Origin of the sequence: Microbacterium sp. (genome assembly GCF_031180975.1) — a bacterium.
In the GTDB taxonomy this organism is placed as follows: domain Bacteria; phylum Actinomycetota; class Actinomycetes; order Actinomycetales; family Microbacteriaceae; genus Microbacterium.
The window spans coordinates 109538-167208 of record NZ_JAPSLI010000004.1 but is presented as its reverse complement, the minus strand read 5'-3'; the positions used below and the strand labels follow the sequence as shown (position 1 = coordinate 167208).

General features: G+C 69.2%; 43 protein-coding genes and 1 other RNA gene (2 of these 44 running past the window's edge). 36 read left to right on the top strand and 8 right to left on the bottom strand.

Features of this window, described 5'->3' with window-relative positions; all coding sequences use genetic code 11:
• A protein-coding gene (locus tag RIF65_RS07325; protein WP_309065459.1) for a transketolase-like TK C-terminal-containing protein crosses the window boundary here: on the top strand, positions 1-2198 show its 3' portion. It extends 136 nt beyond the left edge of the window; 2198 of the gene's 2334 nt are visible here — the last part of the coding sequence; its start codon lies beyond the left edge, outside the window; the stop codon is at positions 2196-2198.
• A 22-nt stretch (positions 2199-2220) separates the two neighbouring features.
• Here the strand turns inward: RIF65_RS07325 and RIF65_RS07320 are convergent, their stop codons facing one another.
• Together RIF65_RS07320 and RIF65_RS07315 are read right to left on the bottom strand one after the other, a co-directional pair.
• A complete protein-coding gene (locus RIF65_RS07320) occupies positions 2221-2898 on the bottom strand; it encodes a phosphoribosylanthranilate isomerase (protein WP_309065458.1) in 678 nt (225 codons plus the stop codon).
• Positions 2899-2929: 31 nt separating this feature from the next.
• A complete protein-coding gene (locus RIF65_RS07315; protein ID WP_309065457.1) occupies positions 2930-3781 on the bottom strand; it encodes a MurR/RpiR family transcriptional regulator in 852 nt (283 codons plus the stop codon).
• A 108-nt stretch (positions 3782-3889) separates the two neighbouring features.
• Here RIF65_RS07315 and RIF65_RS07310 point away from each other — a divergent pair, with 108 nt between their 5' ends.
• Genes RIF65_RS07310 through trhO form a run of 6 tightly spaced genes read left to right on the top strand, consistent with a single transcriptional unit; the run spans position 3890 to position 10264 of the window.
• Positions 3890-5176, top strand: a complete 1287-nt coding sequence (locus RIF65_RS07310) for an ABC transporter substrate-binding protein (RefSeq protein ID WP_309065456.1) — start codon at positions 3890-3892, stop codon at positions 5174-5176.
• On the top strand, positions 5173-6165 hold the full coding sequence (locus RIF65_RS07305) for a carbohydrate ABC transporter permease (protein ID WP_309065455.1): 993 nt from the start codon (positions 5173-5175) through the stop codon (positions 6163-6165). The genes RIF65_RS07310 and RIF65_RS07305 overlap by 4 nt, the downstream gene beginning before the upstream one ends.
• On the top strand, positions 6162-7064 hold the full coding sequence (locus tag RIF65_RS07300; protein ID WP_309065454.1) for a carbohydrate ABC transporter permease: 903 nt from the start codon (positions 6162-6164) through the stop codon (positions 7062-7064). The genes RIF65_RS07305 and RIF65_RS07300 overlap by 4 nt, the downstream gene beginning before the upstream one ends.
• 40 nt (positions 7065-7104) lie before the next feature.
• Positions 7105-8295, top strand: coding sequence for a trans-sulfuration enzyme family protein (locus RIF65_RS07295; RefSeq protein WP_309065453.1), 1191 nt, complete (start codon positions 7105-7107; stop codon positions 8293-8295).
• 16 nt (positions 8296-8311) lie between these two features.
• Entirely contained in the window at positions 8312-9358 is a 1047-nt protein-coding gene (locus tag RIF65_RS07290; RefSeq protein WP_309065452.1) for a carbohydrate kinase family protein, read from the top strand.
• 9 nt (positions 9359-9367) lie between these two features.
• Positions 9368-10264, top strand: coding sequence for an oxygen-dependent tRNA uridine(34) hydroxylase TrhO (gene trhO / locus RIF65_RS07285; protein WP_309065451.1), 897 nt, complete (start codon positions 9368-9370; stop codon positions 10262-10264).
• Positions 10265-10271: 7 nt separating this feature from the next.
• On the opposite strand, the gene RIF65_RS07280 is transcribed toward trhO, so the two are convergent.
• The 3 genes from RIF65_RS07280 to RIF65_RS07270 are packed head-to-tail and all read right to left on the bottom strand — an operon-like array spanning position 10272 to position 14748.
• Positions 10272-12533 (bottom strand): transglutaminase family protein, encoded by a 2262-nt coding sequence (locus RIF65_RS07280; RefSeq protein ID WP_309065450.1) that lies wholly within the window; start codon positions 12531-12533, stop codon positions 10272-10274.
• Positions 12526-13716 carry a DUF58 domain-containing protein gene (locus RIF65_RS07275; protein ID WP_309065449.1) on the bottom strand — a complete coding sequence of 397 codons (1191 nt, stop codon included), beginning with the start codon at positions 13714-13716 and terminating at the stop codon, positions 12526-12528. The genes RIF65_RS07280 and RIF65_RS07275 overlap by 8 nt, the downstream gene beginning before the upstream one ends.
• Positions 13717-13734: 18 nt before the next feature.
• Positions 13735-14748 carry an AAA family ATPase gene (locus RIF65_RS07270; protein WP_309065448.1) on the bottom strand — a complete coding sequence of 338 codons (1014 nt, stop codon included), beginning with the start codon at positions 14746-14748 and terminating at the stop codon, positions 13735-13737.
• Between the two features lie 224 nt (positions 14749-14972).
• Between RIF65_RS07270 and RIF65_RS07265 the strand changes: the two genes are divergently transcribed.
• The 18 genes from RIF65_RS07265 to RIF65_RS07180 all read left to right on the top strand — a co-directional run bounded on the left by RIF65_RS07265 (position 14973) and on the right by RIF65_RS07180 (position 42474).
• Positions 14973-21776, top strand: coding sequence for a PA14 domain-containing protein (locus tag RIF65_RS07265; RefSeq protein WP_309065447.1), 6804 nt, complete (start codon positions 14973-14975; stop codon positions 21774-21776).
• The gene (locus tag RIF65_RS07260; protein ID WP_309065446.1) at positions 21773-22531 is read left to right on the top strand and encodes a hypothetical protein; all 759 of its coding nucleotides are present in this window, start codon (positions 21773-21775) and stop codon (positions 22529-22531) included. The genes RIF65_RS07265 and RIF65_RS07260 overlap by 4 nt, the downstream gene beginning before the upstream one ends.
• A gap of 62 nt (positions 22532-22593) precedes the next feature.
• Positions 22594-23124 (top strand): hypothetical protein, encoded by a 531-nt coding sequence (locus RIF65_RS07255; protein WP_309065445.1) that lies wholly within the window; start codon positions 22594-22596, stop codon positions 23122-23124.
• Between the two features lie 475 nt (positions 23125-23599).
• Positions 23600-24034, top strand: coding sequence for a hypothetical protein (locus tag RIF65_RS07250; protein ID WP_309065444.1), 435 nt, complete (start codon positions 23600-23602; stop codon positions 24032-24034).
• Between the two features lie 865 nt (positions 24035-24899).
• Complete coding sequence (locus RIF65_RS07245; protein WP_309065443.1) at positions 24900-25352, top strand: hypothetical protein; 453 nt, start codon at positions 24900-24902, stop codon at positions 25350-25352.
• A 221-nt stretch (positions 25353-25573) separates the two neighbouring features.
• An RNA gene (gene ffs, locus RIF65_RS07240) (signal recognition particle sRNA small type) lies at positions 25574-25670 on the top strand.
• Positions 25671-25749: 79 nt separating this feature from the next.
• Positions 25750-26340 (top strand): rhomboid family intramembrane serine protease, encoded by a 591-nt coding sequence (locus tag RIF65_RS07235; protein ID WP_309065442.1) that lies wholly within the window; start codon positions 25750-25752, stop codon positions 26338-26340.
• Complete coding sequence (locus RIF65_RS07230; protein WP_309065441.1) at positions 26337-26966, top strand: hypothetical protein; 630 nt, start codon at positions 26337-26339, stop codon at positions 26964-26966. Before RIF65_RS07235 ends, RIF65_RS07230 begins: the two co-directional genes overlap by 4 nt.
• 77 nt (positions 26967-27043) lie before the next feature.
• Positions 27044-29161, top strand: a complete 2118-nt coding sequence (pta, locus tag RIF65_RS07225; RefSeq protein WP_309065440.1) for a phosphate acetyltransferase — start codon at positions 27044-27046, stop codon at positions 29159-29161.
• Positions 29158-30381 (top strand): acetate/propionate family kinase, encoded by a 1224-nt coding sequence (locus RIF65_RS07220; RefSeq protein WP_309065439.1) that lies wholly within the window; start codon positions 29158-29160, stop codon positions 30379-30381. The genes pta and RIF65_RS07220 overlap by 4 nt, the downstream gene beginning before the upstream one ends.
• 96 nt (positions 30382-30477) lie before the next feature.
• Positions 30478-31212, top strand: coding sequence for an HAD family hydrolase (locus tag RIF65_RS07215; protein ID WP_309065438.1), 735 nt, complete (start codon positions 30478-30480; stop codon positions 31210-31212).
• A gap of 49 nt (positions 31213-31261) precedes the next feature.
• Positions 31262-33754, top strand: a complete 2493-nt coding sequence (locus RIF65_RS07210; protein WP_309065437.1) for a glycoside hydrolase family 65 protein — start codon at positions 31262-31264, stop codon at positions 33752-33754.
• Positions 33755-33842: 88 nt separating this feature from the next.
• Positions 33843-36413 carry a DNA polymerase III subunit gamma and tau gene (locus RIF65_RS07205; RefSeq protein ID WP_309065436.1) on the top strand — a complete coding sequence of 857 codons (2571 nt, stop codon included), beginning with the start codon at positions 33843-33845 and terminating at the stop codon, positions 36411-36413.
• Entirely contained in the window at positions 36413-37006 is a 594-nt protein-coding gene (gene recR, locus RIF65_RS07200; RefSeq protein WP_309065435.1) for a recombination mediator RecR, read from the top strand. Before RIF65_RS07205 ends, recR begins: the two co-directional genes overlap by 1 nt.
• Positions 37003-37986, top strand: a complete 984-nt coding sequence (locus tag RIF65_RS07195) for a DMT family transporter (protein ID WP_309065434.1) — start codon at positions 37003-37005, stop codon at positions 37984-37986. Before recR ends, RIF65_RS07195 begins: the two co-directional genes overlap by 4 nt.
• Positions 37987-38428: 442 nt before the next feature.
• Positions 38429-39715, top strand: coding sequence for an aspartate kinase (locus tag RIF65_RS07190; RefSeq protein WP_309065433.1), 1287 nt, complete (start codon positions 38429-38431; stop codon positions 39713-39715).
• A 146-nt stretch (positions 39716-39861) separates the two neighbouring features.
• Positions 39862-40935 (top strand): aspartate-semialdehyde dehydrogenase, encoded by a 1074-nt coding sequence (locus RIF65_RS07185; RefSeq protein WP_309065432.1) that lies wholly within the window; start codon positions 39862-39864, stop codon positions 40933-40935.
• Positions 40936-41001: 66 nt separating this feature from the next.
• Complete coding sequence (locus RIF65_RS07180) at positions 41002-42474, top strand: malate:quinone oxidoreductase (protein ID WP_309065431.1); 1473 nt, start codon at positions 41002-41004, stop codon at positions 42472-42474.
• A 74-nt stretch (positions 42475-42548) separates the two neighbouring features.
• Here the strand turns inward: RIF65_RS07180 and bcp are convergent, their stop codons facing one another.
• Both bcp and RIF65_RS07170 read right to left on the bottom strand, forming a co-directional pair.
• Positions 42549-43019 carry a thioredoxin-dependent thiol peroxidase gene (bcp, locus tag RIF65_RS07175; RefSeq protein ID WP_309065430.1) on the bottom strand — a complete coding sequence of 157 codons (471 nt, stop codon included), beginning with the start codon at positions 43017-43019 and terminating at the stop codon, positions 42549-42551.
• A gap of 100 nt (positions 43020-43119) precedes the next feature.
• Positions 43120-43893, bottom strand: a complete 774-nt coding sequence (locus tag RIF65_RS07170) for an SDR family oxidoreductase (protein ID WP_309065429.1) — start codon at positions 43891-43893, stop codon at positions 43120-43122.
• A 135-nt stretch (positions 43894-44028) separates the two neighbouring features.
• On the opposite strand from RIF65_RS07170, the gene uraD reads away from it, so the two are divergent.
• The 5 genes from uraD (at position 44029) to aceE (ending at position 50291) form a co-directional block, all read left to right on the top strand.
• Positions 44029-44526 (top strand): 2-oxo-4-hydroxy-4-carboxy-5-ureidoimidazoline decarboxylase, encoded by a 498-nt coding sequence (uraD, locus tag RIF65_RS07165; protein ID WP_309065428.1) that lies wholly within the window; start codon positions 44029-44031, stop codon positions 44524-44526.
• Positions 44523-44849, top strand: coding sequence for a hydroxyisourate hydrolase (uraH, locus tag RIF65_RS07160; RefSeq protein WP_309065427.1), 327 nt, complete (start codon positions 44523-44525; stop codon positions 44847-44849). The genes uraD and uraH overlap by 4 nt, the downstream gene beginning before the upstream one ends.
• 1 nt (position 44850) lies before the next feature.
• The gene (gene pucL / locus RIF65_RS07155; protein ID WP_309065426.1) at positions 44851-45795 is read left to right on the top strand and encodes a factor-independent urate hydroxylase; all 945 of its coding nucleotides are present in this window, start codon (positions 44851-44853) and stop codon (positions 45793-45795) included.
• Positions 45796-45981: 186 nt separating this feature from the next.
• Complete coding sequence (locus RIF65_RS07150) at positions 45982-47574, top strand: nucleobase:cation symporter-2 family protein (RefSeq protein WP_309065425.1); 1593 nt, start codon at positions 45982-45984, stop codon at positions 47572-47574.
• Positions 47571-50291 (top strand): pyruvate dehydrogenase (acetyl-transferring), homodimeric type, encoded by a 2721-nt coding sequence (gene aceE, locus RIF65_RS07145; RefSeq protein WP_309065424.1) that lies wholly within the window; start codon positions 47571-47573, stop codon positions 50289-50291. Before RIF65_RS07150 ends, aceE begins: the two co-directional genes overlap by 4 nt.
• Before the next feature lie 60 nt (positions 50292-50351).
• Here aceE and RIF65_RS07140 read toward each other — a convergent pair whose 3' ends face one another.
• Positions 50352-51110, bottom strand: coding sequence for an IclR family transcriptional regulator (locus RIF65_RS07140; RefSeq protein ID WP_309065423.1), 759 nt, complete (start codon positions 51108-51110; stop codon positions 50352-50354).
• A 146-nt stretch (positions 51111-51256) separates the two neighbouring features.
• Between RIF65_RS07140 and RIF65_RS07135 the strand changes: the two genes are divergently transcribed.
• From RIF65_RS07135 to RIF65_RS07110, 6 genes are all read left to right on the top strand, one after another.
• Positions 51257-52678: an NAD-dependent malic enzyme gene (locus RIF65_RS07135; RefSeq protein WP_309065422.1), complete on the top strand. Its 1422-nt coding sequence runs from the start codon at positions 51257-51259 to the stop codon at positions 52676-52678.
• Positions 52679-52693: 15 nt separating this feature from the next.
• Positions 52694-54295: a malate synthase A gene (gene aceB / locus RIF65_RS07130; RefSeq protein ID WP_309065421.1), complete on the top strand. Its 1602-nt coding sequence runs from the start codon at positions 52694-52696 to the stop codon at positions 54293-54295.
• Complete coding sequence (locus RIF65_RS07125) at positions 54292-55572, top strand: DUF6986 family protein (protein WP_309065420.1); 1281 nt, start codon at positions 54292-54294, stop codon at positions 55570-55572. Before aceB ends, RIF65_RS07125 begins: the two co-directional genes overlap by 4 nt.
• A 10-nt stretch (positions 55573-55582) precedes the next feature.
• Complete coding sequence (locus RIF65_RS07120) at positions 55583-56410, top strand: bifunctional allantoicase/(S)-ureidoglycine aminohydrolase (protein WP_309065419.1); 828 nt, start codon at positions 55583-55585, stop codon at positions 56408-56410.
• 154 nt (positions 56411-56564) lie between these two features.
• Positions 56565-57368: a hydroxypyruvate isomerase family protein gene (locus RIF65_RS07115; RefSeq protein ID WP_309065418.1), complete on the top strand. Its 804-nt coding sequence runs from the start codon at positions 56565-56567 to the stop codon at positions 57366-57368.
• Positions 57365-57671 carry the start of a 2-hydroxy-3-oxopropionate reductase gene (locus tag RIF65_RS07110; RefSeq protein ID WP_309065518.1) on the top strand. Its footprint extends 611 nt past the window's final position, so the window shows 307 of its 918 coding nt (coding positions 1-307); it begins with the start codon at positions 57365-57367; its stop codon lies beyond the right edge, outside the window. Before RIF65_RS07115 ends, RIF65_RS07110 begins: the two co-directional genes overlap by 4 nt.

Genomic DNA, 57671 nt, shown 5'->3' with positions numbered 1-57671 from the left:
CGTCCGGGATGAAGGTCGGCGGGCACCAGGCGTCCAGCGCGTCCATCGCCACGATCATGACCGCGCTGTGGTTCGAACAGCTCCGCGCCGAGGACCGGGTCTCGGTGAAACCGCACGCGTCACCAGTCCTGCACGCCATCAACTACCTCCTGGGCGAATTGGACGACACGCAGATGACGACGCTGCGGCAGTTCGGCGGCATCCAGAGCTACCCCAGCCGCGCCAAGGACCCGGACACCGTGGACTACTCCACCGGGTCGGTCGGCATCGGCGCCACCGCACCCATCTGGGGCGCCATCGCGCGACGCTATGCGGCGTCGATCTCCGGCGGCTCGGCGAAGGGGCGGCAGTACTCGCTGGTGGGCGACGCCGAACTCGACGAGGGAGCGGTCTGGGAAGCGCTGATGGATCCGCAGGTGCCCGACCTCGGTGAGCTGGTCTGGATCGTCGACCTCAATCGGCAGTCCCTCGACCGCGTCGTGCCGAACATCGCGGCGGGCAAGCTGGAGCGCATGTTCGACGCCGCCGGGTGGCAGGTCATCACGGTGCCGTTCGGTCACCGCCTGCAGGAGCTGTTCCGGCTGCCGGGAGGAGACGCGCTGCGCACCCGCATCCTCGCCATGCCCAACGCCGAGTACCAGCGACTGCTGCGCTGCTCGCCCGGTGAACTCCGCCGACGCCTCCCCGACGCGGATGCCGGAGCCGACGGCATCCGTTCGCTCATCGACGGCCTCGACGATGACGAGCTCGTCCGCAGCATCCGAAATCTCGGCGGGCACGATCTGGGCGCCCTGCGGGACGCGTTCGCGCGGATCGACGACACACGCCCGACCGTCATCATCGCCTACACGATCAAGGGCCATGGACTGCCGACCGCCGGGCATCCGCAGAATCACTCGTCGCTGCTGAGCAGCGAGCAGTACCGGCAATTCGCCGCCCAGGTCGGCATGGACCCCGACGCCCCGTGGCAGCGGTTCGATCCGCTCTCGGACGAGGGGCGCCTGTGCGCGCAGACCGCGGACCGGCTGCGCCGCGAGGTGATCCCGCCTGTCGCGCCGCCGACCGTGCCCGTCGACTTCGGCCGCACGCCGTCCGGCGTCGGGGCGACCCAGGCGGCGCTCGGCCGGGTTCTCCTGGACCTCACGCGCTCCGCTCCTGAGATCGCCCGTCGTGTCGTGACCGCGAGCCCGGACGTCTCCAGCAGCACCAACCTCGCCGGCTGGCTGAACAAGGCGGGCGTCTGGTCGACGCGCGACCGTCAGGACTGGTTCGACGACGACCCCGAGACGATCATGCACTGGCGGGAACGCCCGACCGGGCAGCACATCGAGCTGGGCATCGCCGAGGTGAACCTGGTGAGCCTGCTCGGCGAGCTCGGCGCGACGTGGAGCCGCTGGGGGCAGCCGCTGTTCCCGATCGGCGTGCTCTACGACCCGTTCGTCGAGCGAGCGCTCGAGCCCTGGTCGTACGGGATGTACGCCGGCGGGCAGTCGATTCTGGTCGGCACCCCGTCGGGAGTCTCGCTCGCCGCCGAGGGCGGTGCTCACCAGTCGATCAAGACGCCGTCCATCGGGCTGGAGCAGCCGGAGTGCCTGAGCTACGAACCGGCGTTCATGCAGGAGGTGGAGTGGACGCTGCTCGCCGCGATGTCGCAGATGGCCAGGCCCGGCGGGCGCTCGGCCTACCTGCGGCTGTCCACGAAGCCGGTCGATCAGACGCTCGCGGCGATTCCCGCCGACCCGGCGGCGCGTGAGCGTCGTCGTCGCCAGGTGGTCGCCGGCGGTTACCGGCTGCGCAGCGCGCAACGGCCCGCCGCCACGATCGTGGCGATGGGGGCGATGGTGCCGGATGCCGTGGACGCGGCGTCCCGTCTCGCCGCCCTCGGCCACGACGTCGACGTCGTGTGCGTCACGAGTCCGGGGCTGCTCTTCGAGGCGGTGCAGTCACGCGGCGGAGCCGGCGAGGGGAGCGACTGGATCCTCGATCAGGTGCTGCCGGCAGATCGGGCGGCACCGATGGTCACCGTGCTGGACGGGCATCCGCACGCGCTGGCGTTCCTCGCCGGCGTCCACCGTGTTCCGGCGCGCCATCTCGGCGTCAGCCGCTTCGGCCAGGCCGGTGACCTGGCATCCGTCTATCAGTACCACGGCATCGATGCCGACAGCATCGTCCGCGCCGTGCTCGACCTGACGGAGTGAACCCAACCCCGGGGCGACCGCCTCAGCTCACCGAGACGTTCGTCGCAGCCCGGACGAACGCGGCCACGGCGTCGAGGTCTTTCTCGAACCCGCCTCCCGCCAGCGGGCGGTTGGTGTGGGTGAGCGAGTCGACGCCCCACGGCCGGACGGCGGCGATTGCTGCTGCGACGTTGTCGGCGGAGAGCCCACCGGCGAGGATGACGGGCACGTCGACGTCGGAGACGATGGCGGCACTGCGCGACCAGTCGTGGACCACGCCGGCCGCCCCGACGCCCTGGACGTCGGTCGTGTAGGAGTCCAGGATCAGATAGTCCGCGACCCGGGCGTAGTCGCGCGCGAGTGCGCGGTCGCCGTCCGCCCCCACTGCGATGGCCTGCATGATCTGCATCCCTGCGGGGATCAGATCGCGCAGCTCCCGGACGGCTGCAGGTCCCACGGCGCCGACCTCTCCGCACAGATGCAGGATGTCCGGCCGCACCGAGGTCGCCATCCGTGCGATCTCGGTGATGTCGGTCTCGACGCTGAGCGCGACGGAGCGCGCGCGGCCGCGCAACGCCGCCGCGGCCTCGGCGGCCGTCTCCTCGCCGATCTGTCCGGGGAGGCCCACGCCGGTGGGCGTGAGGCCGATCTGATCCACGCCGAGCTCGGCGAGTGCCAGCGCCTCATCGGCGGACTGGGCGGTGTAGATCTGCACGATCATCGGACGCTCCTGGTTCTCATGAAGGACGGGCTCAGAACGAGCTCTCGACGATGGACTGACCCGCCCGCTGCTCCCTGCGCAGCACCTCGTCGAGGTGGCGGTGGCTGTAGGCGACGCACAGCGCGTCCAGCAGGGTGAGCTGGCACAGCCGGGCGGCGATGGGCTCATGCCTGGTCTCGTGCGAGACGCTGATCAGCACCGCGTCCGCCGCCTTGGCCAGGTGCGACTCGCGGTTGCCCGTGATGGCCAGCACCTTCGCCCCCGTCTCGCGCGCCCGCTCGGCCATGCCGACCACCGACCGGGTGGCGCCGGAGTACGAGATGGCGACGACCAGATCGTCGGATCCGAGCAGCGCGGCGTGGATGTTCTGCACCTGCGAGTCGGGCGGAGCGTCGCAGCTGATGCCGAGTCTCCGGCAGCGCTGGTAGAACGCCTGCCCGACAACGCCGGAGGTGCCCACGCCGCCCACCAGCACGCTGCGGGCGCTCTCCAGCAGGCCGAGGGCGGTGGCGAACCCGCCGGGGTCGATGACGTTCGCGGTGTCCTGCAGCGACAGCGCGGCGCGTGCGAAGACCTTCCGTGCGATGACAGCGGGGTCGTCGCCGTCGGCGATGTCGTCGTGGATGAGCTGCATCGGCGTGGCGAGGTCGCGCGCCAGTGCGAGCTTCAGATCGGTGAAGCCAGCGAACCCCGCATTGCGGCACATCCGCAGCACGGTGGTGTCGCTCACATCACAGGCCTTGGCGACGTCGAGCATCGACGCCTCCAGTACCGCCTCGGGGCCGTCGAGGATCCGGTCGGCCACGCGGCGCTCCGTCACCGAGAGGCTGGGCAATGCAGCGCGGAGCAGCGTCAGCGCACCGGCCCTCTCAGTCGCTCCCATGCGATCCCCCCGCCCGTTCCGCCGAATCGAAAGTGGTGCTACCACGTCGAATGCGTCGAGTATATAGTGATACCACTTTCCTCGACAGTGTCGTCCCGAAGGAGCCCCATGAAACGTCCTCTCCGCAGAGCCGCGCTCGCCGCGCTCGCCGCCGGTTCCCTCGTCGCCCTCTCCGGCTGCCTCGGAAGCGGGTCTGTATCTTCGGGCGGAGGCGACTCTGACACCCTCACTGTCTGGCATGCCTACGCGGGCCAGGACGACAAGGTCGAGTTCATGAAGTGGGCCATGGACGGCTTCAAGAAGGAGCACCCGGAGATCGAGATCAAGGAGGTGGCGGCCGAGCAGTCCTCGTACAAGACCAAGCTCCAGACCGCCATGTCCACCGGCGACGTGCCCGACGTCTTCTACACCCTCCCCGGCGGGTACTTGGACGCGTTCGTGCAGAGCGGTCAGGTGGCCAAGCTGGATGACGCGCTCGCGGAGGACGGATGGGGTGACGGATTCATCCCGAGCGCGCTCGAATCGGTCACCTTCGACGACTCCACCTACGCGGTTCCCATCGACATCGACGCCGCCGTGGTCTGGTACAACAAGAAGCTCTTCGCCGACAAGGGCTGGGACGTGCCGAAGACGTGGGACGAGTACCTGGCGCTGTGCGAGCAGATCAAAGCGGACGGCGTCGTGCCCGTCGCACTGGGCAACAAGGACAGCTGGCCCGCGACCTTCTGGTTCCAGTACGGCCAGATGCGCACGCACGGCAGCGGCATCGTCACCGAGTTCCTCAACGGCAACGAAGCGACCTTCACGGAAGAAGGCGCGGGCATGCTCGAGTCGCTCGCGCAGAAGGACTACCTGCCCACAGGGGCGAACGGCATGTCGGACCAGGAGGCCAATCTGCTCTTCCTGAACGGCCAGGCCGCGATGGTGCTGAACGGCACCTGGCAGATCGGCATGTCGGCCGATGCGCCCGACGGCTTCGAGCTCGGCTACTTCCCGTTCCCCACGGTCGCGGGAGGCGCAGGCGACCAGACCGACGTGCTCGCGGGTGTGGCAGCCGCGTTCGCGATGTCGGAGAAGGCCGAGAACAAGGAGGCGGCGGTCGAGTTCCTGCGCTACATGACCAGCCCCGACGTCATGAAGAAGTACGTCGAGCTTCGCAAGACCATGGTGACTCTGCAGGGGGCTACCACGCCCGACGTGGCAGGACCGGTCCTCTCCGGCATCGTGACCGACATCGTCGAGCCGGCCGGTCACCTCGACCCGTTCTACGACACAGCGTTGCCGCCGAAGGCCACCACCGTCTACTACTCCACCCTGCAGGGCCTGATCGAGGGATCGATCGACGCACCGCAGGCCGCGGACCAGATCGGCGAAGCGGTCAACGCCGGGAAATGACGCGAATGCACACCGAGGCACGATCGATCGAGGAGCCCCACGCGGGCGCTTCGGTCGACCGTGCGCGGCGTGGTGGCCTGCGCCGGGCGAAGCGGCGTGAGTCGCTGATCGCCGTCCTGTTCCTGGCGCCCGTCCTGGCCTTCCTCGGTGCATTCGTCGCGTATCCCCTGGCGAACGCCGGCATGCTGTCGTTCTTCTCCTGGGACGGATTCTCGCCGCGGGAATGGGTCGGCCTGGGCAACTTCAGCCGCCTTCTCGGCGACGGCGTGTTCTGGTCGTCGCTGAGGAACAACGTGCTGATCGCGCTCGCCGCCATCGTGTTCCAGGTCGGATTGGGGATGGTGATCGCGTACTGGCTGGTGCGCGTGATCCCGCGGTTCAAGCGGGCAGCCATGTTCCTGTACGTCATCCCCGTGGTGATCAGTGAGATCTGCATCGGTCTGCTGTGGCAGTTCGTCTACAACCCCTACTTCGGGCTGCTGAACGGCTTCCTCGAGCTGGTCGGACTGGGCGGCCTGAATCAGGGCTGGCTGGGCGACCGCAATCTCGCGATGCCGGCGGTGCTGGTCGTGATGAACCTCACCTACCTCGGCCTGTACATCCTGCTGTTCGTCGCGGCGTTCCAGGACGTGGACGAGTCGGTGTACGAGGCGGCCGCTCTCGACGGCGCCGGACACTTCCGGACGTTCTTCGGGGTCAGCGTGCCCATGATCTTCTCCAACGTCCAGGCCACCGTCCTGCTCGCGGTGGTGACCTCGTTCAAGACCTTCTCGCTGGTGTTCGTGATGACCAGGGGAGGCCCGAACAACGCCACCGACGTGATCTCGACCTACTTGTTCAAGACCGGCTTCGGCAACTTCGAAGCGGGATACGCGTCCGCCATCGGCATCGCCCAGCTGCTGATCACCGTGGTCGTCGGGGTAGCCGTGGTGGGCATGACCCGCTCCCGCGGGTCGTCGCCGGCGCGGGTGAAGGGGACGGCTCGATGACCACCGCGACCAGCGTCAGGACCGGCACCAGCACCAGGACCGCGACCAGCACCAGGCCCAGGCCCAGGACCAGGACCGCGCCGAGCGCGGGCACGATCAGCGTGCTGCTGATCCTGCTCGTGCATCTCGTCATCGTGCTGTTCCCGTTCGTGTGGATGATCTACAGCTCGTTCAAGACGAACAAGGAGTTCCAGGCGTCGGTGTGGTCGCTGCCCTCGGGGCTGCAGTGGGACAACTACGCGGCGGCACTGGGCGACGGCTCCCTCGTGCTGTACGCGTGGAACTCGCTGCTGGTCACCCTGGCGTCGGTGGTGATCACCGTGGTCATCTCCACCGCGGCCGGGTACGCGTTCGTCGTTTACCGCACCCCCTGGATGCCGGCCGTCGAGCTGGTCATGCTCGTCGCGATGGCCATCCCGGCGTACATCGCTCTTGTGCCGCTGGTCGCCATCATCCGCGAGATGGGGATGCTCGACACCCTGCCCGGCGTCATCCTGCCCACCGTTGCGTTCAACCTGCCGATCTCCGTGCTGATCATGCGCGCGTTCTTCGCCTCGGTGCCGCGCGATCTGGTCGAGGCCGCGCGCATCGACGGGGCGTCCGAGTTCTCGGCGTTCCTTCGGGTGATGGTGCCGATCGCGCGTCCGGCGATGTTCACCACCGCGATCGTGAACGTGATCTGGGTGTGGAACGACTTCCTCTTCCCGCTGGTCGTGCTCAGCAGCCCGGAGCGCAAGACGCTGCCTCTCGGTCTCACCGACTTCGTCGGCGAGCGCACCACGAATTACCCCGTGCTGCTGGCGGCGATCCTGCTCGCCGCGCTCGGCTCGTTCCTGGTGTACCTCGTGTTCCAGAAGCAGGTCATCGGGGGACTCACCAGCGGCGCGCTCAAGCAGTGACCGCGCCCCGCGTCATCGTCGGAACAGAAAGGATGCCCACGTGGACAACCCCCAGGAGCTGAGCCTCGCCAGTCGCGCCGTCTATTACTCGCCGGAGGAGAGCTCGCAGTCGATCAGCTACCCGATCTTCATGTCGGCCAACTACGAGTACGCGGGCGACGCGTACGACCAGGTGGTGGACGGCGCCCGTCGTGGAGTGAACATCTACAGCCGCTGCGGGAACCCCAACGAGTACAAGCTCGACGATCAGATGGCGCTCATCGCCGGGGCCACCGACGCGCTGTCCGTCGCGTCGGGCATGGCCGCGATCTCGCATGCGGTGCTCGGACTGCTGCGGGTCGGCGACCATATCGTCGTCGATCTGACCACCTACAGCTCGACCCACGAGTTCTTCGACCACCGCATCCAGGACTTCGGCATCGAGGTCACCTTCGTCGACTCCACCGACGTCGAGCAGGTCCGCGCGGCGATCCGCCCCGAGACCAAGGCCGTCTACGTCGAGACCATCGCCAACCCGACGATGAAGGTCGCCCCGCTCCGCGCCATCTGCGACATCGCCCACGAGCGCGGCATCGTTGTGATGTGCGACAACACGTTCGCCAGCCCCATCGTCTGCCGACCGCACGAGCACGGCGTGGACATCGTGCTGGAGAGCGCGACGAAGTTCATCGGCGGCCACAACGACGCGGTCGGCGGCGTGATCAGCATCCGCTCCGACATCCTCCCCGCGGACTGGCTCGAGAAGATCCGGTGGAACACGCTCACCAAGCTGGGCGGAGCGCTGTCGCCCTTCAACGCGTGGCTGCTGCTGCGCGGCATCCAGACCCTGCCGCTGCGCGTGGAGCGGATGACGGAGAACGCCGGGCGACTCGTGGAATGGCTCGCCGCGCACCCGAAGGTGAAGCGGGTCTACTACCCGGGGCACCCGTCGCACCCGCAGTACGAGGCCGCGCGTGAGCAGCTGGACTCTTCCGGGGCGATGCTGGCGTTCAGCGTGGACGATGAGGCGCAGGCCGCGCAGGTGTGCAAGAGCCTGCGTCTGGCATCCTTCGCCGCCAGCCTCGGCGGCGTGCGCACCGTCACGCAGCTGCCGGCGACGATGGCGTTCCTCGACATCCCCGACGAGGAGCGACAGCAGATGGGCATCACCCAGGGCATGATCCGGGTGTCGGTCGGCATCGAGAAGGTCGACGACCTGATCGCCGACTTCGCGCAGGCGCTCGGGGACTGACGAGGTGCCAGCCGACGTGCCGGACGATGTCGAGGTCGTGCTTCTGGGCGACCTCAACATCGACCTGCACCTCGACATCCCTGCCTACCCGGCCCCGGGCGGGGACGGGGTGGCATCGCGGCAACGGATGGGGTTCGGCGGGTCCGCGGCCAACACCGCCGTGGTCTTGGCAGCGCTCGGCGTCCGGACCGCGCTGATCGGCTGCGTCGGCGACGACGATCTGGGCGCTCAGGCCGTCGCCGGTCTGAGCGCGACGGGGGTCGGCACCGGCCTCATCCGTCGCACGAGTGAGGAGCGCACCTCGCTGAATGTGATCACCGTCACACCCGACGGCGAGCGGACGATGTTCGCGTACCGGGGTGCCAGCGCCCACCTCGACGTCGGCGCGGTGCCCTCGTCGTTCTCGACCGCCAGGCACCTGCATGTGTCCGGATACGCCCTGCTGGCCGAGCCGCAGCGCTCCGCCGCCATCCGCGCGGCAGCCGTCGCCCGCCGCTCGGGCCTGACGGTGTCGCTGGACGTCCCCGTCGACCCGGTGTCCGCGGTGCCGGAGCAGCTGCGGGCGTTCCTTCCGGCGGTCGACCTGGTCGTGATCGGGTCGGCGGAGGCTCGGCGGCTGATGGATGCCGACGACGACGCGACGGCGGCGGAACGGATCGCCGCCGGCGGGGTGTCGCTGGTCGCGCTCACCCGCGGGGCTGCGGGGTCGCTGCTGTGGAGCGGAGGGCAGGGGTTCTCAGGGCCGGTCCCGGCCGTTCGGCCCGTGGACAGCACTGGGGCGGGCGACTCGTTCTGCGCCGGTCTCATCTTCACGGGGTTGAACGGCCCGGCCGACCCGGCGCTGCGCGCGGCCTTCGCGAACGCCTGCGGCGCGGCCGCCGTCGCCGTGAGCGGCGCCGGTGCGGCTCTGGCTGGAAGGGAGCGCATCGCCGCCGTAGTGGCAGCCCTTCCCGACGAGTGCCGCGGTGCGCTCCAGCGCGCGATGCGGGCTCCTGTGCACGAGCGGCCGCCCGGCGCACCAACGGGCGCCGAGCCCAGGCTCCGCCCGGCCGCCCCCGCTTAGAATCTCCAGGTGCCCACCCCGAAGATCGTGCTGTTCTACGTGTTCGCCCCGCTCGCCGACCCCGAGGCGATCCGGGTGTGGCAGCGCGACCTCGGCGAGGCCCTGAAGCTGCGCGGACGGGTGCTGATCTCAGCCCATGGCATCAACGGCACCCTCGGCGGCGACCTGCCGGCGCTGAAGAAGTGGGTGCGGCGGTTCCGCGACTACCCGGCGTTCAAGAACGCCGACATCAAGTGGAGTGAGGGCACAGCGCTGGACGACGACGGGTTCAGCGTCGACTTCCCGAAACTGAGCGTCAAGGTCCGCGAGGAGATCGTGTCCTTCGGTGCACCGGGGGAGCTCGTGGTCGACGAGCACGGAGTCGTCGGCGGGGGAGCGCGACTCACCCCAGAGCAGCTGCACGAGCTGATGGCCGAGCGCGGCGACGAGGTGGTGTTCTTCGACGGCCGCAACGCCCTGGAGGCGCAGATCGGCCGGTTCCGCAATGCGGTGGTGCCCGACACCGAGGCCACGCGCGACTTCGTCGACCTGCTCGATTCCGGAGCGTACGACGACCTGAAGGGCAAGCCGGTCGTCACCTACTGCACCGGCGGCATCCGGTGCGAGGTGCTGTCGAGCCTGATGGTGTCTCGCGGGTTCGGCGAGGTGTACCAGCTCGAGGGCGGCATCGTCCGCTACGGCGAGCAGTACGGCGACGACGGACTGTGGGAGGGTTCGCTGTACGTCTTCGACCGCCGAGGCTCCGTCGACTTCTCCGACCACGCCGCCGTCATCGGGCGATGCGCCGGCTGCGGCACCGCGACGAAGCGCACCGCGAACTGCCCCGACGCCTCCTGCCGTCGCCAGTTCGTCGTCTGCGAGACGTGCGACGCGATCCCGTGCGCCGAGCACGCCGTCGCGGCGTAAGGCGAGCTCACACGGTGGTGCGCGCCCGGTCGGTGATCGGCGCCCGCACCAGCGACGCGGGCAGCAGCGCCGCCCGCAGCCGAGCGGATGCCGGTGAGGCGGCGCGCAGATCCGCCAGCACGGCGTCGAGGGGGCGGCGCACGTCGGCACGGTCGCCGCGGGGCACGGCATCCGCTCTTCCGCCATCCGCCGCGTAGCCCGCCCGCTCGACCGCCGCGACCAGCACCCGCAGCGGCTCCTCCCGCACGCCGCGCTCCCTCGCGAGCGCTGCGCCACGCATCCGTGCGGTGTGTGACGGGTCGGCGGGGACGCCGAGATCTGTCATCGAATCGGTCAGCTCGCGCCAGGCGGCCAGCGCGTCGCCCGCGGCCGCTCGCCGGCGGCGGACCAGCCGGCGCAGCTCGCGGAAGAGTCCGGGGAGCAGCGCGACGAGCAGCACCCCGAGGGTGAACAGCATGACGGGTGTCGGGTCGAGGGTGCGCAGGGCGGTGCCTCCGCCGGCATCCTCCTCGAATCGCGGGTCGGTGCTGCTGGTCGGGCCCGCGGAGGGGCCGTCGGTGGGTGCGGTCGTCGGTGTGGGCGCCTCCGGGTCCCCGCTCGTCCCGCCTCCGGCGGACGCGGAGGCGAACTCCGTTGGCACGCCGAGGGTCGCGGTCGGCTCGAAGGGTACCCAGCCGATGCCGTCGAAGTACACCTCCGGCCAGGAGTGCAGCTGGTCGCTGGAGATCGAGTACACCGTGTCGTCGCCGCGCTTCTCGTCGGTGGCGGTGCCGGGCAGGTAGCCGACGACGATCCGCACCGGCATGTCCAGCGACTGCACCATGAGCGCGAACGCCCCGGCGAAGTGGATGCAGTAGCCGGTGCGCTCTTCGAGGAACGTCGCGACTGCGTCCGCCCCGGTGCCGTCGAAGCCCTCCTGCACCGGCGCCTCGAGCGAGTACGTGAACTCCTGGCGGAACCAGCTCTGCAGCGCGATGAGTCGGTCGTAGTCGTTCGTCGCGTCGGCGGTGACCTCGCGCGCGGTCTCCGTGATGATCGGTGGCAGGTCATCGGCGGGTTCCGGCCTGTCGACCGGGCCGGATGCCGTCGTCGCGCGGATCTGCTCGAGCGTCGGCGACACGGAGGTCACGGTCACGGTGTAGTCCGCGCCGTTGGCGTCGGCCGTGCTGGTCAGCACCGTCCGGTTCAGCGGCATGGCCCGCCAGCGGCCGCTCAGCCCGGCGATGGCCTCGGCCGCGTACGGCACGGGCAGCCGCTCGCTCGACACGCCCAGCACACGGATCGACACCTCGTGCTCGGACGTCTTCACCGCGGCATCCCAGTCGGGCGGGCCGAAGCCGTCGCGCAGCGGCTGCTGACTGCCGCGGTCGGGGCGCCACACCTCGCCGTCGAATCGGGAGAGTGTCGCCAGTCGCAGATACGGCGGCGCCGCCGCGGAGGTGACGAGCGTCATCACCTCGACACCCTCGGGTCGGCGCAGATCGTCGCCGAGACGGAGGTCGGCACTGACCGTCAGCGGTGCGCCCGAGCCGGGCAGGGTGGCGGAGACGGGAAGGCCGGGGACCACGGCCAGCGACACCGCGACCGCGACCACGCCGACCCCGGCGGCCACGAGCGCCGAGGCGGCTCTCGGCGAGCGGTCGTCGCGGCGGGCCGCGAACCGCAGCAGCACGAGGATGACGATCGCCTGCAGCAGGAACCACACCATGTTCGTCCCGCCGAAGGACACCACCATCGGCATGGCGCCGACGACGGTGGTGAGGGCCACCGCGAGCACGACCAGGCGATGCGCGAGCAGCTGGTCCACGAGGACGGCGACGACGCCGAACGAGATCCCCAGCAGCGCGGCGATCGACTCCGTGGCGCTGATCGGGGCGACCCCGTTGGCGATCTCCTCCGCACTCTGCGACAGGTGGACGCCGATCAGTCGCACCGTCGTGGGGGTCGGCACCAGCCCGAACATGCCGGTGTCCCGGCCGAACAGGGCGGTACTCGCGCAGATCACGACGGCGGTCTGGATGCCGAGTGTGAGGGCCTCCCGCGTCGCGGCGCGCCGGTGTCGCAGGAACGCGCGCCCGAGCACGCCACCGAGCCCGACGACGATGATCATCGTCACGACCACGAGGCTCCACGCACCGGGCTGGATCACCGCCGTGTACGGCCACATCGCCACGAGCATCGCGGCGGCGGCGAGGGCGGACGGCAGCACCGGAGGCGCCGTGGTGTCGCCGGAGCGCTCGCCGCCGCGCGCGCGGTTCGGATCAGCCATGTCGGGGCACCCCCGTCGGAGCGGGGAGGGCATCCTCCCAGACCGCCGCCGGATCGGCATCCGCTGGCAGTTCCGCCGTGCTCCAGCCGTGGGCCGCGGCGGCGTCGAGCGCACCCGGTGCAGGGCGCGCGGCGAACAGGATGGGAGCCGCGGCGCCGGCGGTGCTCAGCCGTGCGGCATCCTCGTCTGTCAGCATCCCGGTGATCATGACGAGCGGGCCGGGCGGGTTGCCGCCGACGATGGTGCGCAGGTCGCGCGCCTCCCCGCGCGGTGCGATGCCGGCCAGCGCGACGAGCAGGCCGTCCCTGTCGTCCTCGTGGCCGCGCAGCGCGCCGAGCAGCGTGCCGCCGGTGTCGACGACGTCGACGCTGTAGCCGTCCTGCGCGAAGCGCAGCGCCACCGACGCGCACAGCGACACGGCGGTCTCGAACAGCGGGTCGGGTTCCTCGCTCGGTCGCGCCCACCGGCCCGCCGAGCGGTCGAGCACGACCAGCGCGTCGGGGCTCGCCTCCTCCTCTTCCTGCCGCACCATCAGCTCCCCCCGCTGCGCGGTGGCGCGCCAGTGGATGCGCCGGCGGGAATCGCCCGACACGTACGGGCGCGGGATGAGGTTGTCGGCGCCCTGGCCGAGCCTGCTGGAACGGGTCTGGGCGCTGCCGCCGGCGGCACCGACCTTGGTCGGCAGCGGGGCGAGCGCGATCACCTGCGGCACGACGGTGATGGTGCGCGTGTCGCCGAACTGCTGCTCCCGCTGGGAGAGACCGAACGGGTCGACGGTGCGCAGCATCAGCGGGCCGAGGGTGGAGATCCCGCGGCGCACGCCCGTCACCTCGTAGTGCAGCTGGGCCGTCTCGTCCGGGTACTCGCCGTGCGCGTCACCGGCGACGGCGGGCGGCAGGGTGTCGCGCCAGACGCCGTGCGGCACCCCGGTCGCCCGCAGGTCGAACCGCACGGTGACCCGCGACGTCTCGCCCACGGCGAGCAGATCCGTGGAGATCACCCGGGTGACGGAGCCGCTGCGGCGGGGCAGGTGCACCGCCAGGGCGGCGAGCGCCACGACGGTGACGAGCAGCACGCCGACGTAGAGGAGGGCGCGGGCGGCGAGCACGTTGGCCGCGATCATGAGCAGGATGCCGGTGATCAGGCATCCTGCTCCCCGCGGTGTCAGCGGCCGGCGCTTCATGACGCGACTCGGGACGGGTCAGGCGCGTGCGCCGACGAGCGGCACCGGCACACGGGACAGGATCTGCCGCAGCGCCGCTTCGACCGGCTGCGCGCCGGCGCGGTGCACGCCGCGCGCGGCCAGCAGCCGGTGCGCGAACACGGGGATGAGCAGGTCGGTGAGGTCATCGGGGACGACGAAGTCGCGGCCGTCGAGGGCGGCGTGCACCTTGGCCGCCCTGACCAGTTGCAGCGTGGCCCTCGGGCTCGCGCCGAGGTGCAGGCTGGGGTCCATCCGGGTGGCCTGGGCGAGGGCGACCGCGTACTCCTCGAGCGACTCGGCGACATGCACCCTGCGCGCCCACTCGATCAGCATCCGCACCGTGCGCGCGTCGGTCACCGGGGTCACCCGGGAGAGCGGGTTCACGGTCTCCCGCTGGCGGATCATCGTGGTTTCGGCGGCGGCGTCGGGGTAGCCCATCGAGATGCGCATCATGAACCGGTCGCGCTGCGCCTCCGGCAGGGGGTAGGTGCCCTCCATCTCCAGAGGGTTCTGCGTCGCGACGACCAGGAACGGGTCGGGCAGCGGGTGGCTGGCTCCGTCGACGGTGACCTGATGCTCCTCCATCGCCTCCAGCAGCGCCGACTGCGTCTTCGGCGAGGCGCGGTTGATCTCGTCGGCGATCACGATGTTCGCGAACACCGCGCCGCGCTTGAACTCGAACTCGCGGTCGACAGGGTCGTAGACGGCGACGCCGGTGACGTCGCCGGGGAGAAGGTCGGGGGTGAACTGGATGCGGCGGACGGCCGCGTCGACGCTGGCAGCGAGAGCCCTGGCGAGCATCGTCTTGCCGACACCCGGCACGTCCTCGATCAGCAGATGGCCCTCGGCGAGCAGGCACAGCAGTGCGCTGCGGACCGCATCCGGCTTCCCGTCGATCACCGACGACACCGACGCGATGATGCGGGACGTGTGCTCGGCGAACTGCTCGGCGGTGAGCCGTTCCACGCCCGCGGGCGCAGCGTCTACCGGATCGGCGATCTGCTCGTGCATGCGATGTCCCCCTGCGCCTCGTTGCGTGAGTCGATCGTAACCCGGCGGATGCCGGGACGGGGCGGGTGGGTTGGGCGATGCTGTCGGCGTCGGAGCCTCATATGACGTAACGATTTGCGCGGCGAGCGATCGCAAGGTATTCATTGCTTGAGCGTCTCTCTTCACCCCGGAGGACGGTTTCTTCGTTCTCGGGCACTGCCCCCTCTTGAGAGAGGCCTTACGCGATGGCGCGTATCGCACGTTTCTGGCTGCTTGCAATGGTCGCGGCGGTCGCCGTGGTCGGTGGGTTGCTGATCGCTCCTTATGAGGAGGCGGTTGCTGTTGAGCCTGCCGCTCGGGTCGCTCCTGCGTTGGAATCGCAGGAGGCGGATGCGATCGAGCCTCAGGTTCCGGCGGGTGATTTCGCCCCAGCGCCTGCCGAGGCAACGCCGGCACCGGCGGCGAGCGAGCCTGGGAAGCCGAGCGTCGGGTCGGTCAACCGGTGGGGGCTGACGTTGAAGGCGCGGCACGAGTACCGGAACGAGTTTGTCAACGCGGAGGGCGCGACGGTTGCGCAGTTGTCGGCGACGCCTTTGAACGCGCGGGACCGTCGGGGTGGGTGGGCGGAGATCAACCCGGATTTCCATCAGTCGGGCGAGGGCTGGCTGGTGCAGGCGCATCCGCTTGCGCCCCGGCTCGAGGAAACGGACAGTAGTCGGCGTCGCGTCGTCGTAGAGCGCAACGGGCACGAAGTTTCGCTGTCGCTGCTGGGCGCGGGGGCAGGGCGGATGGAGGCGCCGTTCTGGTTCTGGGATGACTGGTCGTCGATGGCGTTCCGTGACATCGCGGATGGTGAGGACGTCGAACTCGAGCTCACCAAGACGGCGATCAAGGATTCGGTGATCCTGAAGAAGCGTCCGCCGAAGGATCGTGATACCTGGACCTGGAAGATCGATGCCGGTGATCTCACGCCGAGGCTGACGGATGCTGATGTCCTTGAGTTCGTGGATGCTGCCGGTGATCTGGTGATGGTGAGCCCGACCCCGGTGGGGTGGGATTCGGCTGTGTCCGAGCATGACGGTGAGCGGGACGAGGTGGTGCTGGACGCGTCGCTGACGAAGGCTGCGGATGGCTCCTGGCGGTACTCGGTGACGGCTGATTCCGCTTGGTTGCAGTCGGACGAGCGCGTGTATCCGGTCACGATCGACCCGAGCATCACGGTGGCGCCGGTGAACAAGAACTCGTACAAGTCGAACGGCGCGCAGTACATCAACGAGCTGCATGTCGGCAACACGGCTGAGGTGTCGAACGGGTATTACTGGCGGGGCGTGGAGAACTTCGCCGGTGGCGACTCGGTGGGCACGTTGATCGAGGGCGCGAACTTGGGGATCGAGTACGCGGGCTTCAGCACGAATGCCGCGTCGGGTACGGTCAAGGTCGGCACGCAGTGGGAGTACACGGGTTTCGGGGCGCAGCTGGCGACGTACTCGCTGGGAACGGGGGCGGTGAATGTCACCGCGGCGACGTTCCAGGAGTACGTGGCGTCGCGGTTTGGCACGGCGAGGGCGACGAATGTGGCGTTCATGCTCACCGGTGGTGAGTCGTCGACGTATTCGCACAAGAAGGTCGTGTCGGATCTGTGGGTGCAGTATCACGATCACGTCAACCCGAGCATTGTCACGGGTTCGGGTGCTTCGCCGGCGAACGCGGCAACCGGCGTCACCCTGACGCCGACGTTGAAGTCGACAGCCACAGCAGTGACCGGCTCATCGCTGCGGTATTCGTTCATGATCGACACGGACTCCAACTGGGCCGTGGGAGATGCGCTCACCTATGTGTCGCCGGAGTCGACATCGTCGCAGGTGGTCGTGCCGGAGGGTGTGCTGAAGCCGGGGGTGAAGTACTACTGGCGCGCGTATGTCCGCGACGCGGGTTGGGACACGCATCTGGACCAGTCGACGTTGCGGTCGACGGGGGCGTGGTCTTTCACGACCAACCAGGTTCCGTGGCCGAGCACGCCCAGTTCTGCCACTCCGGGGAACGGGGTGGCGACGTCGCCGCAGACGCTGACGTCTTTGACCCCGGATCTGCAGGTGTCCGGTGTGCCGCTGGTGGACACGGATTCCACGACGCCGATGAAGTACGAGTTCACGGTAGCGACGGGGCAGGATGGTGCGACCGGCACGGTGGTGACCTCGCCCCTGGTCGCACCGGATGCGTCGGGCAAGGTGTCGTGGAAGGTACCCGCGGGCACGTTCGAGGACGGTGGCGTGTACACCTGGGTTCTGGCGTCGTATGACGGGGAGAACCGGTATTCGCCGAAGACATGGAAGCGCACGGTTAAGATCGACCGCCGGCTGGGGGCGTCGGGTCCGTCACCGTTCGAGACGGTCGGGCCGGTGTCGGTGAACCTGGCGAACGGGAACGTGAATGTTGGTTTCGCGTCGCCGACCGTGAACACGCTGGGCGGCCCGATGGGGATGTCGTTCTCGTATAACAGCCAGGAGGCTCCCGACGCGAACCGCGGGTTGAAGGCGGAGTACTTCGACGCCCGCAACAACCCGGGTGACGCGGCACCGCAGACGGCGGTGGAGTACAAGTTCACCAAGCCGGACAACTCGCCGCGGCATCCGGTGATCGTGCGGACAGACTCGTCAGTGTCGTTCGACTGGGGCATGGAGTCCCCTGCGGATGCCGTCCCCGAGGACGGGTTCCTGGCCCGATGGACCGGGTATGTGACCGTTCCGGCCGCGCTGGTGGGCAAGCCGATCCAGTTCGGGTTGCGCCGCGATGACGGGGCGAAGCTCTACATCGACGGGCAACTGGTGCTCGACAAGTGGAGCCTGAGCGCCCCGGTGACCGAGTACGCTCCTTCGCCGGCAGGCGGGTACGCGGCGGGTGCGCACGCGATCAGGGTGGAGTTCTTCGAGCGTTACGGCGGGGCGATTGCGGAGTTGTGGGTGAACGACGGCACGAAGGCGTATGTGGTGCCGCCGGACTGGTTCACCAAGGACGTGCAGACCCTTCCGGCGGGGTGGCGCTCGTCGACACCCATCGCCGGCGATGCGACGACTTGGGCGTCGGCGCAGATCACCACCTCGGCGGTGATCCTCACCGACACTTCGGGCACGGTGCACACGCACACCAAGCAGTCCACCGGCGGGTACAAGCCCCCGGTGAACGAATACGACATCGTGTCGCTCGACGCCACCGGGCGAGTCGTCGTGACGGACGAGTCCGGGACCGTGCACCAGTTCACCAAGGAAGGCCGCGTCGAGACATCCACGCCGCCTGCCGACGGGCTCAAGCCCGCCAACCCGATCTCGGTGGTGGACGGCAACGGGGTGGTGCGCTCCATCAACGACCCCGCGTCCGCATCGACGGTGAACGGTGTGACGACCTATGCGCGCTCGGTGCAGCTGAGGTATCAGGACGTGGACGCTTTCGTGTGCCCGACCGATACCGCCGCGGGGTATGTGGCGCCCCCGGCGGACATGCTGTGCCAGATCGAGTACCCCGACGGCAAGAAGACGCAGCTTTACTACAACGGGGCCGGCCAGCTCGCCGCGATCCAGGACCCCGGCCGCGAGTGGAACACTTTCGGGTATGACAACTCCGCCGGGCTGCTGACCACGATCCGCGACTCGCTGGCCAACGACGCGATCCTCGACGCAGGGCTCGCCGCGAGCGCGGCGTCGACCACTGCGATCGACTACGCGCTGTTGCCGCTGGATGCTGCGGTGACCGGTGCGGGCGCTCCCACGGCGTGGAAGGCGACGAAGATCACCCTCCCGGCGCCCGACGGGGTCACGGCGGCCCAGCGCCCGTCGAGCAGCTTCGCCTACCAGCCCTCGCAGACCTCGGTCACCACCGCCGGGATCACCGGAAGCACGGTGAGCGCGTTCGATGCGGCATGGCGACAGACTTCCGAGACATCGGTCATGGGGGTCAGGGCCACGCAGGAGTGGCACGCCACGAAGGACCTGTTGCTGTCAAGCACCGACGCCGCGCTGCGCAAGAGCACCACAATTTACGACGCCAACGACCGCGCCACGGACACGTACGGGCCGGCCCCGAACGTCTGCTACGGCGCCGACCGTCGCCCGGTCGCGAACCCGGCCGGCACCACCGGCTGCGGGATCGCGCCCACCCACGCCAGCACCGTGTACGACGGCGGGATGGCGGGCCTGCAGGCCACCTACTACCCGAACCGCACCCTGGCGGGCAAGCCCGCCCTGTTCGGCCTGGGCATCGGCGACGCCTCCGGCGCCATCACCCGCAACTGGGGCACCGCCACAGCCGGAGGTGCACTGTCGGCGGACAACTGGTCGCTGCGACTGACGGGGCTGATCACGTTCCCGCAGGCGGGCACGTACACGCTGCAGGCCCGCAGCGACGACGGCGTGCGGGTCTGGCTGGACGATGTCATCAACATGGATCGATGGGTGGGCCAGGTCGCCACCGACACCACCGGAGCCGCGATCACCGTCACCGCGGGGGAGACCCGCCGCATCCGCCTGGAGTACTTCGACGCCACGTCCGTCGCCGAACTGCACCTGAAATGGAAAACGCCGGGCGCGAGCACCTTCGCAATGATCCCGGGGGCGCAGCTGCGCCCCGACTACGGCCTGGTCACACAGACCTCCGTGGACGACGCCACCACCGTGGCCGGCGCCGCCGCCCCCGGCGTGACGATGGCCGCTGGGTATCAGCACCCGTGGCTGGGTGCCCGCACCGAGTCCACCCTGGACCCGACCGGCCTCGCACTCAAGACGACCGTCGGGTACGAGGCGCCGAGCACATCGAGCTGGCTGCGCAGACTGACCCGCACCCTCCCCGCGGGGAACACGACCGGCGCGCCCGCGACCGCGGCGACGACCACACAGTACTACGCTGCCGGGGAACAGGCACCGGCCGGGGTCTGCGCGGCAGCGGCCGGGGTGAACCAGTTCCAGTTCGCCAAGTCCACTACCGGGCCGACACCGCAATCCGGCACCCCCGTGGTCACGTACTACGGGTATGACGTGATGGGCCGCACCGTCGCGACCAAGACCACCGGCGACACCGGCTGGTCCTGCACCACCCTCGACGACCGCGGCCGCGTCACCACGCAGACCACCGTCGGGCAAACCGGCACCACCGCCCGCACCGCGACGACGTCCTACACCCCCACGGCCACCGGCCTCACCGCGGTGGAGACCGACACGGCGGTCGCCGGGGCGACGGGCGGGAAGATCACCACGAAGACCGACTTCCTCGGCCGCGTCACCTCTTACACCGACCTGTGGGGCACCACGACCCTCACCACCTACGAGGCCCTCACCGGCCGCGTCGCACAGACGACCACCACCCCGGCGGGCGGCACGGCGACCACCACCAAGGTCACCTACGACGCCGACGGGAAACCGCTGAAGACCACCATCGACGCGGTCGACTACGCCACCCTCACCTACACCGCCCCGACCGCACCGGCCACGGACCGCGAGCTCGCCTCGGTGACCTACACGGGCGGCTCCCGGCTCGACCAGATCCAGCGTGACCCCGCCGGTCGCACCATCAGCCACCGCTGGACCTTCCCCAGCGGCGCGACCGTCACCGACACCGTCGCACGCTCCCAGACCGGACGGATCGTGCAGGAGACGATGACCGACGGCACCGACACATACACATCCACCTACGGATACGACGCCGCCGGACGCCTCGTGAAAGCCAAGATCCCCGGCCACGATCTCACGTACGTGTTCGCCGGGTCCGGCGCGCCCGGGGTGAACACGGCTGCCGGCCGGTCGGGGAACCGCACCAGCCTCACCGACGTGTATACCCCGAAGGGGACCAGCGCCCCGGTCACGACGACCACCAGCTATCAGTATGACTGGGCCGACCGGCTCCTCTCTTCCACGGTCACCAATCCGATCCCGGGAGCCGATAGCATCACGGACGGGCTCGCCGCGGCGGATATCGCCTACGACGTCGCGGGGAACACCACCAAACTCGGCGCTGTCACCCTGACCTACGACGCGGCCGGCCAACATGCCGGGTCCACCTACACGGACGGCACGACCGTGACCATCCAGCGTGACGCCCACGGGCGTGTGGTTTCCCGCACCGTCGACCCCCTCGGACCGGCCGCGGGCGACCCAGCATCAACCACGACATACCTGTATGACGGTGACGATGATGTGCCCTTCGCGACAAAGACCGGCACGGCACTCACCCGCACCCTGGCGCTGCCCGGAGGGGTGTCCGTGACCCTCGCCGCGACCGCGGAGTGGCAGTACCCGAACCTGCTCGGCCACACCCTCGTCACAGGCAACGGCACCAGCCACGGCGCCATGCAGGTATTCGAACCCTTCGGCCAGGCACTGGACATGACCACCTACGCCATCGGCACCATCGCGGCCAACCGCACCGGACAGCACAACGGCGCAACAGGTTGGCACCAATCCGCGCGCAAGACCACCGAACTCGAGTCAACAGCCCTGATGATCGAGATGGGCGCCCGGCTCTACGTCCCCTCCCTCGGGCGATTCCTCCAAATCGACCCCGTCGAAGGAGGCGTCGACAACGACTACGTATGGCCCACCGACCCCATCGGCAACGAGGACCTAAGCGGAGAGTTTGCCCAGGCGTTGGCGCTCGGACTCGCAGGGCCCCCTGGATGGGCTGCACTTGCAGTTCTTGGTGTCCTCGCGATCGGGATTCTCGCCTATCAGGCCGTGCGCCAGGCTTCCCGAAGCCAGGCGATCGTGGTACCACGACCGCGTAGCAAGACTTTCCGTGCTAAGGCCAAATACAGCGTCTATGAGATACGGACTGCAAGGAGCCACAAGACATTCAAATACGGAATAACCAGCCAAAAGAACGCGAACGCGCGTCCCGCTTCTCAACTCGCCGCCTGCGCTCGGCACTTTGGTCGTACTTGCGAGTATCGTCATCTGCGGTCTGCCACAGGATTCTACGCGGCTCGAAAAATCGAGTACACGTATATTCGTGCGTATAGATCCAGATGGGGTGTGTGTCCGCCCGGTCAGTATTGGAGTTGTAGGTGATGAAGGCACTGACGCCGGGGCAACAGCGCAGGCTGGATGGTGTGATCGACGGAATGGGCTGGGACGGCCGCACCATCACGAGCGGTCGTTTCGTTCGGCTTCTCGATCCTGAGGGGGCACGTGGAGTCAGCTCACACATCGAGGTGGCACTGATCAACCTGACGGGTGAAGCCACGAAAAAGGTGCTCGCCGACATCTACCCGAAGGCAGGGTTCATACTGCAGGACTCTCGGTTTGTGATCGACGTGTCTGTTCCGATTGTTGTTCTCTCGGACAGGATGGTCCCCATGGCGCTGGGTAGAGCATCCGAAGTCGTGCAGCGGATGATCGATCCCAGGCGGCTCGTTTTGCCGGAGGGCGGGGGAGACCCGTTGCCCGAGCAGGTGAACCCGTTCGATTTCAGGAGTCAACTCAGCGCAGCACACGTGGGGCCGGATCTGCCGGGTGGTCTCTATACGGTCCGTGTTCATCATGTTCAGGAGGGCGCGGGTGTACGTGAGCAAATCCTCCTGCTTCTCGCGGGCGACGAGAAAGAGGCTGCCAAGTCCGGGTGCCAGGCAGTCGCTGCAACCCGACCACTTGCGGCGGAGGTGTTTAAACCGATGTGGAATCCGCCGATGCATGGTCTCGAGGTCATGAGAATCATTCACCGTCGGCGCCTGAGCGTGAGCGGATGCATCTCGTACTACCATCTGCCCGGTCCGAACGACGCGATATCATTATCGGGGTCGGCGGGGGCCGGCACGCCGAGATAGCGTGATCCCATATTCCGCGGTGGTGCCTGCCTCTGTGTGGGGACTAATGAAGCATGCATAACTTGATGGCCTACGCCCATGCCAGGGGATACCTTGTTAGATACATGGTAATGTTCCCGACTATGTTTTTCGGGGACGCCCCATACTGGCTAAAACTCACGGCGTACCTTTTTGCTCTGGGGCCCCTCTTGGGCGCGGCAGCGCTCGCCCGCAGGCGCGAACAGAAACGTGGCCCTGTTATCCTCCCGACATTCATAGAGAGTCTCGCGCGTTCGCACGCCGACATTCCGAAGCGGATCTTAGCTGCGGACTTGCCCGGGATTGTCGGTGTTCTCGCGGCCGGCGAGCTGAGAGCGTGTCATTTCCTGGTGAGCGAACGTAATGGCGTGACGAGCGTGGTGGTGGTCTCGCGCTGGTGGCCATACCGGGTACGCAAGCTCGAGCATTTTTCGGACGCCTCGGCGTGGCGGCATTGGGCGAAGTCGGTCGACGCACGCGTGCTACCTGGTGGCGCATATGCTGGAGCTGTCTTTCAGAGGTACTTCGAAAATCACCGCGAGATATTCGACGACTACGATGGTGACCGGGTTTGATGCTTCGAGACATCTCTTGGCCGCATGGACTAGTTGTCGTTGGGGCCACAAGAGTGGTGCTCGCTGCAGTGCGCGGCGCCATTCAGGCTACGAGTTGTTCGGTACGGCCGCCCGCAAGAACGTAGCGATGTTGATTGGGACCCTGGACAGGGCTAGCGATCAAGGGTGTCACCTTAGCGCGAGGGCAGCAACTTTCGCCTATCGAGAAGAATAGGACGGAGAGCTGCAATTGCTATACCTACACTCATCGGAGCTATTCGGTCATAGGCCATGAGGTACCTGTGTGACGGTGACGATGATGTGCCCTTCCGCGCATACGGTAATCGTCGCGCCGAGATGATCTAATGCCGAACTTCGGCCCAGTTGAGAGCGAGAATCCGTGAAAGGCTTGCTAAATTACGCCTACCGTAGGGGGTACGTCGCTAGCTACCTCCTCCTTTTCCCGCTGACCTTCTTTGGTGATGCGCCTTACTGGGTGAGACTGTCGATCTACTTGTCGATCTCATTGCCGCTCCTGGCGGTTGTTGGCCTTCTGCGATCCAGCGACGTGAGGCATGAGCGGATCGACCCGACATTCTCCGAGAGTTTAGCGCGATCGTCGCTCGCCATACCGAAGCGGTTCCAGGATGGCGACGGAATACTGGGCATTATCGGCGGCGGCGAAGCAAGAGGGTGCCATTTCATCGCATGGGAGTACGAGGGCAACGTCAGCGTAATGGTCGTAGCGCGATGGTGGCCATATCGCGTGCGGGATCTTAAGGATTTCTCGCGAGTGTCGGAGTGGCGGCGTTGGGCGGAGACGGTCGACGCGCGCGTGCTTGAAGACGGGCCGTACGCGGGGGCCGTATTCGCGAAATACTTCGAGGAGAACTTCAAGATCCTCGATGACCGCGAACATGACTATGGCTGACATGATGCTGCCACGCGATTGCGTTCATGCGCGAGAGGGCACCAACGACAGCGCAGGGACGCACCCGAGACTGCATTCCACAATCCATGGGCGGTTAGCAGCCGACTCCGCGCGTGAGGTGCTGTCAGCGCGGCGACGCGGATCGGACCTCCGATCCCGACACCCGGTGGGTCGATTGCGCCCCTCCCAGGCTATCTGCTGGGATGATACGGGATACATGCGTCCTAGATCAGTCTTTCAATCTGCCCGCTTGGAACGCGCGCGCAGGTTGGCCGGCGCCTCTCTCTTCATCGGTGGGTTCCAGTCGTAGCGCTAGCGATGACGCTCCGCGATGGTCCTCTACCCGTGGCGACATGCTCGGCGTTCTTAATGGCGCTCGGCGGCTGGCTCTGGCTGAGGCTCCCATCGACCGGAATAGAGATTGATGGTGAACAAGGCATCGTAGTCACGTCGTGGTGGAGCCGACGCCGATATGACCGCTACTCGCGATTCCGAGCCGAGCCATACACTGGAGCCTTCTTCATTCTGGGGTGGACGGTCTATGGAGGGCGTCTTGAGAGCGGCGTCGTAGTCGCCGAGACTCGTGATGGGCACGACATTCGACTTCACGGAAGCGTATGTAATCGCCGTACAGTGAGACATATCGGGGAAGCGCTCAATCGGTGGCTGGGCACTGACAGTGGGACAGGCGCCGGTCCTCGACGATCACGCCGGACGGACAGGTAGGGACTATTGAGTCAGCCGCGCAGCATCCGCTCGATCACGATCACGCTCGTGACGCCGTCGTCTTCTTTCGAGGCGGTGACCTCGCTGGGAAAGGCCTGCTCACCGACAGCGTCGTGCAAGGTTGGCGGATGGAATATTTGTGACATTTGACAAGAGCAAAACGGTGCGCGGTATCGGCACCCTCCCCAAGGTGCTGGCATTCCTGTACTTTGCGGGTGCGTGTGTCCTGGCCTGGCTGTTCCACGTCGAGGAGTCCCCGATAATGTCGATGCTGGTCTTCGTGGTTGCTGCGCTCATGCTCGTCGTTTCTTGTCGCATTCGTGTGTGGATTGAGGACGACGCGATACACATCCGTTCCTATTGGCGCACCCGACGATATTCGCGCCAAAGCCTGGATCTGGTGATGGTGGGTGAATATGGAGGGTGGTGGACGGGTGGCAGGCCAGCGCAGCTCATCGGATGGGCTCAGATCGACTTTTTTCGCTGCGATTCCTGGCAGGAGGATCGGGTTCCGGCGACGCTCTGTTTCACGAGCGTTGGCCGGCGGGCGGTCGAGGAGATCAATCACTGGATCGATACCGGAAGTAGTTGAAGACCTGCACGCAGAGGGACGACTGAACAGACGACTCTGCTACGAGCACCTCGGTCGCTACGGAGGCCTTGCCCGCGTACCGCCTCGCTGTGCAGGAGGGCATCCCCGGTGCCGAGGAGGAACTGACCGAATGGCTCGAGGAAGTGGGAGACGACGGCACTCAGCCGAACTGAGCGCCGCGCAGCGGCGCGTTCCGCCCTCGCACCTCGGGTAGACTGATCGACGGCTCTCCGCGTGACGGCATCCAGGCCAATTCCCCCAGGACGGAAACGTAGCAAGGGTAACCGGGCTCTGCCGGGTGCGCGGAGGGTCCTTTTCTTTGCCCCGACAGGCTCAGGGACCGGCTGAGTCGCCGGATCCCCAGCCGCCCGGAAGGTGCCGCTGGGAGGATCGTGACGTGACCATCGCACGCGAGCGCAGGAGCCGCTTCTCCCGCTTCCTCGCGCCGGTGTGCCTTCTGGCGCTCATGTGGGTGATCCAGGCGGCGGATGCCGTGCTGCCGGGCTCCTTCACCGGCTTCGGTCTACGGTCGTGGGACCCGGCGGGACTCGGCGGGATCATCCTCGGCCCGCTGCTGCATGCCGGCTGGGCGCACCTGATCGCGAACACGCTTCCGCTGCTCGTGCTCGGCTGCCTCGTCGCCGTGGAGGGCGCCGGCCGCTTCTGGGTCGTGACGGCCGTCGTCGCGCTGGTCGGGGGAGTCGGCACCTGGCTGGTGAACCCGCCCGGGGCGCTCACCGTCGGCGCGTCCGTCCTGGTCTTCGGATACTTCGCGTACGTGGTGCTGAGGGTCCTCATCCCCGGCCGCGTCTCGCACCGGCTGCTGTACGCGCTGATCGCGGTGATCGTCATCGTGCTGTATGGCGGATCGATGCTCGCCGGGGTGTTCGACCCCGGCACCGGCGTCTCCTGGCAGGCGCACCTCTTCGGGGGGATCGGAGGGGGCGTCGCCGCGCTCACCGGACGACGACGGCAGGGTCAGCCATGAGCCGGCGTCGGGGAGCGCGCGGACGACGGCCGGCCCGCCGCCGCACGACTCGCCGCGCGGGCCGCCCGCTCCTCGTCACCGTGATCGTCGCAGCGGCGGCATCCGTCTTCCTCGTGGTGCTCGGCCTGCTGACCTCGCATCGGCCGGCCGCGTTCTGCGCCGACGACCCTCAGGCCTATCCGCCGTTCGGCGTGCAGGGATGGCGCGGTGAGCAGCTCGAGAACGCGGCGACGATCGTGCGGACGGCGCAGGGACTCGGCTTCGCGCGCGACGGGCAGATCATCGGCGTGATGACCGCGATGGGCGAGAGTTCGCTCCGGAACATCGCCTACGGGGACTGGGAGACGTCCCGCGTGACGAACCCCGACGGGAGCCGCACGTCCAGCGTCGGGCTGTTCCAGCAGCAGGAGTGGTGGGGCACGGTCGAGCAACGGATGGACCCGGCGACGGCCGCCACCCTGTTCTACGAGCGGCTCGCGAAGCTGCCCGGCTGGCAGGACATGGAGCCCACGCACGCGATCAACCGGGTGCAGATCAACTCGGATCCGGAGCATTACGCGCGCTTCGAGGATGATGCGGCGGCCGTCGTCGACGCGCTATCGGGGGTGTGCGCGGGGCGGGGGTGAACGGGTGGCACTCTGGGGCCCTTCGATGAACTCAGGGATCCAGGGTGCGCGGAGGTGGGCGCGCATAGGCTGTGACCGTGGCGCGGAGCATCTACATCACCTCGGCCGAGGGGCACACCGGAAAATCCACCATCGCCCTGGGCGTGCTCGACGCGCTCATGCGCGTCTCGTCCCGGGTCGGAGTGTTCCGCCCGATCACCCGATCCGCCGTGGAGCGCGATGCGGTGCTCGAACTGCTGCTCGCCCACGACGGCGTGCAGCTCGACTACGACGACTGCGTCGGGGTGACCTACGACGACGTCCGCGCTGACCCCGACCACGCCCTGGCGACCATCGTGTCGCGCTTCAAAGACATCGAGGCACAGTGCGACGCGGTCGTCGTGATCGGCAGCGACTACACCGATGTCGCCAGCCCCGCCGAGCTCGGCTACAACGCCAGGGTCGCCGCGAACCTCGGCGCGCCAGTGCTCCTGGTCCTCTCCGGCCGCGACCAGCAGAACCAGGCCGAGCAGCTCGGCACGACCACCGCACGCACCCCCGAGCAGATCGTGCAGATCGCGGCGCTCGCCGTCGCCGAACTCGCCGACGAGCGCGCCGAGCTGTTCGCCGTGATCGTCAACCGCGCCGACCCCGACGCGCTGGTCGAGATCGTCGACAGCATCCGCACCGGCACGCCGGTCTGGGCCATCCCCGAGGACCGCGCGCTCGTCGCGCCGTCGATGCGCGGCATCATGCAGGCCGTCGGCGGACGCCTCGTGCGCGGCGCGGACGAACTGCTCGAACGCGAGGCCTACAGCGTCGTCATCGCCGGAATGTCGCTCGTGAACGTGCTGCCCCGGCTCACCGAGCGGGCGGTGGTGGTCATCCCCGCCGACCGCACCGAGGTGCTGCTGGCCACGCTGCTCGCCGCGGCATCGGGCACCTTCCCGCCCCTCGCGGGCATCGTGCTGAACGGGCCGTTCGAGCTGCCCGAGCCGATTCTGCGGCTCATCGACGGCGTGGACGTGACGATCCCGATCGTCGCCACCCACCTCGGCACCTACGACACCGCGGTGCGGATCATGGGCACCCGCGGCCGCATCACCGCGGAGTCCGCCGCGCGGTACCGCTCCGCGCTCGCCCTGTTCCAGACGCACGTCGACATCACCGAGCTCACCATCGAGATGGGGCTCGCCCGCTCCACCGTGGTCACGCCGCTCATGTTCGAGTACGGGCTCATCGAGCGCGCCCGCGCCGACCGCCGGCGCATCGTCCTGCCGGAAGGCGGCGACGACCGCATCCTGCGCGCAGCCGGCATCCTGCTCGCCCGTCAGGTCGCCGACCTGACCATCCTCGGCGACGAGCGCGAGATCCGCAGCAGGGCGGAAGCGCTCGGCGTCGACCTCTCAGCGGCGCAGGTGATCAGCCCGACCGACCCCGAACTCGTCGACCGCTTCGCGAAGGAGTACGCTCGCCTGCGCGCCCACAAGGGCGTCACCGTCCAGCAGGCCGCCGACACCGTCACCGACGTGTCGTACTTCGGCACGATGATGGTGCACCTCGGGCTCGCCGACGGCATGGTCTCCGGCGCCATGCACACCACGGCGCACACCATCCGGCCGTCGTTCGAGATCATCAAGACCCGCCCAGGTGTCGACGTCGTCTCGAGCGTGTTCCTCATGGCGCTCGCCGACCGCGTGCTCGTCTACGGCGACTGCGCGGTGATCCCCGACCCCACCAGCACCCAGCTCGCCGACATCGCCATCTCGTCTGCTGCGACCGCGCGGCAGTTCGGCATCGAGCCGCGCGTCGCGATGCTGTCGTACTCGACGGGAGAGTCCGGCTCGGGCGCCGACGTCGACAAGGTGCGTGAGGCGACCGCGCTGGTCAGAGAGCGGATGCCGGACCTGCCGGTGGAAGGCCCCATCCAGTACGACGCGGCCGCCGACGCCGCAGTCGCCAAGGCGAAGCTGCCCGAGTCGGCGGTGGCCGGCCGTGCCACGGTGTTCGTGTTCCCCGACCTCAACACCGGCAACAACACCTACAAGGCGGTGCAGCGCTCCGCCGGAGCGGTGGCGATCGGGCCGGTGCTGCAGGGCCTGAACAGGCCGATCAACGACCTGTCGCGCGGCGCCCTGGTCGACGACATCGTCAACACCGTCGCGATCACCGCCATCCAGGCGCAGTCCATCCAGGCGCAGGGGGAGAAGTCGTGAGCGTCGTGCTCGTCATCAACAGCGGCTCATCGTCGCTGAAGTACAGCCTGATGGACATGGCGCGGGAGGCCGAGATCGCGAGCGGCCTGATCGAGCGGATCGGGCAGGACAGCGGCATCGTCGGGCACACCGTGCGCATGCATGCCGAGCCCGGTGAGCCGGCGCCGGCGATGCTCGACGCCCGCTACTCAGACGAACGCCCCATCGCCGACCACGACGAGGCGTTCGCCGTCATGCTCACCCAGTTCGAGGAGCACGGGCCGAGCCTGCGCGAGCACCCACCTGTGGCGGTGGGCCACAGGGTCGTGCACGGCGGCGCCCGCTTCTTCGAGCCGACCGTCATCACGCCGCTCGTCGAGATCAACATCGACGACCTGTCGGTGCTCGCCCCGCTGCACAACCCCGCCAACCTGGCCGGCATCCGCGCGGCGAAGGCGGCGTTCGGGGATGTGCCGCACGTGGCGGTGTTCGACACCGCGTTCCACCAGACTCTGCCCCCGGCCGCATACACCTACGCCATCGACGCTGAGACCGCGCGCGCCAACCGCGTGCGCCGGTACGGCTTCCACGGCACCAGCCACAAGTACGTCAGCGAGCAGGCGGCCGCATTCCTCGATCGGCCCCTCAGCGAGCTGAGGCAGCTCGTGTTCCACCTCGGCAACGGCGCGTCGATGACAGCGATCGACGGCGGCCGCTCGGTGGAGACCTCGATGGGATTCACGCCCCTGGAAGGGCTGGTGATGGGCACCCGGTCGGGCGACATCGACCCCGCGATCCTGTTCCACCTCGCCCGCAGAGCCGGGCTGGGCACCGACGAGCTGGACACCCTGCTCAACAAGCGCAGCGGCCTGCTCGGCCTCGCCGGACGCAGCGACATGCGCGACATCCTCGCCGGAAGGGATGCCGGAGAGCCGGCCGCCACGCTGGCCTACGACGTGTACATCCACCGGCTCCGCGCGTACGCCGGCGCCTACATCGCACAGCTCGGGGGAGTGGACGTCATCTCGTTCACAGCAGGCGTCGGCGAGAACGCCGCCCCCGTACGGGCCGACGCCCTGGCCACGCTGGGATTTCTCGGCGTGACGGTCGACCCCGACCGCAACGGGACGCGCGGCTCCGGCATCCGCCGCATCTCGACCGACGACTCCCGCGTCGCCGTCCTCGTGGTGCCCACCGACGAGGAGCTGGAGATCGCCCGCCAGACCCTCAGCGTCGCCTGAACATCCGCACTCTCGCGGCCCACGCGCCGCGGCGATCTCGCTACGCTGGAACCCGCGCACCGTGAGTGCCGGCCCGCCCGTCCCCTGGAGGCATCAGTGCCCGAGCAACTGCCCGATCTGCACCGCACCGCGGGGGTCCTGTTCGACCTCGACGGCGTCCTGACGCCGACCGCCGAAGTGCACATGCGCGCGTGGAAGAAGGTGTTCGACGAGGTGTTCGCCCGTTGGGGCATCGAGGCGCCGTACACCGACGCCGACTACTTCGCGTACGTGGACGGCAAGAAGCGGTACGACGGCGTCGCCAGCCTGCTGCGCAGCCGCAACGTGGAGATCCCCTGGGGGCAGGTCGACGACCCGCCCGAGGCCGAGACGATCTCCGGCATCGGCAACCGGAAGAACGCGGCGTTCGCGGCCACACTGCGCAGCGAGGGCATCGCCCCGTACCCCGGATCGCTTGCGCTCATCGAGAGCCTGCGCGACGCGGGCGTGCCGATGGGGGTGGTGTCCAGCTCGAAGAACGCCGAAGAGGTGCTCGCCAGCGCCGGCATCCGCGACTTCTTCCGCGCCGTGGTCGACGGCGTCGTCGCCGAGCGCGACGAGCTCGCCTCCAAGCCCTCGCCGGACATGTTCCGCGAGGGCGCGCGGATGCTGGGTGTCGACCCTGCCGCCGCCGCGGCGGTCGAGGATGCCGTCTCGGGTGTCGCCTCCGCGGCATCCGCCGGGTACGGGATCGTCGTCGCGGTCGACCGCGGGGCGGGGCCCGAGGCCCTGCGCGACGCCGGTGCGACCTGTATCGTCGATGACCTCGCCCGGTTGCTCGCCGACGGCTGACCCGACCCGTCACCAACCCCACCCGAACCCCCCTCGTCCCGGAGGACGCATGATCGACCGCGACCGCTACCCCGTCGACCCCTGGCGTCTCGTCGAGACCCGCTACGAGCAGGACGGCGTCGCCGAGACGCTGTTCGCCGTCGGCAACGGCTACCTGGGCCTGCGGGGAAACCACATCGAGGGCCGCGGGGCGCACGAGCACGGCACGTTCATCAACGGCCTGCACGAGACTTGGCCGATCCGTCACGCCGAGCAGGCGTACGGGTTCGCCGAGGTCGGCCAGACGATCGTGAACGCCCCCGACGCGAAGATCATGCGGCTGTACGTCGACGACGAGCCGCTGTCGTTCGACGAGGCGGACATCCACGAGTACCGTCGCGAGCTCGACATGCGCACCGGCGTGCTCAGCCGGCACGTGCTGTGGGAGACCCCGTCCGGCAAGCGGGTGCATCTGCGCGACGAGCGGATCGTGAGCTTCGACGAGCGCCACCTGGCCGTGTTGCGTCTGGAGGTCACCGTCGAGAACGCCGACGCGCCCGTGACCGTCAGCTGCCAGCTGTTGAACCGTCAGGACGGCGCCGGCATCTACGCCGGCAACCCGATGCAAGCGCAGAAGAAGGGGCAACCGGCCTTCGATCCGCGTAAGGCGGAGAAGATCACCAAGCGGGTGCTGGAGCCGGTGGAGTACTGGCAGGACGGACTGCGCTCGGCCCTGTCGTACCAGGTCAGCGACTCGGGGATGACTGTCGCCGTGGTGGCCGACCACATCATCGAGACGGACAACGACTACAGCGCCCGCACGCTCATCGAGCCGGACGTCGCGAAGAACGTGTTCCGGGTGCAGGCGAAGGCCGGCATCCCCACCCGCATCACGAAGGTGGTCAGCTACCACACGTCCCGGGGCGTTCCGGCGCGCGAGCTGGTGGACCGCTGCCGGCGCACCCTCGACCGCGCGGCCGTCGAAGGCGTGCAGACGCTGTTCACCCGCCAGGCGGAATGGCTCGCCGCGTTCTGGGAGCGTTCGGACGTGCGCATCACCGGCCGCGACGACCTGCAGCAGGCGACCCGCTGGTGCCTGCTGCAGCTCGCCCAGGCGGCGGCCCGAGCAGACGGCGCCGGCGTGCCCGCGAAGGGGCTCACAGGGTCGGGCTACAGCGGCCACTACTTCTGGGACACCGAGATCTACGTGCTCCCCTTCCTCACCTACACGTCGCCGCTGTGGGCCCGCAATGCGTTGCGCGCGCGGGTGCTGATGCTGCCCGCCGCCCGTCGCCGCGCCGCGCAGCTGAATGAGGCGGGCGCGCTGTTCCCGTGGCGCACGATCAACGGTGAGGAGGCGTCCGCGTACTACGCCGCCGGCACGGCGCAGTACCACATCAACGCCGACGTGAGCTTCGCGCTGGGCAAGTACGTCCGCGCCACCGGCGACGAGGGATTCCTGCGCCGTGAGGGTGCCGACATCGCCGTCGAGACCGCCCGCCTGTGGGCCACCCTCGGCTTCTGGCGCGGCACGAACGGCGACGCCACGTTCCACATCCACGGCGTCACCGGCCCGGACGAGTACACCACCGTCGTCAACGACAACCTGTTCACGAACGTGATGGCGCGCTACAACCTCCGCTACGCCGCCAGCGTCGTGCGCGAGATGGCCGTCGACGACCCTGCCGCGTACGAGGCGCTCGTCGACCGCACCGGACTCGACGAAGGCGAAGCGGATGCCTGGGAGCGCGCCGCCGAGGCGATGCACATCCCGTTCAGCGAGAGCCTCGGCATCCACCCGCAGGACTCGCTGTTCCTCGAGCGCGAGGTGTGGGATCTGGAGGGCACCCCGCGCGAGCAGCGGCCGCTGCTGCTGCACTTCCACCCGCTGGTCATCTACCGCTTCCAGGTGCTGAAGCAGGCGGACGTTGTGCTGGCGCTGTTCCTGCAGGGCAACCACTTCACCGCCGAGGAGAAGCTCGCCGACTTCCAGTACTACGACCCGCTGACCACGGGCGACTCCACCCTGTCCGCGGTCGTGCAGTCGATCATGGCGGCCGAGGTCGGATACCAGGAGCTCGCGCAGGAGTACTTCGAGCAGGCGATCTTCGTCGACCTCGGTGATCTGCACCACAACGCCGCGGACGGCGTGCACGTCGCGTCGGCGGGCGGCGTCTGGACGGCGCTGGTGTGCGGCTTCGGCGGCATGCGCGACTACCACGGCGAGCTCAGCTTCGACCCGCGGCTGCCGGTGGACTGGCCGGAGCTGTCGTACCCGCTGCAGTGGCAGGGCTCATCGCTGTACGTCACAGTGAACCGTGACCGACTGCGCGTCGAGGTGCGCAGCGGCGATCCGGTCGAGTTCACCGTGCGGGGCGAGACGTTCCGCGCCGCGGTGGGGCAGGATGCCGTGATCGCGCTGGCCGACCAGGGGCCGGTGCGTCCAGGCCGTCCCTCGCTGCAGCAGTTCGCGGATGCTCGGCGCGAGGACGGCACGCTCATGTCGCCGACGGTGCCGATCACGACGTCCGCGATCCCGGTGATCGAGTTCAACGAGGACTGAACGGCGGCGCCGGTCGGTCGCAGGCGCTCGCGGCCGGTGCTCCCGGCCGACCGGGCGGAGTGTCGGCGGCACGCCGTAGGCTGGACAGGTGACGACAGCCCTCTACCGCCGCTACCGGCCCGAGACCTTCGGGGAGATGATCGGGCAGTCCCAGGTGACCGATCCGCTCATGACCGCGTTGCGCGGTGACCGCGTCGGCCACGCCTACCTCTTCTCCGGACCCCGCGGGTGCGGCAAGACGACCTCCGCACGCATCCTCGCGCGCTGCCTGAACTGCGCCGAGGGGCCCACTGACACCCCGTGCGGCGTGTGCCCGAGCTGCGTCGAACTGTCCCGCGCCGGCGGTGGGTCGCTGGATGTGGTGGAGATCGACGCCGCGAGCCACAACGGTGTCGACGACGCCCGCGACCTTCGCGAGCGGGCGACGTTCGCCCCGAGTCGCGACCGGTTCAAGATCTTCATCCTCGACGAGGCGCACATGGTCACCCCGCAGGGGTTCAACGCGCTGCTGAAGCTCGTCGAGGAGCCTCCGGCACACGTGAAGTTCATCTTCGCGACCACCGAGCCCGAGAAGGTGCTCGGCACGATCCGCTCGCGCACTCACCACTACCCGTTCCGGTTGGTGCCGCCCGCGGCGATGCTCGAGTACGTCGAGAAGCTGTGCGCCGAGGAGGGAGTGCAGGTCGCGCAGGGCGTGCTGCCCTTGGTGGTTCGGGCCGGGGGAGGCTCCCCGCGTGACACGCTCTCGCTGCTCGACCAGCTGATCGCCGGGTCGGACTCCGCGGAAGGGTCCACGACCCCGTTCGTCACCTACGAGCGGGCCGTCGCACTGCTCGGCTACACCCACGCGGCGCTGCTCGACGAGATCGTCGACGCGCTCGCCGCGGGCGACGCGTCCGCCGCCTTCCCGGCCGTGGATCGTGTGATCCAGACCGGGCAGGACCCGCGGCGCTTCGTAGACGATCTGCTGGAGCGGCTCCGCGATCTGATCGTGATCGCCGCGGTCGGCGACGGCGCGTCCGCCGTGCTCCGCGGCATCCCCGACGACGAGCTGCAGCGCATGCGCACCCAGGCCGGGGCGTTCGGGGCGGCGCGCCTGTCGCGCACCGCCGATCTGGTCAGCCAGGCGCTCGACGACATGACCGGCGCGACCTCGCCACGGCTGCACCTCGAGCTGATGGTCGCGCGGGTGCTCGCCGGCGCGCCGGCGGGCGCCGCTTCCTCGACTACCCCGGTCGTTGAGCGAGCGAGCGGTTCCCCCTCCCCGGTTGTTGAGCGAGCGAGCGCAGCGAGCGAGACGAAACGCGCCGACGCCGATGGCACGGAGCGCGCCGCCCCAGCATCCGGCCCCGAGGGTGCGAGCGCATCCCCGTCCCCAGTCGCGGAGCCTGCACGCCCGGTTGTTGAGCGAGCGAGCGCAGCGAGCGAGACGAAGCGCGCCGACGCCGAAGGCACGGAGCGCGCCGCCCCAGCATCCGTCCCCGCGGGTGCGAGCGCATCCCCGTCCCCGGTCGCCGAGCCTGCACCTCCGGTCGTTGAGCGAGCGAGCGCAGCGAGCGAGACGAAACGCCCCGACGCCGGAGGCACGGAGCACGCCGCCCCAGCATCCGCTCCGGCAGCGTCCGGACCCGTCACGTTCGCGCGGATCACCTCGGCATGGCCGACGATCCTGACGCGACTCGAGACGATCAGCCGGGCGTCGTGGCTGGTCGTCACGGCCGTGCAACCCCTCGCATACGACAGCGACAGCGAGGTGCTCACCCTCGGGTTCACCAGCCCCAGCGATGTCGCGCGGTTCAAGGGCACCACCCCGGGCAAGAGCACGTCCGACCATCTGCGCAGCGCGATCGAGCAGGAGCTCGGCGTGCGGGTGAAGTACCGGCCCGCTCCGCTGCCGCCGGGCGGCGGCTCGGCGCCGGGATCGACGGACGGTCCCGACTCCGGCGGCGGGTCGTCGCGTCCGCCCGCCGGCCCCGCCTCGCCGGCCGCCGGGTCCGGTCGCGCCGCGCCGTCGGGTGCGGGCCGACCGATGGACGATGCTCCCGCCGCGGGATGGGCAGGCGCCGCACCGTCCGGGGGGCGTGGCCCGGCATCCGACTCCGAACCGACCCCGTCCGCGCCTGCCCCGCCCGCGGGCGGCACCCGAGCGGCATCCGCCGCCGTCACGGAGTGGGCCGTCGCCCCGATCCCGACTTCCGCTCCCGCGGTGGCCGTGGCGGAAGCCACCCCGCCTGCGCCGCAGTTCGCTGTCGACGAAGAGCCTGCCGAGGTCGAGGCCGCCGCGTCCGCTCCGGCCGCGCCGGTCGACGGCGCTGCCGACACCGACGTGCCGCCGCTGCCCGACGACGACTACCCGCCCTACGACGACGAGCCGCCGTACGATCCCGCCTACGACGGGCCGCCCGAGCCGCTCGGGCAGCGCCAGGCACCGGGCGTCCGCACCGCGGCACCCGTCGCGAGCGCGCCGGACGTACCGGCCCGCACCGCCGCGCCCACTCGCCCCGACCGCGTGGCCTCTCCCGCAGCGACCCCCACCGTGAGCACCCGCGCCGCCGCCCCGCAGGGCGTGCAGCGCTACGGCGAAGCGGTCGTGCGCCAGGTGCTGGGCGCGCGGTTCGTGCGTGAAGAGCCGTTCCAGCCCCCGACGAGGTTCTCCTGATGTATGACGGCATCGTCCAAGAGCTGATCGACGAATTCGGCCGACTTCCCGGCATCGGGCCGAAGTCCGCACAGCGCATCGCCTTCCACATCCTGCAGACGCCGAGCTTCGATGTCGCGCGCCTGTCGGCGCTGCTCACCGAGGTGCGCGAGCGCGTGCGGTTCTGTGAGATCTGCGGCAACGTGTCCGAGCAGGACCGCTGCGCCATCTGCCGCGACCCGCGCCGCAACCCCGAGCTGATCTGCGTCGTCGAGGACGCCAAGGACGTCGCCGCGATCGAACGCACCCGCGAGTTCCGCGGGCTGTACCACGTGCTCGGAGGGGCGATCAGTCCGATCGCCGGCGTCGGCCCCGACGATCTGCGCATCGCCCAGCTGATGAGCCGACTCGCGGACGGCACCGTGCAGGAGGTCATCCTCGCGACCAACCCCAACCTCGAGGGGGAGGCGACCGCGAGCTACCTCAGCCGACTGCTCACCAGCATGCAGATCACGGTCAGCCGACTGGCATCCGGTCTGCCCGTCGGGGGCGACCTCGAGTACGCCGACGAGGTCACGCTCGGTCGTGCGTTCGAAGGCCGCCGGCGCGTATGAGCGCGCACGGGTTCACGCGTCGAGGCTGGATCCTCTTCGCCGTGATGTCGTTCGTCTGGGGCATCACATACCTGTTCATCAAGGAAGCGGTCGACTCGTTCAGCCCGCCCGCCGTCGTGGCAGGACGCACCCTGCTCGGCGGTCTCGTGCTGCTGCCGTTCGCCCTCCGCAGCGGCGCCCTGAAGGCCGCGTGGAAGCACTGGCCGTGGGTGTTGGCGTTCGGGGCGGTCGAGATGGCCGGGCCATTCCTGCTGCTCAGTCATGCCGAGACCCGACTGCCCTCGGGCATGACCGGACTGCTGGTCGCCACCGTGCCGCTGTTCGCCGTGCTCATCGGAATGATGCGCGGCGATCGCTCCGCGCTGGCTCCGGTGCGCCTCGGCGGGCTGCTGCTCGGTTTCGCCGGTGTCGCCATCGTCGTCGCCGGACCAGGCCTGTTCCCGCAGGGCACGGGCAGCGTGATCGCGATCGGCGAGATCCTGCTCACGGCGCTGCTCTACGCCATCGCGCCGTTCATCATCGCGCACAAGCTCGCCGACGTCCCGTCGCTGGGCACGATCACGCTTGCCCTGTTCGCGATCGGCCTGGCCTATCTGCCGGTGGCCCTGCTCACCCAGCACGAGCTGCCGACGCTCCGCTCGACAGTGTCGCTCGGGCTGCTCGGCGTCGTCTGCACGGCGTTCGCGTTCGTGGCGTTCTTCGCCCTCATCCGCGAGGTCGGGCCGGTGCGCGCGCCGCTGTTCACGTACGTCAATCCGGTGGTCGCGATCCTGCTCGGCGCCGTGGTGCTCGCCGAGCCGGTCACCCTCGGTCTGCTCGTCGGCTTCCCGGTCGTGCTGCTCGGATGCTGGCTCGCCGCCACAGGCGGCCGGCTCCGCCCGCCCGCATCGCTCGACGCCGGCACGCCGGATCTCACCACGGGCCCGGTCGTCACGGTCGAGACGGCGGGGCCCGTCGTGCGCCCCGACGTCGACCGCTGAGGCGGAGCGCCGCCCTGCCGGCATCCGCCCCGTCCGGCATCCGCCCCGTCGATGTGGCGCATCTGGTCGGCCCGCGCCCGTAACGCTGGCATCCGCCCCGTCGATGTGGCGCATCTGGTCGGCCCGCGCCCGTAATGTGGCGCATCTGGTCGCCTCCCGCGCCGGGATGCGGCCACCCGCGCCACGTTTGGCGGGAGCGTGTGTGGGGGTGCCGTGATGTGGCACATCCGACCCCGCGCGCCTCGCTGCCTGCGATGTGGCGCATCTTGCCGCTTCGCACGCCGGGATGCGGCGACTTCAGCCACCTTCCGCACCCGCGAAGTCGGCGCCCCGTCGCCGCGCGCCCCGTCGCCGCGAGCCCGGCGACACATGCGCGGGCCGGCATGGCGACGGTCCGTAGAATGTGCGTGGGCGGATCCGCCCGACGTCCCCAGGAGTGATCGTGGCCCTGATCGTGCAGAAATACGGCGGCTCGTCCGTCGCCGACGCCGAGAGCATCAAGCGCGTCGCCAAGCGCATCGTCGACACGCGCCGTGCCGGCCACGATGTGGTCGTCGCCGTCAGCGCCATGGGTGACACCACCGACGAGCTGCTCGACCTCGCCAACGAGGTGGCACCGATCCCGGCGCCCCGCGAACTCGACATGCTCCTCTCCAGCGGAGAGCGCATCTCGATGGCGCTGCTCGCCATGGCGATCCACTCCATGGGCTTCGAGGCGCGCTCGTTCACCGGCAGCCAGGCCGGCATGATCACGGATGCCAAGCACGGCGCCGCCCGCATCGTCGACGTCACCCCGGTGCGCCTGCGCGAGGCCCTCGACGAGGGCGCCATCGTCATCGTCGCCGGATTCCAGGGCTTCAACCGCGACACCCGTGACATCACCACGCTCGGCCGCGGCGGTTCCGACACCACCGCGGTCGCACTGGCGGCGGCGCTCGACGCCGACGTGTGCGAGATCTACAGCGACGTCGACGGCATCTTCACCGCCGACCCGCGGGTGATCCCGCGCGCCCGCAAGCTCGACACCATCTCCAGCGAGGAGATGCTCGAGCTCGCCGCGAACGGCGCGAAGGTGCTGTACATCCGCGCCGTCGAGTTCGCGCGCCGCCACGGCGTGCTCATCCACGCCCGGTCGACGTTCACGTCGTCCGAGGGCACCTACGTTCTGGGCGAGGGCATGAAGAACCCCCGCGGACCCGAGGGAGCAGCCATGGAAGAACCGATCGTCGCCGGCGTCGCCACCGACCTCACCCAGGCGAAGATCACGGTCGTCGGCGTGCCGGACGTCCCCGGCAAGGCCGCCGAGATCTTCACCGTCGTGGCGAAGTCCGGCGCGAACGTCGACATGATCGTGCAGAACGTGTCGGCGGCGTCCACCGGCCGCACCGACATCTCGTTCACCCTGCCGAAGGCCGACGCCCCCGCCGCACTCAAGGCGCTCGCCGGCGACCAGGGCGAGATCGGCTTCGAGAACCTCATCCACGACGACCAGATCGGCAAGCTGTCGGTCGTCGGTGCCGGCATGCGCACGCACTCCGGCGTCTCGGCGACGCTGTTCGAGGCGCTGCGCGACACCGGCATCAACATCGAGATGATCTCCACGTCCGAGATCCGCATCTCGGTGGTGCTGCGCGGCGCCGACCTGGTCGAGGCGGCCCGTGCCGTGCACACCGCCTACGGACTCGACAGCGAGATCGAGGCCGTCGTGCACGCCGGCACCGGTCGCTGACACCGCCGCGCCCTGACGGATGCCATGACGCATCCCGTACCCCGGCGCACGCGGTAGACTCACCGCAACCCTGACACCGGCGCCGGGCGCAGCAACCGCAACCTGGGGCTGAGCCTGGCGCACCGTCTCCACGCCAAGGATCCCCCATGACCCGTATCTCCGACTCTGGACTCTCCGTCGCCATCGTGGGCGCCACCGGACAGGTGGGCACCGTGATGCGCGAGATTCTCGCCGAACGGTCGTTCCCGATCCGGGAGCTGCGCCTGTTCGCCTCGGCGCGCTCCGCCGGGAAGGCCATCGACTTCGCCGGCACGCCGGTGATCGTCGAGGACGTGGAGACGGCCGACCCGGCCGGCATCGACGTCGCGCTGTTCTCGGCCGGCGCCACCGCCAGCCGTGCGTACGCCCCGAAGTTCGCCGGCGCCGGTGCCGTCGTCGTCGACAATTCCAGCGCGTGGCGGATGGACCCCGAGGTGCCGCTGGTCGTCAGCGAGGTCAACCCGGATGCCGTCGACGAGCGTCCCCGCGGCATCATCGCCAACCCGAACTGCACCACCATGGCCGCCATGCCCGTGCTGAAGGCGCTGCATGACGAGGCGGGCCTGGAGCGGCTGATCGTCTCGACGTACCAGGCCGTCTCCGGCTCCGGCCTCGCCGGCGCGCAGGAGCTGCTCGGCCAGGTGGAGGGCGTGCTCGCGCAGGGCGACACGCTGCGGCTGGTGCACGACGGCTCCGCCGTGGACTTCCCGCAGCCCGAGAAGTACGTCGCCCCGATCGCCTTCGATGTCATCCCGCTGGCGGGCTCGATCGTCGACGACGGCGACAACGAGACCGACGAGGAGAAGAAGCTCCGCAACGAGAGCCGCAAGATCCTCGGCCTGCCCGACCTGCGGGTCGCCGGCACGTGCGTGCGCGTTCCCGTGTTCACCGGCCACTCGCTGTCGATCCACGCGGAGTTCGCGAACGAGATCACGCCCGAGCGGGCGCGCGAGGTGCTGGCATCCGCTCCGGGCGTCGTCCTCGAAGAGGTGCCGACCCCGCTGCAGGCGGCAGGCAAGGACCCGAGCTACGTCGGGCGTATCCGTGCCGACCAGTCCGCGCCCGAGGGCAAGGGCCTGGTGCTGTTCATCAGCAACGACAACCTGCGCAAGGGCGCCGCACTGAACGCCGTGCAGATCGCGGAGCTGCTGGCCGGTCGCCTGGCTCCCGTCTCCGCCTGACCACGCACTCCAGGCGGGGCCCCGGGGGCGGCAGGGGGCGTCTCCGGGGCGAACTAGACTGGACGGGTGACTGAAACCGTCGACGTCGTCCTGATCGGTGGGGGCATCATGTCCGCCACGCTGGGTACCCTGCTGCACGAGCTGCAGCCGGACTGGAAGGTGATCGCCTTCGAGCGTCTCAGCGATGTCGGGCAGGAGAGCTCGAACCCGTGGAACAACGCGGGCACCGGCCACGCCGCCCTGTGCGAGCTGAACTACATGCCCCAGGGCAAGGACGGCTCGCTCGACCCAGCGAAGGCCGTGTCGATCAACGAGCAGTTCCAGCAGAGCCGGCAGTTCTGGTCGTCGCTCGTAGAGCGCGGCGTCCTCGACGCCCCCTCCACGTTCATCAACTCCACCCCGCACATGACCTTCGTGCGCGGCGAGAAGGACGTCGCCTACCTCAAGGCCCGCTACGAGATCCTCAAGGACCAGCCGCTGTTCGAGGGCATCGAGTACAGCGAGGACTCCCGGGTCATCAACAAGTGGGCGCCGCTGCTCATGCAGAAGCGCCGCAAGGGCGAGCCGTTCGCCGCGACTCGGGTGCCCGCCGGCACCGACGTCGACTTCGGCGCCCTCACGCACCAGCTGTTCGACCACCTCGCCGACCAGGGGGTGCAGGTGCGCACCGACCACGAGGTGCGTCGCCTGAAGAAGCAGAAGGACGGCACCTGGCTGGTCAAGTACCGCAACCGCATCGGTGGCACCCCGGGCGAGATCAAGGCGCGGTTCGTGTTCGTCGGTGCCGGTGGCTGGGCGCTCAAGATGCTGCAGGGCTCCGGCATCCCCGAGATAAAGGGGTACGGCGTCTTCCCGATCGGCGGCCAGTTCCTGAAGACCACCAACCCGAACATCGTCGCGCAGCACAAGGCGAAGGTGTATTCGCAGGCGTCCGTCGGCGCGCCGCCCATGTCGGTGCCGCACCTCGACGCCCGCGTCGTGGACGGGGAGTCCTCGCTGCTGTTCGGGCCGTTCGCCACGTTCAGTCCGAAGTTCCTGAAGCACGGCTCCCTGCTCGACCTGGTCACCCAGGTCCGCACCCACAACCTGTGGCCGATGCTGCGTGTCGCGATCGCGAACCCCGACCTCATCACCTACCTGGTGGGGGAGCTGCTGAAGAACCACCGCAAGAAGGTCGACAGCCTTCGGGTGTTCATGCCCACGGCGAAGGACGAGGACTGGGAGCTCATCCAGGCCGGTCAGCGCGCACAGGTGATGAAGAAGGACCCCGAGAAGGGCGGCATCCTGCAGTTCGGCACTGAGGTGGTCGCCGCGCAGGACGGCACGATCGCGGGTCTGCTCGGCGCCTCGCCGGGTGCCTCCACAGCCGTGCCGATCATGCTCGACCTGCTGCGTCGCTGCTTCCCGGACCGCTACGCGAGTTGGGAGCCGACCTTGCGCGAGCTCATCCCGACGTACGGCGAGAAGCTGAACGAGGATGCCGCGAAGGCGGAGGACTCCATGCGGCGAACGGCGGAGACGCTGCAGCTCAGCGCGTGACGCCTGCTCCTGACGCCTCTCCCTGACGCGGATGCCGGGGTGGATCCCGGTCCGCGCCAGGGGCAGCGGCCGCCTCAGGCGGCGAGCTTCTCGCGCAGGGCCGCGACGTGCCCGTTCGGATCGACCCGGTACTCGGCGTGCTCGATGCGCCCGTCGGCGTCGATGACGAAGGTCGAGCGCAGCACACCGGTGACCGTGCGGCCCTCGATCTGCTTCTCGCCCCACGCGCCGTACGTCTTCGCGACCTGGTGGCCCGGGTCGGACAGCAGGGGGAAGTCCAGGCGGTCCTCCTCGGCGAAGCGCGCGAGCGTGTCGAGGTCGTCGCCGGAGACCCCGACGACCTCGTACCCGGCACCGCGCAGCGAGGCGAGGTTGTCGCGGAAGTCGCACGCCTCCGTGGTGCACCCCGGGGTGAAAGCGGCGGGGTAGAAGTAGAGGATGAGCCGGCGCCCGGCGAAGTCGCCGAGTCGCACGGTGCGCCCCGTCGCGTCGGTGAGGGCGAAGTCGGGTGCGGGCGAGCCCGCGAGCAGTTCTCCGTCGGCCACGATGCCTCCAGTTCCGTGATGTGAAATAAAGCTTCTGTGCTCCGGAATCTACGATAGCAGGGTGGATGCCGGATGCAATGCCAGTATGCGCCTCCGGGGGTCACCCGCGGCCGTCGTACGGCATTCCGGTCGCCGTCACGACCAGCTCGTGCACCGCCACGTCCAAGGGGAGGTCGGCGACATCGGCGATCAGCCGCGCGGCGTGTGCCACGTCGAACGACGGCTCGCGCCGGCGACTGCCGTCGGCCTGCAGTGCCCCGGCGTCGTCGCCGATCCCTGCGAGCAGCTCGGTGGCGGCATTGCCGATGTCGATCTGGGTCGCCGTGACGCCGAAGGGCCGGCCGTCCAGCGCGATCGACCTGGTGAGCCCCGTGACGGCGTGCTTCGTGATCGCGTACGCCGCCGAGCGCGGCCGCGGCCTGTGCGCAGACACCGAGCCGTTGTTGATGATCCGCCCGCCCTGGGGGTCCTGCTCCCGCATGCGCCGGAACGCCTCGCGGGCGCACAGCAGCGAGCCGGTGACGTTCACCGCGAGGACGGCCTGCCAGTCGGCATCCGACAGCTCGTCGACGCGCGCCTGCGGGCCGAACGAGCCCGCGTTGTTGAAGAGCAGGTCGATCCGCCCGAAGCGCTCGCCCACACGTGCGAAGGCGTCGGTGACCTCGTCGGCGCGGGTGACATCGCAGGGGAGAGTCACGGCCTCGCCGCCCGCGGCGCGGATGACGGATGCCGTCTCCTCGAGGGTTCGCGCCGTGCGGCCGAACAGCGCGACCGTCCACCCGCGGCGGGCCAACTCGAGTGCGGCCGCGCGGCCTATCCCTGTGCCGGCTCCTGTGACGATCGCGGTGCGGCGGGGTGCCTCGACTGCGGACATGTGGACTCCCTTCGAAGGTTGTCGTCGTAGCCTCTCATAGAGGTTCCACTTGACTCCGTGGCGAGAGGATGGTTCACTCTTTCACACACAACGGAATAACATTTCCGTAAAGTGGAATCTAGGGGAAGGTAAGCAATGACGCTTGCAGCGTTCAATCAGCTGTCGCCGGCGGAAGCGGATGCACTCATCCGTCCGAGCGCCGACATCGACCGCTGGGTGGAGGCCGTCGTGGCGGCTCGTCCGTACTCCAACGTGGAGGAGGTGCTGTCGGCCGCCCGTGAGCGGGCGCTCGACTGGACGGACGAGGACATCGACGCGGCGCTGGCGCATCATCCGCGCATCGGCGAGAGGGCGAGCGGGAGCTCGACCGAGGCCGGCATGTCGCGCGGTGAGCAGGCCGGTGTCGATGCGAGCGACTCGGCGCTGGCCGACGAGCTCCTCGCGGGCAACCGCGCTTACGAGGAGCGCTTCGGCCGTGTCTTCTTGATCAGGGCGGCGGGCCGCAGCGGTCGGGAGATTCTCGACGAGCTGAACCGTCGCCTGCGCAACACCGACGAGGACGAGATCAGGGAAGTGGCCGAACAGCTTCGCCAGATCGCGCTCCTCCGACTGGAAGGGATCCTCCGCGCATGAGTCACGTCACCACGCACATCCTCGACGCATCGATCGGCCGCCCGGCCGCCGACGTCGCCGTCGTGCTCCAGGACGTGGACGGCGCGGTCGTCGCTTCCGCCCGCACCGACGCGGACGGACGCGTGAAGGACCTCGGCCCCGAAACGCTCGAGCCGGGCCACTACCGGCTGCGCTTCGAGGTGGAGGACTACTTCGCGCGCAGCGGCACCGATGCCTTCTATCCCGTCGTCACGATCGACTTCACGATCGCCGACACCGAGCAGCACTATCACGTACCGCTACTCATCAGCCCGTTCGCATATTCAACCTACAGGGGTAGCTGACATGACCATCGTCGAGAACACCGAAGCCACGACCACCGGCCAGACCGGATCCAGGGTCGTCCTGGGCGACAGCCAGTACGGAAAGGCAGAGGTCCACGTCGTCCGCGTCACGCGCGACACCGACCGTCACGAGATCGAAGACCTCACGGTCGTCTCGCAGCTGCACGGCGACTTCGACTCGTGCTACTACGAGGGCGACAACTCCCACGTCGTCCCCACCGACACCCAGAAGAACACCATCTTCGGCTTCGCCCGTGACGGGATCGGATCGCCCGAGGAGTTCCTCATCCGCCTCGGCAACCACTTCACCGGCGAGTTCGACTGGGTGACCGGCGGCCGCTGGGGCGCCCGTCAGGTGACCTGGGCCCGCATCCCGGTCGCCGGCGAGGACCACGACCACGCGTTCTTCCGCGGCGGCACCGGCGCCGAGACCCGCACCGCCATCGTCAAGATCGTCGACGGCAAGACGCACGTCGTCGCCGGCCTCGAGGACCTCGCCGTCCTGAAGACCACCCAGTCGGGCTTCGTCGGCTACCCGGTGGACCGCTACACCACGCTGGCGGAGACCACCGACCGAATCCTCGCCACCGATGTCACCGCGCGCTGGCTCTACAACCGCACCGACATCGACTTCAACGCCGTGTTCGAGTCCGTGCGCACGATCCTGCTCGAGACCTTCACCAACCACTACTCGAAGGCCCTGCAGGAGACCCAGTACCTGATGGGCAAGGCCGTTCTCGAGGCGCACCCCGAGATCGACGAGATCAAGTTCTCGATGCCGAACCTGCACCACTTCGTCGTCGACCTCGAGCCGTTCGGCCAGGACAACCCGAACGAGGTGTTCTACGCGGCGCACAGCCCGTACGGACTCATCGAGGGCACCCTGCGCCGCGAGGGCCTGGGCGACACCGCCGCCATCTGGCAGGGCATCCCGGCCTACGTCTGAGGCCAGACGGTCGTCTCGGTCCCATGAGGCCGTCCGCGGCCGGCGCGTCACCGACGCCCGGCCGCGGACGAGCCCGCCCGCGCACGTCTGCGCGGGCTCCATCGCGCCTGTGCGCGACCCTCGCGCCTGTGCGCGACCGCAGGCGGTGCCGTGTGCACCGCCGTGCCGACAAGGAGGTCAGCAGCAATGAGCAAGAACCACAAGACCGTGCCGGGAACCATCGACGTCACCGGATCACCGGAGGACGAGCGACTGCCGATCGGGCGGACGTTCATGTACGGACTCCAGCACGTCCTCACCATGTACGGCGGCATCATCGCGCCGCCCATCATCATCGGCGGCGCCGCCGGTGTGTCCGACGCCGAGAAGGGACTGCTGATCGCGTCCTGCCTCTTCATCGGCGGTCTCGCCACCATCCTGCAGAGCGTCGGTGTGCCGTTCTTCGGATCCAAGCTCCCGCTGGTGCAGGGCACCTCGTTCGCCGCCGTCGCGACGATGCTCGCCATCGTGAACGGTGGAGCGGGCCTGCCCGGCGTCTTCGGCGCCGTGCTGGTGGCGTCCGTGATCGGATTCCTGATCACGCCGTTCTTCGCGATGATCATCCGCTTCTTCCCGCCGGTGGTCACGGGCGTCGTGATCACCGCGATCGGGCTCTCGCTCATCCCGGTGGCCGGCAACTGGATCATGGGCGGCAACGCCCAGAACGAGGACTACGGCTCGATGGCCAACGTCGGCCTGGCGGGCCTGACGCTGCTCATCATCGTCGTGCTCTCCAAGTTGGGAAGCGCCACGATCTCGCGCCTGTCGATCCTGCTCGCGCTGATCATCGGCACCGTCATCGCCATCCCGCTCGGCATGGCCGACTTCTCGTCGGTGCTGGAGGGCCCGGTCTTCGCGATCCCGATGCCGCTCGCCTTCGGCGCGCCGACCTTCGACATCGCCGCGATCATCTCCATGTTCGTCGTCGTGCTGGTGATCCTCACCGAGACCACGGCCGACATCCTGGCGGTCGGCGAGATCACCGGCGCCCGCGTCGATTCCCGCCGCATCGCCAACGGCCTGCGCGCCGACATGGTCTCCAGCGCCGTCTCGCCGCTGCTCAACTCGTTCACGCAGAGCGCGTTCGCCCAGAACGTCGGCCTGGTCGCCATCACCGGCGTGAAGAGCCGGTTCGTGGTCACCGCTGGCGGAGTGATCCTGGTCATCCTCGGCGTGCTGCCGGTGCTCGGGCGGGTGGCAGCGGCCATTCCGATGCCGGTCCTCGGTGGCGCGGGCATCGTGCTGTTCGGCACCGTGGCGGCATCCGGCATCCGCACCCTGTCCAAGGTCGACTACGGCAACAACATGAACCTCGTCATCGTCGCCGCCTCGCTGGCCTTCGGCATGCTGCCGGTCGTCAAGGGCGACATCTACCACCAGTTCCCCGACTGGTTCGAGGTCATCTTCCACTCCGGCATCTCGTCGGCCGCGATCATGGCAGTCCTGCTGAACCTCATCTTCAACGAGCTGCGCCTCGGCAACGCCAGGAAGAACGCCTCGGTGTTCGTCGCCTCACCGCCCCGCATGGTCCGTGAGGACGAGCTGGAGGCCCTCGAGGACGGTGACACCTTCGTGGGCGGCAAGCTCATCGCCGCGGACGGCACCGAGGTCCCGGTGGTCCGCAAGAACGCCGCCGGCGCCGAGACCACCTCCATCCACATCAGCTCCATCGACCGCGTCGTGCCGGACACGCCCGCCCAGGGCACCCGCACCGTACGCAGAAAGGGCTTCCGCCGATGACGGCTCCCCTCGACTCCGCCCTGCTCTCCGACACCGCAGACATCGATCCCGGCGAGACCGCGGAATGGCTGGAATCCATCGACGGCCTGCTCGCCGTCGGCGGACGCGAGCGCGCACAGCGCATGATCGAGGCGCTCGCGGCCCGGGTGGGCGTGGAACGCGCGCGCGCCGCGCTCACCACCGATTACGTCAACACCATCCCGGCGTCGTCCGAAGGGCCGTACCCGGGTGACGAGCAGGCGGAGCGCCGCTACCGCGCCTGGATCCGGTGGAATGCCGCTGTCATGGTGCATCGGGCCCAGCATCCGTCCACCGGCGGCGTCGGCGGTCACATCGCCACCTACGCCGGAGCGGCGACGCTGTACGAGGTGGGTTTCAACCACTTCTTCCGCGGCAAGGACCACCCCGGCGGCGGGGACCAGGTGTTCTTCCAGGGGCACGCCTCGCCCGGCATGTACGCCCGCTCGTTCGTCGAGGGGCGGCTGAACGAAGCCGACCTGGACGGGTTCCGTCAGGAGCGTTCCCGGGAGGGGCACGGACTGCCGTCCTACCCCCACCCGCGGCTGAAGCCGCAGTACTGGGAGTTCCCGACGGTGTCGATGGGCATCGGGCCGATGAACGCCATCTACCAGGCGCAGTCGAACCGCTACCTGCAGGCGCGCGGCATCAAGGACACCTCCGACCAGCACGTCTGGGCGTTCCTCGGCGACGGCGAGATGGACGAGCCGGAATCCCGCGGTCTGCTCCAGCTCGCCGCCAACGACGGGCTGGACAACCTCACCTTCGTGATCAACTGCAACCTGCAGCGCCTGGATGGTCCCGTCCGCGGCAACACGAAGGTGATCCAGGAGCTCGAGGCGTTCTTCCGTGGTGCGGGCTGGAACGTCATCAAGGTGATCTGGGGTCGCGAATGGGACGCGCTGTTCGAGCGCGACGTCGATGGCGCCCTGGTCGACCTGATGAACCGCACGCCCGACGGCGACTTCCAGACCTACAAGGCCGAGTCGGGGGCGTTCGTCCGCGAGCACTTCTTCGGGCGCGACCCGCGGACGCTGGCGATGGTCTCTGATTACTCCGACGATGACATCTGGAACCTGCGCCGCGGCGGGCACGACTACCTCAAGGTGTACTCCGCGTACAAGGCGGCGATGGAGCACAAGGGGCAGCCGACCGTCGTGCTCGTCAAGACGGTGAAGGGCTACACGCTCGGTCCCAGCTTCGAGGGGCGCATGGCGTCGCACCAGATGAAGAAGCTGTCGCTGCAGGACATGAAGGACTTCCGCGACCTGCTGCGCATCCCCATCCCGGATGCCGAACTCGAGGCCGACCCGTACCGGCCGCCGTACTACCGTCCGGCGCCCGGGACTCCCGAACTCGACGACATGCTCGAACGCCGCCGCGCGCTGGGCGGCTCGGTGCCGGAGCGGCGCTCCCGGCACACCGCGATCTCTCTACCGGACGAGAAGGTGTACACGTCGGCGAAGAAGGGGTCCGGGGCGCAGCTCGCCGCGACCACGATGGCGTTCGCGCGTGTGCTGCGCGACATCCTCCGCGACAAGGAGGTCGGTCACCGGATCGTGCCGATCATCCCCGACGAGGCGCGCACGTTCGGCATGGACGCGTACTTCCCGACGTCGAAGATCTACAACCCACGCGGCCAGAACTACATGTCCGTGGACCGCGAGCTGCTGCTGGCATACAAGGAGTCCGAGGCCGGGCAGATCCTGCACGTCGGCATCAACGAGGCGGGTGCCGTCGCGGCCTTCACCGCCGCGGGCACGGCGTACGCCACGCACGGCGAGCCGCTGATCCCGGTGTACGTGTTCTACTCGATGTTCGGGTTCCAACGCACCGGCGACTCGTTCTGGGCCGCGGCCGACCAGATGGCGCGCGGATTCGTCATCGGCGCCACCGCGGGGCGCACCACGCTGACGGGTGAGGGTCTGCAGCACGGCGACGGTCACTCGCCGCTGCTGGCATCCACCAACCCGGCCGTGGTGTCCTACGACCCGGCGTACGGCTACGAGCTGGCGCACATCGTGCGCGCCGGATTCGAGCGGATGTACGGCGGGCAGCATCCCGACCCGAACGTCATGTACTACCTCACGGTGTACAACGAACCGATCGCGCAGCCGGCCGAGCCGGACGGGGTCGACGTGGACGGCATCCTGCGCGGTATGCACCGCGTGGCGACGGCGGACCGCGAGGGTGTGCCGGCGCAGCTGCTGGCCTCCGGCGTCGCGGTGCCGTGGGCGATCGAAGCGCAGCGGATCCTCGCCGAGGAGTGGGGCGTCGCGGCCGACGTGTGGTCGGTGACCAGCTGGAACGAGTTGCGCCGCGAGGCACTGGACGCCGACAGCGCGGTGCTGCATGCGGGCGAGGCCCGCGAGCCGTACGTCACGCGCCGGCTGCGCGAGGGCAGCGGGGGACCGGTCGTCGCCGTCAGCGACTACATGCGCCAGGTGCAGGACCAGATCGCGCCGTACGTCCCGGGTCGCTACCTGTCGCTGGGGACCGACGGGTTCGGCTTCTCGGACACCCGTGCGGCCGCGCGCCGGTTCTTCCGGGTGGACGTGGAGTCCATCGTGGTGCGCACCCTCGAGGCACTCGCCCTGGACGGCAAGGTCGACGCGGACGCGCCGCGCCAGGCCGCCGAGCGCTACCGCCTGCAGGACGTCACGGCGGGGCGTACCGGTACCGCCGGGGGCGACGCGTAACCGCCGCACATGGAAAGAGGGGCCGGCGTCGTCGACGCCGGCCCCTCTTTCCATGTCCGCTCAGGCGGTGCGGCTCATCTCGCGGCCGATCGCCTCGGCCGCGGAGAGCAGCAGCGGCACGGCGCGCTCGCCGAAGGCCTCGTCGACGCGGGTCTGCGGCCCCGACACCGAGACGGCGGTGGGGGTGGGGGCGCCGGGGATGGGCACCGCGTAGCAGCGCACGCCGATCTCCTGCTCGTTGTCGTCGATCGAGTAGCCGCGGCGGCGGATGTCCTTGAGGTGCTCGAGCAGCTGATCGGGGTCGCCGATGCTGTGCTCGGTCGCCCGCGGCATCCCCACCCGCGTCACGATCGAGCGGACGGTGTTCTCGTCGAGCTGGGACAGGATCGCCTTGCCGACCCCGGTGTCGTGGGTGTGCGCGCGGCGGCCGATCTCGGTGAACATGCGTACGGAGTGCGGCGAGGGCACCTGCGCGACATACAGCACCATGTCGCCGTCGAGCACCGCGAGGTTCGCGCTCTCCTGCAGCGTGCGCACCAGGTCGGCCAGATAGGGTTCGGCGATCTGGCCGAGCTGGCGGTTCGCGCCGTCGCCGAGGCGGATGAGCCGAGGGCCGAGCGCGTACCGGCGGTTGGGCAGCTGGCGCACGTATCCGCGGCCGACGAGGGTGCGCAGCAGCCGGTGGATGGTCGGTGGGGGCAGTTCGGTGCGGTTGGCCAGTTCGGAGAGCGTCTGCGTCCCCCCGGCATCGGCCATCAGGTCGAGGAGCTCGAAGGCGCGCTCGACGGACTGCACGCCTCCCGTGGTCCGTTCAGTCATGGGTTCTCCTCCTGAAGGAGTCGGTTGCGGCGTATCCGCGTTCGTTCTACAATCATTCCACAACGTAGAAGCAAAACTCCACTTCGTGGAAAAACTAGGTCTCAACCGCATCGGCGGGCGGGCCTGCGCCGATCAAGGAGGATCCTATGGCCAACCCCAGTCCCGGATATTCAATCACCGTCCGCGTCGAGGCGCCCTCGAGCTACCAGGTCACCAGCGAACTGGCGGCCGCCGTCGGCGCCGCGGGCGGGCAGGTCACCGCCCTGGACGTCGTCGAGTCGCATGCCGACCGCATGGTGGTGGACGTCACCGCCAACACCTCGTCCCCCGAGCACGCGGACAGCGTCGCGGACGCCATCCGCGGCATCCAGGGCGTCACCGTCGAGCACGTCAGCGACCGCACCTTCCTCATCCACCTCGGCGGCAAGCTCGAGGTCGTGCCGAAGGTCGAGCTGCGCAACCGCGACGACCTGTCCCGCGCCTACACCCCCGGTGTGGCCCGTGTCTGCCGCGCCATCGCGGACGACGAGAAGCTGGCCCGCAATCTCACCGTGAAGCGCAACACCATCGCGGTCGTCACCGACGGTTCTGCGGTGCTGGGCCTGGGCAACATCGGCCCCTCGGCCGCCCTGCCGGTGATGGAGGGCAAGGCCGCCCTGTTCAAGCAGTTCGCGGACGTCGACGCCTGGCCGGTCTGCATCGACACCCAGGACACCGACGAGATCGTCAAGATCGTGAAGGCCATCGCCCCGGTCTACGGCGGCGTGAACCTCGAGGACATCGCCGCGCCTCGCTGCTTCGAGATCGAGGCACGCCTGCGCGAGGAGCTCGACATCCCGGTGTTCCACGACGACCAGCACGGCACCGCCATCGTCGTGCTCGCCGCCCTCAACAACGCGCTGCGCGTCGTCGACAAGAAGATCGAGGACATCGAGGTCGTGGTCTCGGGCGTCGGCGCCGCCGGCCACGCCGTCATCCAGCTGCTGCTCGCCGCGGGTGTCCGCAAGATCGTCGCGGCCGGTCGCAACGGTGCCATCGCCCGCGGTCAGGAGCACGCAGACGAGCACCGCCGCTGGATCGCGGAGAACACCAACGAGCAGGGTCTGACCGGCTCGCTGAACGAGATCGTCGCCGGTGCGGACGTGTTCATCGGCGTGAGTGCTCCCGACGTGCTCACCGAGGAGGCCGTCGCCACGATGGCGCCCCGCTCCATCGTGTTCGCCCTCGCGAACCCCGACCCCGAGATCGACCCGGTCAAGGCCGGCCGTCACGCCGCGGTGGTCGCCACCGGCCGCAGCGACTACCCGAACCAGATCAACAACGTCCTCGCGTTCCCCGGCGTGTTCCGCGGGCTGCTCGACGCCGGCGTGAACGACGTCACGACCGAGATGCTCGTGGCGGCCGCCGCGGCGATCAGCAGCAACGTGAGCGACGAGGAGCTCAACGAGAGCTACATCATCCCCAGCGTGTTCGACCGCGATGTCGCACGCGACGTCGCGGACGCGATCGTCGCCGTCGCCGAGCGCGACCGCGAGCGCCAGCAGCACGAGACCGCCGCAGCGGTCTGAGACAGGAGCACCACCATGACCATCGAGATCATCGCACCCTCACCCGCGGCTCGCGCGGACGAGATCCTCACCCCCGATGCCCTCGCGTTCGTCGAGGAGCTGCACGAGCGCTTCGCCGGCCGCGTGCCCGAACTGCTCGGCCGCCGCCGTGAGCGCCGCGAGGAGATCGCCCGCACGCACACGCTCGGGTTCCTGCCGGAGACGGCCGACGTCCGCGCAGGCGACTGGCGCGTCCCGGAGCCGCCGGCCGCGCTGCGCGACCGCCGCGTCGAGATCACCGGCCCCGCCACCCCCGCCAAGATGGCGATCAATGCCCTCAACTCCGGCGCCAAGGTGTGGCTGGCCGACCTGGAGGACGCCTCCGCCCCCACCTGGCACAACGTCATCGACGCGCAGGTCAATCTGAAGGACGCCGCGCGCGGCACCCTCTCCTACACGGCGCCGGAGGGCAAGGAGTACGCGCTCCGGACCGACGCCCCGCTCGCGGTCGTCGTGGTCCGCCCGCGCGGCTGGCACCTGCCCGAGCGTCACCTCCGCTACGAGGGGGAGAGCGCGGTGGGCGCGCTGGTCGACTTCGGCCTGCACTTCTTCCACAACGCCAAGCTGCTCTCGGATGCCGGTCAGGGGCCGTTCTACTACCTGCCGAAGATGGAGAGCCACCTCGAGGCGCGCCTGTGGAACGACGTGTTCAGCTATGCGGAGGACGCGCTCGGCATCCCCGCGGGCACGATCCGCGCGACCGTGCTGATCGAGACCATCACGGCGGCGTTCGAGATGGACGAGATCCTGTACGAGCTGCGCCCGCACGCCTCCGGCCTCAACGCCGGCCGCTGGGACTACCTGTTCAGCATCATCAAGAACTTCCGCGACGCCGGCGAGGCGTTCACCCTCCCCGACCGTGCCCAGGTGCAGATGACCGCCCCCTTCATGCGCGCCTACACCGAGCTGCTGGTGCAGACCTGCCACAAGCGCGGCGCGTTCGCGATGGGCGGCATGGCCGCGTTCATCCCGAACCGTCGCGAGCCCGAGATCACCGCCCAGGCGATCGAGAAGGTGCGCGCCGACAAGCAGCGTGAGGCCGGCGACGGCTTCGACGGCTCCTGGGTGGCGCACCCCGACCTCGTGCCGGTGTGCCGTGAGGTGTTCGACGCGGTCCTCGGCGACAAGCCGAACCAGATCGACCGCCAGCGCCCGGACGTGTCGGTCGACGGTCCCGAGCTGCTCGACGTGCGCTCGGCCGGCGGCTCGGCCACCCTGGAGGGACTGCGGATGAACCTGTACGTCGCCGTGGCGTACACCGCCGCCTGGCTGGGTGGCAACGGTGCTGTGGCGATCCACAACCTCATGGAGGACGCGGCCACGGCCGAGATCTCGCGCTCGCAGGTCTGGCAGCAGATCCGCAACGGCGTCACACTCGACACCGGCGAGACGGTCACCCGCGACCTCGTCGAGCGGATCCTGGACGAGGAGGTCGAGCGCCTGCGCGGAGAGGTCTCCGACGACGACTTCGACCGCCTCTACCTGCCCGCCTCCCGTCTGGTGCGCGACATCGTGCTCTCCGAGGAGTACTCCGACTTCCTCACCAACGGGGCGTACGAAGAGGTCGTGCTCCGATGACGGCCGCCGCAGCGATCGGCATCACCGGCACGCTCGACGACGGTGACTACGCCGACGCCGACGCCGCGCTCGCCGCGACCGACCGGCTGCTCGTGGAGAGCTACCCGGGCGACACCGGCACGCGTCAGCCGATTCACACCGTGTACATCCCGGGCGACCGCTACCGCGCGGGCATCGCCGGCGAGTGGGGTGCCGAGGCACTGCAGGCCGTGGAAGCGGCCGGCGGCCTCGACTCGCTCGCCGAGGAGCTCACCGGCGGGACCGCGGATGCCGGGATCATCGCCTCCCGCGTCGCGGCGAAGCTCCGCTCCGAGCCGATCGAGGACCTGCGGATCGACTTCGAGGACGGCTTCGGCGACCGTGGCGACGAGGCGGAGGACGCCGCCGTCGTGGCGGCGGCCGAGGCGCTCGCCGACGACGTGGCCGCCGGCACCGCGCCGCCGTTCGCCGGCATCCGCTTCAAGTGCTTCGAGGCGCCGACCCGGCGCCGCGGCATCCGCACCCTCGACCTGTTCCTGACGACCCTCGCCGGCCGTGGGGAGCTGCCGGAGGGGCTGATCCTCACCCTGCCCAAGGTGACGACGGTCGACCAGGTGCGCACCATGGTGACCCTGCTCGGCCGCCTCGAGGAGCGACTCGGCCTCGCGCCGCGGCGCCTCGGCTTCGAGGTGCAGGTGGAGACGCCGCAGCTCATCCTCGCCGCGGACGGCACGGCGCCGGTGGCGACGCTGCTGCACGCGGGGGAGGGGCGCATCACCGGGCTGCACTACGGCACGTACGACTACTCGGCATCCCTCGGGGTGTCGGCGGCCTACCAGTCGATGGAGCACCCGGCCGCCGACCACGCGAAGGCCGTCATGCAGGTGGCCGTCGCCGGCACCGGCGTGCGTCTCAGCGACGGGTCGACGAACGTCATCCCCACGGGCGACGCCGAGCAGGTGCGGGCCGCGTGGCGGTTGCACGCGCGGCTGGTGCGCCGCTCCCTGGAGCGGGCGTACTACCAGGGCTGGGACCTGCACCCCGGCCACCTGCCCAGCCGGTTCATCGCCAGCTACGCGTTCTTCCGCGACGGCCTGGACGGCGTCGCCACCCGGCTGCGCAACTACGTCCAGCAGAACACCGACGGCTTCCTCGACGAGCCGGCGACGGCCCGCGCCCTCGCCGGGTTCCTCGTGCGCGGCGTGCAGTCCGGTGCCGTGTCCGCCGACGAACTGCGCGAGCGTGTCGGCATCGACGAGCCGTCGCTCGTCGCCCTGGCTCACCCCCGACGCTCCTGAGAGGACCTCCATGCCCACCACCACCCGCACGTACTACACCCCCGCCGGCGGTCTGCCGCCGCAGACCGACCTGCTCACCGACCGTGCGGTCGTCAAGCTGGCCTACACGTTCATCCCGAAGGGCGTGCTGCGCGACATCGTCACCAGCAGCCTCCCCGGCTTCACGAACACCCGGGCGTGGATCATCGCCCGGCCGACGCCGAGCTCGGCGACGACGTTCTCGCAGCTCATCGTGGAGATCGCTCCCGGTGGCGGCGCGCAGAAGCCCGAGCAGGAGGCCGGCGTCGAAGGCGTCGTGTTCGTCACCACCGGCCGGCTGACGCTCACCCTCGAGGGCGAGCGGCACGTGCTCGAGGAGGGCGGCTACGCGTTCCTCGCCCCGGGCGCGAACTGGTCGCTCGCGAACGAGGGCGACGAGATCACCAGCTTCCACTGGATCCGCAAGGCGTACGAATGGCTCGACGGCGTCGACGCCCCCGCGTCCTTCGTCACGAGTGACAAGGACATCGAGCCGGTCTCGATGCCCGACACCGACGACGTGTGGGCCACCACCCGCTTCTCGGACGCCAACGACATGGCGCACGACATGCAGGTGAACATCGTGACCTTCCAGCCGGGCGGGTCGATCCCGTTCGCCGAGACGCACGTGATGGAGCACGGCCTCTTCGTGCTGCAGGGCAAAGCGGTGTACCGCCTCAACGACGACTGGGTGGAATGCGAGGCGGGCGACTACATGCTGTTGCGGGCGTTCTGTCCTCAGGCCTGCTATGCGGGCGGTCCGGAGCCCTTCCGGTACCTGCTGTACAAGGACATGAACCGGCAGATCAAGCTCACCTGAGCCCCCTGCCGATGAAGACGCCGTCCGCTTCGTGCGGGCGGCGTCTTCGCGTCAGCGCAACCCGATGCACAGGGTTGACACGATCCCGGGACTGCCCGTACGCTTTTCATTACAAGGAACTTTTCTTCCACGATTCGAAATCAAGGATGATCTCATGAGCTACACCGTCAACGCCTCGATTCTGCTGACCGAGCTGCCGATCCTGGAGCGTCCCGCCGCGGCCAAGGCCGCAGGCTTCGACGCCGTCGAGTTCTGGTGGCCCTTCGCGAGCGCCGTTCCCGCGCAGGATGAGATCGACGCCTTCGTCGCCGCGATCGAGCAGGCCGGCGTCCAGCTGACCGGGCTCAACTTCTTCGCCGGCGACATGCCCGCAGGCGACCGCGGTCTGGTCTCCTGGGTCGGTCGCGAGGACGAGTTCCGCGCCAACGTCGACGTCGTCGTCGCGATCGGCGAGCGTCTCGACACCAAGGCGTTCAACGCCCTGTACGGTCTGCGCCAGGAGGGCGTCTCGGAGCAGGAGCAGGACGACCTGGCCGTCGAGAACCTCGCGATCGCCGGCCGGGCAGTGGCCCGCATCGGCGGCGTCGTGCTGCTCGAGCCGGTCAGCGGCGCCGACGCCTACCCGGTGAAGACCGCCGCCGACGCGCTGCGGATCATCGAGCGCGTCCGCACCGAGCACGGCGTGGACAACATCCGCCTGCTCGCGGACTTCTACCACCTCGCCGTCAACGGCGACGACGTCCCGGCCGTCATCGAGGCGCACGCCGCCGAGTTCGGCCACATCCAGATCGCCGACGCCCCCGGGCGCGGTGAGCCCGGCACCGGCGACCTGCCGCTGCAGGCCTGGATCGACCGCAGCCGCGAGCTCGGCTACGACGGCCGCGTCGGTCTGGAGTACAAGGCCACCGGCGACGCGCCGTTCGCCTGGCTCGACGCGACCGCCGCCGCGCGCAACTGACCGCCCCCGCACAGGACACCCGAAAGGCACTCGACATGACCAGGATCGCGTTCATCGGACTCGGCATCATGGGCCTGCCCATGGCCAAGAACCTCGTCAAGGCCGGCTACGACGTGACCGGCTTCAACCGCAGCACGGAGCCGATCGACAAGCTCGTCGATGCTGGCGGCAATGGCGCCGCCAGCATCGCGGATGCCGTGAAGGACGCCGACGTCATCATCACCATGGTCCCCGATTCGCCCGACGTCGAGGGCGTCGTGCGCGGTGAGGGCGGCGTGTTCGCCAACGCGAAGCCCGGTGCGC

Excerpts from the sequence above, each read along its gene's own strand:
- RIF65_RS07320 (WP_309065458.1), bottom strand. The coding sequence starts at position 2,898 with ATGATCGTGCAGATCTACACCGCCCAGTCCGCCGATGAGGCGCTGGCA.
- RIF65_RS07315 (WP_309065457.1), bottom strand. The coding sequence starts at position 3,781 with ATGGGAGCGACTGAGAGGGCCGGTGCGCTGACGCTGCTCCGCGCTGCA.
- RIF65_RS07310 (WP_309065456.1), top strand. The coding sequence starts at position 3,890 with ATGAAACGTCCTCTCCGCAGAGCCGCGCTCGCCGCGCTCGCCGCCGGT.
- RIF65_RS07305 (WP_309065455.1), top strand. The coding sequence starts at position 5,173 with ATGACGCGAATGCACACCGAGGCACGATCGATCGAGGAGCCCCACGCG.
- RIF65_RS07300 (WP_309065454.1), top strand. The coding sequence starts at position 6,162 with ATGACCACCGCGACCAGCGTCAGGACCGGCACCAGCACCAGGACCGCG.
- RIF65_RS07280 (WP_309065450.1), bottom strand. The coding sequence starts at position 12,533 with ATGGCTGATCCGAACCGCGCGCGCGGCGGCGAGCGCTCCGGCGACACC.
- RIF65_RS07275 (WP_309065449.1), bottom strand. The coding sequence starts at position 13,716 with ATGAAGCGCCGGCCGCTGACACCGCGGGGAGCAGGATGCCTGATCACC.
- RIF65_RS07270 (WP_309065448.1), bottom strand. The coding sequence starts at position 14,748 with ATGCACGAGCAGATCGCCGATCCGGTAGACGCTGCGCCCGCGGGCGTG.
- RIF65_RS07265 (WP_309065447.1), top strand. The coding sequence starts at position 14,973 with ATGGCGCGTATCGCACGTTTCTGGCTGCTTGCAATGGTCGCGGCGGTC.
- RIF65_RS07230 (WP_309065441.1), top strand. The coding sequence starts at position 26,337 with ATGAGCCGGCGTCGGGGAGCGCGCGGACGACGGCCGGCCCGCCGCCGC.
- RIF65_RS07210 (WP_309065437.1), top strand. The coding sequence starts at position 31,262 with ATGATCGACCGCGACCGCTACCCCGTCGACCCCTGGCGTCTCGTCGAG.
- recR (WP_309065435.1), top strand. The coding sequence starts at position 36,413 with ATGTATGACGGCATCGTCCAAGAGCTGATCGACGAATTCGGCCGACTT.
- RIF65_RS07195 (WP_309065434.1), top strand. The coding sequence starts at position 37,003 with ATGAGCGCGCACGGGTTCACGCGTCGAGGCTGGATCCTCTTCGCCGTG.
- RIF65_RS07185 (WP_309065432.1), top strand. The coding sequence starts at position 39,862 with ATGACCCGTATCTCCGACTCTGGACTCTCCGTCGCCATCGTGGGCGCC.
- RIF65_RS07170 (WP_309065429.1), bottom strand. The coding sequence starts at position 43,893 with ATGTCCGCAGTCGAGGCACCCCGCCGCACCGCGATCGTCACAGGAGCC.
- uraD (WP_309065428.1), top strand. The coding sequence starts at position 44,029 with ATGACGCTTGCAGCGTTCAATCAGCTGTCGCCGGCGGAAGCGGATGCA.
- uraH (WP_309065427.1), top strand. The coding sequence starts at position 44,523 with ATGAGTCACGTCACCACGCACATCCTCGACGCATCGATCGGCCGCCCG.
- pucL (WP_309065426.1), top strand. The coding sequence starts at position 44,851 with ATGACCATCGTCGAGAACACCGAAGCCACGACCACCGGCCAGACCGGA.
- RIF65_RS07150 (WP_309065425.1), top strand. The coding sequence starts at position 45,982 with ATGAGCAAGAACCACAAGACCGTGCCGGGAACCATCGACGTCACCGGA.
- aceE (WP_309065424.1), top strand. The coding sequence starts at position 47,571 with ATGACGGCTCCCCTCGACTCCGCCCTGCTCTCCGACACCGCAGACATC.
- RIF65_RS07140 (WP_309065423.1), bottom strand. The coding sequence starts at position 51,110 with ATGACTGAACGGACCACGGGAGGCGTGCAGTCCGTCGAGCGCGCCTTC.
- RIF65_RS07135 (WP_309065422.1), top strand. The coding sequence starts at position 51,257 with ATGGCCAACCCCAGTCCCGGATATTCAATCACCGTCCGCGTCGAGGCG.
- aceB (WP_309065421.1), top strand. The coding sequence starts at position 52,694 with ATGACCATCGAGATCATCGCACCCTCACCCGCGGCTCGCGCGGACGAG.
- RIF65_RS07125 (WP_309065420.1), top strand. The coding sequence starts at position 54,292 with ATGACGGCCGCCGCAGCGATCGGCATCACCGGCACGCTCGACGACGGT.
- RIF65_RS07120 (WP_309065419.1), top strand. The coding sequence starts at position 55,583 with ATGCCCACCACCACCCGCACGTACTACACCCCCGCCGGCGGTCTGCCG.
- RIF65_RS07115 (WP_309065418.1), top strand. The coding sequence starts at position 56,565 with ATGAGCTACACCGTCAACGCCTCGATTCTGCTGACCGAGCTGCCGATC.